Origin of the sequence: Streptomyces sp. ISL-96 (genome assembly GCF_018614035.1) — a bacterium.
Classification (GTDB): domain Bacteria; phylum Actinomycetota; class Actinomycetes; order Streptomycetales; family Streptomycetaceae; genus Streptomyces.
Genome location: NZ_JAGGPA010000001.1, coordinates 57,672 through 113,733, shown reverse-complemented (window position 1 = coordinate 113,733; position 56,062 = coordinate 57,672). Strand labels below are relative to the sequence as shown.

Sequence of the window (56,062 nt, the reverse complement as noted above, 5' to 3'; positions counted from 1 at the left end):
GAGCCCTAAAGGCGTGACGGTGGGCCGGTCAGAGGCCGGGGATCCGGCCGTTGCGGAACAGGTCGACGAAGATCTGGTGATCGGCCCGCGCCCGCGCTCCGTAGGAGTGCGCGAAGTCCACCAGCAGGTCCCCGAAGTTGTCCTCGTCGCCCGCGATCGCCGCGTCGATCGCGCGCTCGGTGGAGAACGGCACCAGCGAGTGGCCGCTCTCGTCGTCCGCCGCCGAGTGCATGGTTGCGGTCGCCCTCCCGAGGTCGGCGACGACCGCCGCGATCTCCTCCACCTCGTCGATGTCCGACCAGTCCAGGTCCACGGCGTACGGCGAGACCTCCGCGACCAGCTGCCCCGTTCCGTCCAGCTCGGTCCACCCCAGCCACGGGTCCGCGTGCGCCTGGAGGGCGCGCTGCGAGATCACCGTGCGGTGCCCCTCGTGCTGGAAGTAGTCACGCACGGCGCTGTCGGTGATGTGCCGGGAGACCGCCGGGGTCTGTGCCTGCTTCATGTAGATCACGACGTCGTTCTCGAGGGCGTCGCTGTTGCCTTCGAGCAGGATGTTGTACGAGGGCAGGCCGGCGGACCCTATTCCGATGCCGCGCCGCCCGACGACGTCCTTCACGCGGTAGGAGTCGGGGCGCGTCAGGCTGGCCTCGGGCAGCGTCTCCAGATAGCCGTCGAAGGCCGCGAGGACCTTGTAGCGGGTGGCGGCGTCGAGGTCGACCGAGGTGCCGTCGGCGGCGAAGCGGCGCTCGAAGTCGCGGATCTCGGTCATCGATTCGAGCAGCCCGAAGCGGGTCAGCGAGCGGGCCGAGCGCAGCGCGCCGAGCAGCGGGCCCTCGGCCGTGTCCAAGGTGAAGGGCGGCACCTCGTCGTTCTTCGCTCCGGTCGCCAGGGCGTGGATGCGCTCGCGGTAGGCGGCGGCGTACGTCCGCACCAGATCGGTGATCTGGTCGTCGCTGAGGGCCTTGGTGTAGCCGATGAGCGCGACGGAGGCGGCGAAGCGCTTGAGGTCCCAGGTGAAGGGGCCGACGTACGCCTCGTCGAAGTCGTTGACGTTGAAGATCAGCCGGCCCTGGGAGTCCATGTACGTGCCGAAATTCTCGGCGTGCAGGTCGCCGTGGATCCACACCCGCCCGGTGCGCTCGTCCAGGTACGGGCCGGCGTTCTGCTCGCGTTCCAGATCGGCGTAGAACAGGCCGGCCGTGCCCCGGTAGAAGGCGAAGGCGGAGGCGGCCATCTTGCGGAACTTCACCCGGAAGGCGGCCGGGTCGGCGGCCAGGAGCCTGCCGAACGCGGCCTCGAAGACGGCGAGGATCTGCTCGCCGCGCTGAGTTGCGTCTGTCTGCTGGACCGACATCGCCGGTGGCCTCCTGGTGCATGACGTACATGGCAAATGGGACAGGTGATTCCCCTGTCCAACGCCCGACCGTACTCGTGAGTGCCCCCTCGTTGTCAGTCCGCCGAAGTAGACTTCCGAGCTGTCCACCCAACCTGTCACCGACCGTTTTGCCGGAGGCCTTCACCGTGACCAAGCCGCCCTTTACGCACCTCCACGTTCACACCCAGTACTCGCTGCTGGACGGTGCCGCGCGGCTCAAGGACATGTTCGAGGCCTGCAACGAGATGGGCATGTCGCACATCGCGATGACCGACCACGGCAACCTGCACGGGGCGTACGACTTCTTCCATTCGGCGAAGAAGGCGGGTGTGACGCCGATCATCGGGATCGAGGCGTACGTCGCCCCCGAGTCGCGGCGCAACAAGCGGCGTATCCAGTGGGGCCAGCCGCACCAGAAGCGTGACGACGTGTCCGGTTCCGGTGGATATACGCACAAGACGATCTGGGCGGCGAACAAGACCGGCCTGCACAACCTCTTCCGGCTCTCCTCGGACGCGTACGCCGAGGGATGGCTGACGAAGTGGCCGCGCATGGACAAGGAGACGATCTCCCAGTGGTCGGAGGGCCTGATCGCCTCCACCGGGTGTCCGTCGGGCGAGGTGCAGACACGGCTGCGGCTCGGGCAGTTCGACGAGGCAGTACAGGCCGCGTCGGACTACAAGGACATCTTCGGCGAGGGCAAGTACTTCCTGGAACTGATGGACCACGGCATCGAGATCGAGCGCCGGGTCCGTGACGGGCTGCTGGAGATCGGCAAGAAGCTGGGCATTCCGCCGCTCGTCACGAACGACTCGCACTACACCTACGCCAACGAGGCGACCGCGCACGACGCGCTGCTCTGCATCCAGACCGGCAAGAACCTCTCCGACCCGGACCGCTTCCGCTTCGACGGCACCGGCTACTACCTGAAGTCGACCGACGAGATGTACGCCGTCGACTCCTCCGACGCCTGGCAGGAGGGCTGCGCCAATACGCTCCTGGTCGCGCAGCAGATCGACACGGAGGGCTGGTTCAAGGAGCGGAACCTGATGCCCAAGTTCGAGGTGCCCGAGGGCTTCACCGAGGTGACGTGGTTCCGCGAGGAGACCATGCGCGGCATGGCCCGGCGCTACCCGAACGGCATCCCGGACGACCGGCTCAAGCAGGTCGAGTACGAGATGAAGATCATCATCGACATGGGCTTCCCGGGGTACTTCCTCGTGGTCGCCGACTTCATCATGTGGGCCAAGAACAACGGCATCGCGGTCGGTCCGGGACGTGGCTCCGCGGCCGGTTCGATCGTCGCGTACGCCATGGGCATCACCGACCTCGACCCGATCGAGCACGGCCTGATCTTCGAGCGGTTCCTCAACCCCGAGCGCATCTCCATGCCCGATGTCGACATCGACTTCGACGAGCGCAGGCGCGGTGAGGTGATCCGGTACGTGACGGAGAAGTACGGCGCCGACAAGGTCGCCATGATCGGCACGTACGGAAAGATCAAGGCCAAGAACGCGATCAAGGACTCCGCGCGCGTCCTCGGCTACCCGTACGCGATGGGCGACCGGCTCACCAAGGCCATGCCCGCCGACGTACTCGGCAAGGGCATCGACCTCAACGGCATCACCGACCCGAAGCACCCGCGCTACAGCGAGGCGGGCGAGATCCGGGCGATGTACGAGAACGAGCCGGACGTGAAGAAGGTCATCGACACGGCAAAGGGCGTCGAGGGCCTGGTCCGGCAGATGGGTGTGCACGCGGCCGGCGTGATCATGTCCAGCGAGACGATCACCGACCATGTGCCCGTCTGGGTGCGGCACACCGACGGCGTGACGATCACGCAGTGGGACTACCCGAGCTGCGAGGCGCTCGGCCTGCTGAAGATGGACTTCCTGGGCCTTCGCAACCTCACGATCATGGACGACGCCGTCAAGATGGTGAAGTCCAACAAGGGCATCGACCTGGAGCTGCTCAGCCTCCCGCTGGACGACCCGGCGACGTACGAGCTGCTGTGCCGCGGTGACACGCTCGGCGTGTTCCAGTTCGACGGCGGCCCGATGCGGTCCCTGCTGCGGCTGATGAAGCCCGACAACTTCGAGGACATTTCCGCGGTTTCGGCCCTGTACCGGCCGGGCCCTATGGGCATGAACTCGCACACGAACTACGCGCTGCGCAAGAACGGCCAGCAGGAGATCACGCCGATCCACCCGGAGCTGGAGGAGCCGCTCAAGGAGGTCCTCGGCCTCACCCACGGCCTGATCGTGTACCAGGAGCAGGTGCAGAAGGCCGCGCAGATCATCGCCGGTTACTCGCTCGGCGAGGCCGACATCCTGCGCCGCGTCATGGGCAAGAAGAAGCCTGACGAGCTCCAGAAGAACTTCGTTCTCTTCCAGGCGGGCGCGAAGAAGAAGGGGTACTCCGACGCGGCGATCCAGGCGCTGTGGGACGTGCTGGTGCCCTTCGCCGGATACGCGTTCAACAAGGCGCACTCGTCGGCGTACGGGCTGGTCACCTACTGGACGGCGTACCTCAAGGCGAACTACCCCGCCGAGTACATGGCGGCGCTGCTGACCTCGGTCAAGGACGACAAGGACAAGTCGGCCGTCTACCTGAACGAGTGCCGGCGCATGGGCATCAAGGTGCTGCCGCCGAATGTGAACGAGTCGCAGTCGAACTTCGCGGCGCAGGGCGACGACGTGATCCTGTTCGGCCTGACCGCCATCCGCAACGTCGGCCAGAACGTCGTGGACTCGATCATCCGGTGCCGGAAGGCGAAGGGGAAGTACAGCTCGTTCCCGGACTTCCTCGACAAGGTCGAGGCGGTCGTCTGCAACAAGCGGACCGTCGAATCGCTCATCAAGGCCGGTGCCTTCGACGAGATGGGGCACACCCGCAAGGGCCTCGTCGCGCACCACGAGCCGATGATCGACAACGTGGTGCAGGTCAAGCGCAAGGAGGCGGAAGGGCAGTTCGACCTCTTCGGCGGCATGGGCGAGGAGGAGAGCGACGAGCCGGGCTTCGGGCTGGATGTGGAGTTCTCCGACATCGAGTGGGAGAAGTCCTATCTGCTCGCACAGGAGCGGGAGATGCTCGGCCTGTACGTCTCCGACCACCCGCTCTTCGGCATCGAGCACGTGCTGAGCGACAAGGCCGACGCCGCGATCTCGCAGCTCACCGGCGGTGAGCACTCCGACGGCGCGATCGTCACCATCGGCGGCATCATCTCAGGCCTTCAGCGCAAGATGACCAAGCAGGGCAACGCCTGGGCGATCGCGACCGTCGAGGACCTGGCCGGCTCCATCGAGTGCATGTTCTTCCCGGCGACGTACCAACTGGTCTCGACCCAGCTCGTCGAGGACACCGTGGTCTTCGTCAAGGGCCGACTCGACAAGCGCGAGGACATTCCGCGGCTCGTGGCGATGGAACTGATGGTTCCGGACGTGTCCTCCGCGGGGACCAACGCGCCGGTGGTCCTCACCATCCCGACGGTGAAGGTGACGCCGCCGATGGTGACCAAGCTCGATGAGATCCTCAAGCACCACCGGGGCAACACGGAGGTCCGGATCAAGCTCCAGGGAGCACGCAAGACGACGGTGCTGCGGCTCGACCGGCACCGCGTGCAGCCGGATCCGGCGCTCTTCGGGGACCTGAAGGTGCTGCTCGGGCCGTCCTGCCTGGCGGGCTGAGGCTGAGCGCGCACGGAGAAGGGGCACACCCGTCGTCACGGGTGTGCCCCTTCTTCATGTACCTGCGCGGCGTGATCAGTTGTGGCCGAAGCGCCGCTGGTGCTTACGGGCAACATCAGCAGGGCTGCCCTGAGCGTGCGTCTGCGGCTGGGCGTGGGACTCGAAGGCACTGTCCTTGGCGTGCTCGGTTCCACGCACCACCGAGGACGCGCGGTCCTGTGGGGCGCCCTGCTTGCGATTCTTGTTCTTGGCCATGGTGCTGCCTCCTGTGGGGGTTCTGGGGGCCAGGGCCGGGACCAGATTCACACAGGCCGACATAGCTCGCATTTTGGATCATTACCGTGCGTAATTGGGGCTGTTACGAAGCAACTTCGGGATCCGCCACGCCGATGATCGAGTTCCGGCCGTTAACCCTTACGCAGTCGGGCAGACTCGAAGGAAGCCCAACGCCTGAAGCACTGCCGAAGCACCCCCTGAGCACCTGAGCACCTTTCGATCCCGAGGTTCCCGAAAGAGGGTGGAACGCGTGGACCGCTGCGTCGTCCTGGTGGACGCCGGCTATCTGCTGGGCGCCGCCGCGAGCCTGCTCGCCGGAGAACCGGCCCGCTCCCGCATCAGCGTGGATCACGCGGCCCTCATTCAGGGCCTGCGAGAACGGGCAGAAGCGGATACGGAACAGCCGCTGCTTCGCATCTACTGGTTCGACGGCGCACCCGACCGCGTTCCCCAGCCGGAGCACCGGCGGCTGCGCGTCATGCCGCGCGTGACGGTCAGGTTGGGCGCTCTGACCCGGAGCGACGGGCGGTGGGCGCAGAAGGGCGTCGACGCGGCGATGCACGCGGAACTGACCGAGCTGGCCAGAAATCGCGCCTGTTCGGACATTGTGCTGGTGACCGGCGACGGGGATCTGCTACCGGGGCTGATGTCGGCGAAGGAGCACGGCGTAGCGGTGCACCTGTGGGCCGTGCAGGCCGCCGACGGGGACTACAACCAGTCCGAGGACCTGGTCGCCGAGGCCGACGAGCGGCGTGTCCTGGACCGCGTCTGGATCACGAAAGCCGTACGGGCCAAGGACCTCACCGGGATCTGCGCGCCGCCACCGGTGCCGCGGCCGGAAATCGCCGCGATTCTGTCCGCACCGCTGCCGGAGTCGGCGCTCGCAGCTTCGGCGGAACGGGCCGAGCGGGCCGAGCGGGCGGCGCACACCCAGGCTCAGGCTCAGGCACGGGCCGGCGCTCAAGCGGCGGGTGCGGGCACCGCACGGAACGGATCCCCGGGGGCAGCGGATTGCGCGGCCCCACCGGCCCCGGAACCGTCCACTGCCGCCGCGAACGGTTCCGAGGACGGCGCGCACCCGGCGCACGGCACCAAGGGCGTGCCGACCCCGAAGGACCTCGCGAGCCTGCGCGGGCCCGGCACGCAGGCGGCGCAGCATCCGCATCCGAACACCGCCCCGGCGGCGGGCGCCGCCACCGGGGCCACCTTGCGCTGGTCGTCCGACAAGGGCTGGGTGGAGCGTCCGGGCAACGGCAGCGCGCTGGGCGAGCCGGCCGAGACCGCCTCGCTGCCGACGCTGGCGCAGCTGACCAGCGCGGAGCAGCGCTGGGCGGACCGTGAAGAGGACATCACGACGGTCGGCGGCGACCCGTTCGAGGTCGGCCAGGTCTTCGCCCGACGGTGGATGGAACGGCTGCCGGATCCCGGCCACACGCAGAAGCTGTCGACGATGTACCCGAGGATTCCGCACCGGATCGACGGCGAACTGCTGCGGTACGCGGCACGGTTCGGGCTGCTCGCGCACAAGGACGACCAGATCGACGAGCACGACCGGTACGCGATCAGGGCGGGCTTCTGGCGAGAGATCGACGTACGGACGGCGGCGGAGCATGTGACAGCGGGCGAGTAGGACGCCGGACGGGGGCCTGGGGCGGAGCCACAGCTCAGGGGAGGGGCGGGTAGGGGAAAGCGCCGCAGGCACCCGCGCCGACACTGCCGGGGACCGCCCCGGGGACCGCGCCCGGCCGGGAACCCCGTAGGCTCGTTCCTCGTGAGTACGGGCACAGCGCAGGCGGGACGCAGCACGGGAGTCGTGTGTGCGGTGCGGGAGCTGGTCAAGACCTACCCCGCCGCCCGGGGCCGCCGCGGAGTGCCCGCGACACCGGCCGTGCGGGCCACCGACGGGATCTCCCTCGACGTACACCGCGGTGAGATCTTCGGACTGCTCGGGCCCAACGGTGCCGGTAAGTCGACATTGGTACGTCAGCTGACCGGCCTCATGCGACCCGACTCCGGGAGTGTCGAGCTGCTCGGGCACGATCTCGTCCGGCATCCCGAGCGCGCCTCACGGCTCGTCGGGTATCTCGGGCAGGAATCGACCGCACTGGACGAGCTGACCGTGTCGCTCGCCGCCGAGACGACCGGGCGGCTGCGCGGGCTCACCGCGAAGGCCGCGCGGGCCGAGCGGGACGACGTACTCGAAGAACTTGGCCTGGGTGACATCGCCGGCCGGCCGCTCAAGAAGCTTTCCGGCGGGCAGCGGCGGCTCGCCTGCTTCGCCGCCGTGCTGGTGGGTGAGCGACCCGTACTCGTACTGGACGAACCGACCACCGGCATGGACCCAGTCGCGCGCCGCGCGGTGTGGGCGGCCGTCGACCGGCGGCGGGCGGAGAACGGCGCGACGGTGTTGCTCGTTACGCACAACGTCATCGAGGCCGAGACGGTGCTCGACCGCGTCGCGGTGCTGGAGAGCGGCCGGGTGATCGCCTGCGACAGCCCCGCCGGCCTCAAGGCGCGCGTCGCCGGTGAGGTGCGGCTCGACCTCGTGTGGCGGGAACGGGCGCCGCTGGACGTGCCCGAGGTCGCGGCGCTGCGGGAGTCCGCGCAGGAGTCCGGGCGGCGCTGGGTGCTGCGGCTTGCTCCCGACGAGGCGCGGGCGGCCGTCGCCGCCGTGACCGGGGGCAGGGCGTTCGCGGCGCTCGACGACTTCACTCTGGCGACGCCGAGCCTGGAAGACGTCTACCTGGCACTCGGCGGAAGCACGAACGGTACGAAGGGGCTGGTCAAGGCGTGAGTGTCGTGCCCGCGGAGGCCGAGACCGGCTCCATGCGGATCCGGGTGGCGAGGGATACGGAGGCCGGCGCGGCCGGTGCGTCCTGGCCCGCGCCGCTCGCGCCCCGTGCGCGGCTGCTGCCGTCTCTCGCCGCCGTGTACCGGGCGCAGCTGTCGCGGGCGCGGGTGGCGCGTATCCCGCTGCTGTTCGTGGCGACGTTCCAGTCCGTCGGGATCATGGTTCTGATGCGCGGCGTCGTCGACGGGGGCGATGAGGCGCGTGCGGTCGTCGCCGGGTCGAGCGTGCTCGTTGTCGCTTTCGTCGCGCTGAATCTGCTCGCCCAGTACTTCGGGCAGTTGCGGGCCAGCGGCGGCCTCGACCACTACGCCACGCTGCCGGTGCCGCCGGCCGCGGTGGTGCTGGGGGCGGCCGCCGCGTACGCCTCCTTCACCGTGCCGGGCACGTTCGTCACGGCCGTCGTCGGGTGCGTCCTCTTCCAGCTGCCGCTCACGCATCTGTGGGTGCTGGCGGCCGTCGTCCCGCTCGCGGGGGCCGCGCTGGCCGGTCTCGGCGCGGCGCTCGGGCTGCTGGCGCCGCGCCAGGAACTCGCGACGCTGCTCGGGCAGCTCGGCATGTCGGCGGCGCTGCTGCTCGGGGTGCTGCCCGCCGAACGGCTGCCCGTGCCGATCTCGTACGCCCGGGATCTGCTGCCTTCGACGTACGGCGTCGAGGCTTTCGCGCGGACCTTCGACGCGCATCCGGACTGGCCCGCGGTGGCGCTCGACCTGGCCGTGTGCGGGGCCGTCGGCGTCGTCTCGCTGGCGGCCGCGACGTGGGCGTACCGGCGGGCAGCGGTCCGTTAGCCGACCGCCCGCAGCGGTCCGGTGAGGCGTGGGCCCAGGGCGCCTGGCACGATGGCAGGGTGACCGCTCCTCTGACGCCGCCTCACCAGCAGCCACCGAACGACCCCTGGCAGAAGTCCGGCGCCGGGGGCGCCCCACAGCCGCCGTCCGAGCTCCACTCCGCCGGCCACGGTGCCGGGACCGCCGAGGGCGAGGAACAGGAGCCAAGCCTTTCCACCGAGGTGGCCAGGGCCGCTGTGGTGGTTCTGGCGCTGACGGTCCTGGGTGTCGTGCTCGGGCTGCTGTGGCTGTGGCTGGCGCCGCGCGTGCCGCTGATCTCCACCGACAAGGCCGTCTTCCTCAAGGACACCGAGGGCGAGGAAGCGGTCGGGGCGGACGGCACGTTCGTGCTGCTGGCGCTCGCGTTCGGCGTGGTCAGCGCGGCCCTGGTCTTCTGGTTCAACCGGCGTGGCGGTATTCCGCTGGTCATCGGGCTCGCGCTGGGCGGGCTGCTGGGCTCGCTGCTCGCGTGGGGAGTCGGCGTCTGGATCGGGCCGACGGACGATGTGGTCGAGCGGGCGCGGGAGGTCGGGCAGGGCGTGGCGTTCGACGCGCCGCTCAAGCTGGGCGCGAAGGGGGCGTTGCTGGCGTGGCCGATGGCGGCGCTGCTGGTCCACCTGGGGCTGACCGCGCTGTTCGGACCACGGGATCCGGAGCCGGAGTGGTGGGGGTCCGGGTACGGGGACGCGGCGCCGGGTTCCGGTGCGCCGCAGGACGGTACGCCGAGCTGACGCCGGTGGGGTGGAGCGGTGCCGGACCGGGCTGAAGGGCTCTGGAGCCGAGGTCAGCCGGTCGTCAAGGCGTGCGGGCGATCGGGGCTATTGCCGCTGCCGTCAGTTCCGCCAGGTCCGCCGGGGACAGTTCGACCTCCAGACCGCGGCGGCCCGCCGAGACGCACACCGTCTCGTACGACGACGCCGAGGCGTCCAGCACCGTACGCAGCTTCTTGCGCTGGCCCAGGGGCGAGATGCCGCCCCGGACATAGCCCGTGGTGCGTTCCGCCGCCACCGGGTCCGCCATCGCCGCGCGCTTTCCGCCCACCGCCGCCGCCAGCGCCTTGAGGTCCAGCGTGCCGGCGACCGGTACGACCGCCACCGTCAGCGTGCCGTCGATGTCGGCCACCAGGGTCTTGAAGACCCGGTCCGGCGGAACGCCCAGCGCCTTCGCCGCCTCCTCGCCGTACGACGGGGACGCCGGATCGTGCTCGTACGCGTGGAGTGTGTACGCCGTCCCCGCCTCGGTCAGGGCGACGGTCGCGGGGGTGCCTCCGGCCTGGCGCTTCTTCTTGGCCACTGCGGCTCTGCCTCCGGTCAGTTGTCAGTTGGGACTGGTGGGTGTCCTGGTCAGCTCCACCGCCGGCAGCGAGGGGAGGTGGCGGATCACGGCTGTCTCGGCGCGCAACAGCTTCAGCTCTTCACGCAGGCGGGTCGCCGTGTCCGGCGCCTGCAGCAGGCGCTGCTTCGCCGGGATGTCGAGAACCGTCGCGGCGGCCACCAGGTACGAGACGACGGACGGCTCGTCCGGCAGCTCCGCCCCCGTGGTCAGCGAGCGCTCACGCGCGCCCGCCAGCCGCTTCTGGTAGCTGCGGAACGCCCGCAGCACGCCCTCGGCCAGCGCACCCGCGTCGTCGCCCGGATCCTCGGGCAGTTCCTCCACCTCGGCGGTGAGGTACGGGCCGCTCGCGTCGACGGAGAGGATCTTGACGCGGGTCGTCCCGGTGGCCAGCACCTCGTAGCCGCCGTCCTCGCGCTCGCGGATCGTCGCCGCGTCCGCGATGCAGCCCACCCGGTGGAAGGCCTGCACCGGGTCCGGGCCGAAGCCCGCGGCGGGACCCCGCTCGGCCATGGTGGTGGAGTCCGGCATGCCGGGCGCGGTGGTGGCGACCTCACGGCCGTCGCGGATGGCGACGACCACGAAGCGGCGCGGCTCGTCCTCGGGGGAGGAAGAGGCGTCGTCGCCCGAGTCCGCGCCCTTCAGCAGGTCGCGCATCATGGCGCGATAACGCTCCTCGAAGATGTTCAGCGGCAGCACCAGGCCGGGGAACAGCACCGAGTTCAGCGGGAAGAGGGGAAGCCGAGCGGTGGTCACAGCGGTTAAGCGTAATGGCCGCCGGACCTGACCCGGCGGGCCGTCCTGCCCAAAGGCCGCAAAGGCATCCCCGAGGCCACCTCGATCCTCGCCATGTCCCGCAGCTCCAGGAACTCGCCCAGCACGTCGTCGCTGAGAAACGCCCAGGGGAACGAGGTCGCGTACGGCCCGATCAGCCGGAACTGTTCAAGGGCGTCGGCCCACCGCCCCCTGGTGACCAGGACGTACGCCAGCAAATTGCGCACCTCGGCCGGCCACGGGTCGCCCGCCGTGTACTCGGCGGACAGCGCGATCGCCAGATCGGCGGCCGCGTCGACGCGCTGGCCGGGAATCACCGTGGTACGAGGAGCGGCCGTGCCGTCGCCGCTCAGCAGGTGCGCGAAGGCCGCGCGCACGGGCAACGCCTGCACCAGCGATCCGGGCAAGGCGTCCTCGGCGGCCTGTTCGGCGAAGTCGAAGCACTCGCGGTGCGAGCCGTACCACTGGGCGGAGAGGTACTGGAGAGCGGAGACATGGCACCCGTAGTGGTGCGACGAGCGGCCCACCGCCTCCGCCCACAGTTCCTCGAACGCGGAATGCGTGGCGTACGTGCCGCGCGCGTGGTCGAGGGCGATGCGCCACGGCACCGGGTCGCGCGGAGCGGCATCGGCCGCCGCCTCGATCAGCGGGCCGACGTCTCGCAGCCGCTCGGCGCGGGCCGGTGACTCCCACGCCCTGCGTACGGACAGCTCGGCCTTCACGAGCAGGGCGTCGGGGTCGTGCGGGGAGGCGGCCAGCCAGTCGCTGAGCCACTCCTCGCGGCTGTGCGCGAAGGTGGCGAGACGGGTGGCGTACCGGTCGCGGTTCTCCCACTCGGCGCCCTCCCGGGTGGCGGCGAGGAGCTTGGCCGCGGGCCCGTGGTCGCCGAAGGCGGCGGCGACGAGGGTCGGGCCGAGGCGCTCATCGGGTACGTCGAGCAGCACCTCGTCGTCGTCGAGCAGGCCGGCGCCGAGATCCGAGGTGTGGCGGACCATGCGCGCGGCGCTGATCAGAGCGCGAAGGAATGGCATCGTTGAACCATTGAAAACCGCAGGTGGGGGCCGCGCCAGAGGGTGTCTGTGAAGCTTTCGCATCGGCTGGAAAGGTTGTGCTGGCGTCAGTCAAGGGACGGTAAAGGAAGCAGGGGTGGCGGGGGTCTCCGTGGCGTCCCGGTGACCCCCGCCACCCCGGTGCCCCCTGCCTCCCCGATCGAAAAAATCGCTCACCCCCGCCGCAGCAGCCGTGACGCGCCCGCCGCCACCGTCGTCGCCAGGATCCAGCCGAGCAGGATCAGGCCTGCCGCCGCCCACTGCCAGCCGCTGGTCAGCCGCCAGTGCCCGTCCTGCCCCAGGTTGATCACGGGCAGCAGCAGGTCGAGCGCGTACAGGGACGCGTTCCACTGCGGATGCTCCTCCGGTTTGATCGCGGGCGGATCGAGCTGCGCGAACGCCACCGCTCCCGCCGCCCACAGCACCGCCATCCACACCATTGCCCGGCCGGGCCGGTAGCCGTACGCCACGGTCCAGTCCTGAAGGAAGCCCCACAGTTTCCCGGCGAGCGGCAGCGTCTCGCGCCGTCTTCGCTGCTTGGCCAGGAGCACTTCGCGGGCGTCGGCGTCCTCCCCGCTGCTGCGCAGGACGGCCGCCAGCCGCTCGTACGGCTCAGGGTTGTACTCAGGTGTCGCCGCCGTCACCCACTCCAGCCGCCGCGAGAGCGGGAACAGCCCGCGCGGCACCAGGGACTCGTAGGTGAAGCCGCCCATGGTGAGGCCGCCGGGGTGCGGCCAGCTGTCCGCCTTGTCCACCAGATTGCCGACCTTCGCGCCGGACAGCACGACCTTCCCCTCCTCGGGCCGGTCGCAGAGAAACCGCAGCTCAGGCGTCTGTAGTCGGCGCATCGACAGCTCCTGCCCGAGCGACATGACGAACCGCGCGCCGTCAAGATCCACCGCGTCGCCGAACCGCCCGTCGTCGAGCCGCAGCCCGCCCTCGCACTCGAACCGCTGCACGCGCGTGCCGCGTACCGGCGTGTTCCCGATGCCGTACGGCGGAGTCGTCCCCGGCGCCGCGCCACGCGGCCCGATACCGGCCGGCGTCAGGTAGAGCGTGCGCTCCACGGTCAGCTGCGGTGCGTTGAGCGCGCGCCGCCCCTCCACCCCGTACGGCCGTCGCAGCCGGCTGCCGCGCAGGCTCAGCGACACGCCGACCTTCGCGCCGCGCAGGCTGAACTCGCCGTGCGACTCGATCATCTCGGCCTGGAGGTCCTGGGCGACGGACAGACCGTCGGCCGCGATCGAGCGGCCCCTTCGGTCCTGGTGTACGACGATCTGGTTGATCAGCAGATCAGTGCCGATCTGGGCGTCGGTGAGCCGGATGCCACCGGGGACGTGGCAGCGCGGCAGATGCAGGTCGCCCTCGGTGTGCAGCCGGGCCGCCTCCAGACGCGGGATGGCGCAGCCCACCATGCGCAGCGTGGTGAAGTGGCACTCGGGCAGCAGCACCTCCTTCTCGAAGCGGCAGCTGTTCATCTCGACGTACGGCTCGACGCGGCCGCCCGCCAGTTTGAGCGTGCCGGTGATCTGTACGCCGCTGAGCTTGAGCGCGGCGACCCGCCCGGGCAGCGCCGTCGGCCCACTGAGCAGCAGCAGCGCGACCACGCGCGCGCGGACGCTGCGTTCCGGGGGCCAGGGCCGGGTGGACAGCGGATCGTCCAGGACGGGATTGCGGGTGCGAAGGTCATACGTACTGCCGTTGCGGAACGCCTGCCACATGCCGAGTTCCGAGGCACTGAGCCAGTCGGGCGCTTCGACGTCTTGCTGCGGCTCGGTCAAGGCCGCCCCTTTCGCCGATTCGTACAGCCGTTCTTCCCTCTGAGTGACGGGCTGAACGCTAGTGGTCATGAATGACTTGTGGGGCGCGTATCAGCCACTGATACAGAGGCTCGGCCGCCGGATGGGGTCTGAGAGAATTGGCAGCGTGATTTCTCGAATCGATCTGCGCGGTGACGCCCTCCCCGAGGGCGCCGACCTGCGCGACCTGCTGCCCCGTGCCGACTTCGACGTACAGGCCGCCCTCGAAAAGGTGCGACCCATCTGCGAGGACGTGCACCATCGGGGCACGGCGGCGCTGATCGAGTACGCCGAGAAATTCGACGGCGTGAAGCTGGAGCGCGTACGCGTGCCCGCCGAAGCGCTGAGCAGCGCCCTGGAACAGCTCGACCCCAAGGTCAGGGCCGCACTGGAGGAGTCGATCCGGCGCGCCCGGATCGTTCACCGCGAGCAGCGCCGCAGCGAGCACACCACCCAGGTCGTGCCCGGCGGCACGGTCACCGAGCGGTGGGTGCCGGTCGGACGGGTGGGCCTGTACGCGCCCGGCGGCCGGTCCGTCTACCCCTCGTCCGTGATCATGAACGTGGTTCCGGCGCAGGAGGCCGGCGTCGAGTCGATCGCGCTCGCGTCCCCCGCGCAGAAGGAGTTCGGCGGCCTGCCGCACCCCACCATCCTGGCGGCCTGCGCGTTGCTCGGAATCGACGAGGTGTACGCCGCGGGCGGCGCCACGGCCGTTGCGATGTTCGCGTACGGGACTGATGAGTGCGCGCCCGTGAACATGGTCACCGGGCCCGGGAACATCTGGGTCGCCGCCGCCAAGCGCTACTTCACCGGCCTCATCGGCATCGACACCGAGGCCGGACCGACCGAGATCGCGGTCCTCGCCGACGAGACGGCCGACCCGGCGCACGTCGCCGCCGACCTGATCAGCCAGGCCGAGCACGACCCGCTGGCTGCCGCCGTCCTCGTGACGGACTCCGAGGAGCTCGCCGACGCGGTCGAGAAGGAACTAGGCCCGCAGGTCGCGGCCACCAAGCACAGCGACGACCGGATCATTCCGGCGCTCGGCGGCAAGCAGTCGTCGATCGTCCTCGTCGACTCCATGGAGGAAGGCCTCAAGGTCGTCGACGCGTACGGCGCCGAGCACCTGGAGATCCAGACCGCCGACGCCGCCGCGCTCGCCCGGCGCGTACGCAACGCAGGCGCGATCTTCGTCGGCCCGTGGGCGCCCGTCTCGCTCGGCGACTACTGCGCCGGCTCCAACCACGTCCTGCCGACCGGCGGCTGCGCCTGCCACTCGTCGGGCCTGTCGGTCCAGTCGTTCCTGCGCGGCATCCACATCGTGGACTACACGCGGGACGCGCTCGCCGAGGTCACGCACCACGTGGTGACGCTGGCGGAGGCGGAGGACCTGCCGGCGCACGGAGCCGCCCTGAAGGCGCGCTTCGGATGGAAGGTGCCGACGCAATGACGAGAAGCACCCGGATTGACGATCTCCCCATCCGCGACGAGCTGCGGGGCAAGTCCCCGTACGGCGCGCCGCAGCTGGACGTGCCCGTACGGCTCAACACCAACGAGAACCCGTACCCGCTCCCCGAGGCGCTCGTCGAGCGCATCGCCGAGCGCGTGCGCGACGCGGCCCGCGAGCTCAACCGCTACCCCGACCGGGACGCGGTCGAACTCCGCACCGAGCTGGCCCGCTACCTCACCCGCACCGCCGGGCACGAGGTCGCCATGGCCAACGTCTGGGCGGCCAACGGCTCCAACGAGGTCATCCAGCAGCTGCTCCAGACCTTCGGCGGCCCCGGGCGTACCGCGATCGGCTTCGAGCCGTCGTACTCGATGCACGGTCTCATCTCGCGCGGCACCGGCACCGGCTGGATCTCCGGACCGCGCAACGACGACTTCACCATCGACATCCCGGCGGCCGAGAAGGCCATCGCCGAGAACCAGCCCGACGTCGTCTTCATCACCTCGCCCAACAACCCCACCGGCACCGCGGTCTCGGCCGACACCGTCCTCGCCCTCTACGCGGCCGCCCAGGCGGCCAAACCGTCCCTGGTGGTCGTCGACGAGGCGTACGGCGAATTCAGCCACCACCCGTCCCTGCTGCCGCTGATCGAGGGCCGGCCGAACATGGTGCTCTCCCGCACCATGTCGAAGGCCTTCGGCGCGGCCGGCCTGCGCCTGGGGTACCTCGCCGCCGACCCCGCCGTGGTCGACGCCGTACAGCTGGTGCGCCTGCCGTACCACCTGTCGTCCGTCACGCAGGCCACCGCGCTCGCCGCGCTGGAGCACACCGATACGCTGCTGGGGTACGTCGAGCAGCTCAAGGCCGAGCGGGACCGCCTGGTCACCGAGCTGCGCGCCATCGGATACGAGGTCACGGACTCGGACGCGAACTTCGTCCAGTTCGGCCGGTTCGACGGCGCGGCAGGCTCCCACCAGGCGTGGCAGCGGATCCTCGACCAGGGCGTCCTGGTCCGTGACAACGGCGTACCGGGCTGGCTGCGGGTCACCGCCGGCACCCCCGAAGAGAACGACGCGTTCCTCGATGCGGTACGCGAACTCAAGAAGGAGCAGAGCTCATGAGCCGCACAGGGCGAGTCGAGCGCACCACCAAGGAGACGTCCGTCCTCGTCGAGATCAACCTCGACGGCACCGGCAAGGTCGATGTGTCGACAGGCGTCGGCTTCTACGACCACATGCTCGACCAGCTCGGCCGCCACGGCCTCTTCGACCTCACCGTGAAGACCGACGGCGACCTGCACATCGACTCGCACCACACGATCGAGGACACCGCCCTCGCGCTCGGCGCCGCGTTCAAGCAGGCGCTCGGCGACAAGGTCGGCATCTACCGCTTCGGCAACTGCACGGTGCCGCTGGACGAATCGCTCGCCCAGGTCACCGTGGACCTCTCCGGCCGCCCGTACCTCGTACACACGGAGCCGGAGAAGATGGCGCCGATGATCGGCGAGTACGACACGACGATGACCCGGCACATCCTGGAGTCCTTCGTCGCGCAGGCCCAGATCGCCCTGCACGTGCACGTGCCGTACGGGCGCAACGCGCACCACATCGTGGAATGCCAGTTCAAGGCCCTGGCCAGGGCCCTGCGGTACGCGTCGGAGCACGACCCGCGCGCCGCCGGCATCCTCCCCTCGACCAAGGGCGCACTGTGACAGGCCTCTCGACGATCCTGATCGTCGTCGGGCTGTTCCTCCTCGGCGGCGTGTATTCCTTCTGGAAGCAGGAGCTGCCCAAGGGGGTCATCGTGCTGCTCGGTATCGGCGCCGTGATGTGTCTGGTCGCCGGTGTCATGCGAATCCAAGGAATCTGGGCATGAGCGACGTAAGCAAGAAAGTCGTCGTCTTCGACTACGGCTTCGGCAACGTCCGTTCCGCCGAGCGGGCACTGGCCCACGTCGGCGCGGACGTCGAGATCACCCGCGACTTCGACAAGGCCATGAACGCCGACGGGCTCCTCGTCCCCGGCGTCGGTGCCTTCTCCGCGTGCATGAAGGGGCTGCGCGAGGCGCGCGGCGACTGGATCGTCGGCCGAAGGCTGGCCGGCGGCCGCCCGGTCATGGGCATCTGCGTGGGCATGCAGATCCTCTTCGAGCGCGGCATCGAGCACGGTGTGGAGACCGAGGGCCTCGACGAGTGGCCCGGCACGGTGGGCCCGCTCCAGGCACCGATCGTTCCCCACATGGGCTGGAACACGGTTGACGCGCCCGAGGACAGCGAGCTGTTCGCCGGTCTCGACGCCGACGCGCGCTACTACTTCGTGCACTCGTACGCCGTGCACGACTGGAGCCTGGAAGTCACCAACGCCAAGATCCGCGCGCCCAAGGTCTCTTGGACCACGCACGGCGAGCCCTTCGTGGCGGCCGTCGAGAACGGCGCGCTGTGGGCGACCCAGTTCCACCCCGAGAAGTCCGGCGACGCCGGCGCCCAGCTGCTGACCAACTGGATCGGAACCCTCTGATGTCCCAGAAGCTCGAACTGCTCCCCGCCGTAGATGTCCGAGACGGTCAGGCCGTGCGCCTCGTCCATGGCGAGTCCGGCTCGGAGACGTCGTACGGCGATCCGCTCCAGGCCGCTCTCGCCTGGCAGCAGGCGGGCGCCGAGTGGCTGCACCTCGTGGACCTCGACGCGGCTTTCGGCACCGGTGACAACCGGGCGCAGATCGCCGAGGTCGCCCGCTCCATGGACATCAAGGTCGAGCTGTCCGGCGGCATCCGCGACGACGCCTCGCTCGCCGCGGCGCTCGCCACCGGCTGCAAGCGCGTCAACCTCGGTACGGCCGCGCTGGAGACCCCGGAGTGGGTCGCCAAGGTCATCGCGGAGTACGGCGACAAGATCGCGGTCGGCCTGGACGTACGCGGTACGACCCTGCGCGGCCGCGGCTGGACGCGCGACGGCGGCGACCTCTACGAGACGCTGGCGCGCCTGGACTCCGAGGGCTGCGCGCGGTACGTCGTCACCGACATCGCCAAGGACGGCACGCTCCAGGGCCCGAACCTGGAGCTGCTGCGCAATGTCTGCGCCGCCACCGACAAGCCGGTCGTAGCCTCCGGCGGCGTCTCCTCCCTCGACGACCTGCGGGCGATCGCCGCGCTGGTCCCCGAGGGCGTCGAGGGTGCGATCGTGGGCAAGGCGCTGTACGCGAAGGCGTTCACGCTGGAAGAGGCGCTGGCGGCGGTGTCCGCATGACGGTTTCCTCCACCGGTTCCGTACGCAAGGTCACGACCGGCGCCCCGTGGGAAGAGCAGTTCGGCTACTCCCGCGCGGTGGAACTGCCGAACGGCCTGGTCCTGGTATCCGGCTGTACGTCGGTCGTGGACGGCGTCATCGACGCCGGTACGCCGTACGAGCAGACCGTCAACGCCTTCGGTGTCGCCTTCGGCGCGCTGGAGCAGCTGGGCCTGGGCCGTGAGGACGTGGTCCGCACCCGCATGTACGTCACGCACGCCCGGGACGTCGACGACGTCGGCCGCGCCCACAAGGAACTGTTCGACGACGTCCGCCCGGCGGCATCGATGATCATCGTCTCGGGCTTCGTCGACCCGAGCCTGGTGGTCGAGATCGAGATCGAGGCCTACCGAGGAGACCGAGGAGGTCAGGAGTCATGACCCTCGCGGTCCGAGTAATCCCCTGCCTGGATGTCGACAACGGCAGGGTCGTCAAGGGCGTCAACTTCCAGAACCTGCGCGACGCGGGTGACCCCGTCGAGATGGCCAAGCTGTACGACGCGGAGGGCGCGGACGAGCTGACGTTCCTCGACATCACCGCCTCGTCCGGCAACCGGGAGACGACGTACGACGTGGTGCGGCGCACCGCCGAGCAGGTCTTCATCCCGCTGACGGTCGGCGGCGGCGTACGCACCACAGAGGACGTCGACAAGCTGCTGCGCGCCGGCGCGGACAAGGTCGGCGTGAACACCGCGGCCATCGCCCGGCCCGGCCTGATCCGCGAGATCGCGGAGCGCTTCGGGCGGCAGGTGCTGGTGTTGTCGGTCGACGCGCGGCGTACGGCGTCGGGGTCCTTCGAGGTCACGACGCACGGCGGCCGCAAGTCCGCCGGCATCGACGCGGTCGAGTGGGCGCACCGGGCGGCGGAGCTGGGCGCGGGCGAGATCCTGCTCAACTCGATGGACGCGGACGGCACGAAGGACGGCTACGACACGGAGATGATCGCGGCGGTACGCAAGCACGTGACGGTCCCTGTCATCGCATCCGGCGGCGCGGGCAAGCTGGCCCACTTCCCGCCGGCGATCGCGGCGGGCGCGGACGCGGTGCTGGCGGCGTCGGTGTTCCACTTCGGCGACCTGCGAATCTCCCAGGTCAAGGACACGCTGCGGGAAGCCGGTCACCCGGTGCGGTAGGGCTGCGGTGCCTGCCCCGGAGGGGCTGGAAAATCCAGCCCCTCCGGCGTTTGAGGAGCGGGGTCTGGGGCGGAGCCCCAGTTCGGGAAGGGGCGGGTAGGGGACAAGCCCCGCGCAGCGGCGGCGCGCTACAGCGCGATGCCCAGCTTCGCCTCGCGCAGGCGGGCGATCGCCTCCTTGTCGCCGTCGAGTTCCACCCGCGCCGCGTCCTGGCGGCCGAAGGCGAACAGGACCAGTTCGCCCGGCTCGCCCGTGACCGTCACCACCGGTGTCCCGCGATGCGCCACCGCCGTCTGCCCGTCCGGGCGTCGCAGCACCACACCCACCGGTGCCTTGCGGCCCAGGACCCGGGCCGCCTTCTCCAGGCGTGACCACAGGGCGTTCGCGAAGACCGCGTCCAGTTCGCGCGGTGTCCAGTCGGGCTGGGCGCGCCGGACGTCCTCGGCGTGGACGTAGAACTCGACGGTGTTGGCCGCCTCGTCGAGCTGCTTCAGGGCGTACGGGGACATCCGGGGCGGACCCGTACGGATGAGCTGGATCAGTTCCTCGTACGGCTTGGCGGCGAACTCCGCCTGCACCCGCTCCAGCCGGCTCTTCAGCGCCGCCAGCACTATCCCGCCGGCCGCGTCCGCGCGGCGCTCGCGCACCACCACATGGGCGGCGAGTTCACGGGTGTTCCAGCTGTCGCACAGCGTCGGGGCATCGGGTCCGGCCGCCTCCAGCAGGTCGGCGAGGAGCAGGCGTTCGCGCTTGGCATGGGTCGACATGACGGTCAGCGTACGACCGTAACTCCGCCAGGGCCACGGCGCCGCGCGTCCAATGACCGGACGGCGACAGTCGGCCGCCCCATGGGCGCGGCACAATGGCGGACATGACCAGTACGCCCCCTCCCAGCAGCCTCGACCCCGCCATCGCCGCCCGCCTCAGGCGCAGCGCCGACGGCCTGGTCCCCGCCATCGCCCAGCAGTACGACACTGGCGAGGTGCTCATGCTCGGCTGGATGGACGACGAGGCGCTGCACCGGACCCTCACCACGGGGCGCTGCACGTACTGGTCGCGCAGCCGCCAGGAGTACTGGGTCAAGGGCGACACCTCCGGCCACTTCCAGCACGTCAAGTCCGTCGCCCTGGACTGCGACGCCGATACCGTGCTGGTTCAGGTCGACCAGGTCGGCGCCGCCTGCCACACCGGCGACCGCACCTGCTTCGACTCCGACGTCCTCCTCCCGCTCGCGAAGTGAAGTAAGGCGCCGAATCATGGACATCGAGACCTTTCGCAAGCTGGCCGTCGACCGGCGGGTCGTCCCCGTCAGCCGCCGGCTGCTCGCCGACGGCGACACCCCCGTGGGCCTCTACCGCAAGCTCGCCGCCGAGCGCCCCGGCACCTTCCTCCTGGAGTCCGCCGAGAACGGCCGCTCCTGGTCCCGGTACTCCTTCGTCGGCGTACGCAGCGCCGCGACCCTCACCGTCCGCGACGGCCAGGCGCACTGGCTCGGTACGCCGCCCGTCGGCGTACCGGTGGACGGCGATCCGCTCGACGCGCTGCGCGCCACCATCGACGCCCTGCACACCCCGCGTGACCTCGCGGGCAACCTGCCGCCGTTCACCGGCGGCATGGTCGGCTACCTCGGGTACGACGTCGTACGCCGCCTGGAGAAGATCGGCGAGCACGGGCGCGACGACCTCAAACTCCCCGAGCTGACCATGCTGCTCACCTCGGACCTCGCCGTACTCGACCACTGGGACGGCTCGGTCCTGCTGATCGCCAACGCGATCAACCACAACGACCTCGACACCGGTGTCGACGAGGCGTACGCGGATGCCGTGGCGCGGCTCGACGCCATGGAGGCCGACCTCAGCCGGGCCGTGCCGACCGCGCCCGCCGCCCTGCCCCCGTCCGAGCTTCCGCCGTACACCGCGCTGTGGGGCGGCGAGGCCTACCAGGCCGCCGTCGACGACATCAAGGAGCGCATCCGGGCGGGGGAGGCCTTCCAGGTCGTACCGTCCCAGCGCTTCGAGACGCCGTGCACGGCGAGCGCGCTGGACGTCTACCGGGTGCTGCGGGCCACGAATCCCTCGCCGTACATGTACCTCTTCCGCTTCGACGGCTTCGATGTCGTCGGGTCGAGCCCGGAGGCGCTGGTCAAGGTCGAGGACGGGCGCGCCATGGTGCATCCGATCGCCGGCACCCGGCATCGCGGCGCCACGCCGCAGGAGGACCAGGGGCTCGCCGACGAACTGCTCGCCGACCCCAAGGAGCGCGCCGAGCACCTGATGCTCGTCGACCTCGGCCGCAACGACCTGGGCCGGGTCTGTGAGCCGGGCAGCGTCGAGGTCGTCGACTTCATGTCCGTCGAGCGGTACTCGCACGTCATGCACATCGTGTCGACCGTGACCGGGCGGGTCGCGAAGGGCCGCAGCGCCTTCGACGTACTGACCGCCTGCTTCCCGGCGGGCACCCTGTCCGGAGCGCCCAAGCCGCGTGCCATGCAGATCATCGAGGAGCTGGAGCCGTCGCGGCGCGGACTGTACGGCGGCTGCGTCGGCTACCTCGACTTCGCCGGCGACTCCGACACCGCCATCGCCATCCGCACCGCCCTGCTCCGCGACGGCACGGCATACGTACAGGCGGGAGCCGGTGTGGTGGCCGACTCCGACCCCGTCGCCGAGGACACCGAGTGCCGCAACAAGGCGGCCGCGGTGCTGCGCGCGGTGCACACGGCGAACCGCCTCTGATCGCGATCGGGACGTAAGGGATAGTGGGGTGCGTGAGTGCCGCAAACCCCGTACCCCTTCCGCTTCCGCTTCCGCGAAGCGAGACACCGGTCGCGGCGGCCGTCTCCACCGGCCGCCGCAGTCTCGCCGCCGCGCTGCTGCTAGGCGCCCTCGGCGCCGCCGTCGTGCTCCTCGCCTCGGGCCGGACCTGGGCCGAGGGCGCGGCCGTGGTCCCGGGCGGCACGCTGCCGCTGGAGGCCGAGGGCCAGGACGTCACCGGCGCCCCGGCGGCGCTGGCCATCGTCGGTCTCGCCGCGCTCGTCGCCGTCTTCGCCGTCCGCAGGGCGGGCCGGCTGCTGGTCGCCGGGCTGCTCGCGCTGAGCGGCGCGGGCGCCGCCGTCACCGCGCTCCTCGGCGCCTCCGGCAACGCGGCCCTCGACGAGAAGGCCGCGCAGACGACCGGCGACGCCGCTGCGACGGCCGTCTCACTGACGCACACCGCCTGGCCGTACGTGACCGCGGCCGGCGGACTGCTGATCCTGGTCGCGGGACTGCTGGCGCTGTGGTGCGGCGGGAAGTGGCCCGCGATGTCGGGCCGTTACGAGCGCGACGGCAGCCCACGGGCCCGCAAGGCGCCCGCCGCCCCGGACCCCGACCGGCCCGAGGACCTCTGGAAGGCCCTGGACCGCGGCGAGGACCCGACGCGCGACGCATGACCCCCGAGATCACGTCGCCGGTCCCGTGCGGGACAATGAGTGGCGAGCGACGAGTGCCGAGCGTACGGCTCACGGACTCACCGCCGCACCGACTCACCACCTCAATACAGAGCAACAGCAACGAGGAGCAACTCATGGCGGGCACTAGCCACGGACACACCCCGGCCGCCTGGACCGGTGTCACCATCTCCTTCATCGGTTTCTGCATTTCGGGCGCCTTCATGGTGCTGGCCAACCCGCTCGGCTTCTGGGCCGGAGTCGTCGTGATACTGCTCGGTGGTGTCGTCGGAATGGCTATGAAGGCCGCGGGCCTCGGCATGCCGAAGGAGTCCGAGGAGATGGTGCGGGCCCGTAACGAGGCCGGTCGGGCGCAGAGCGGCAGCCAGATCCAGACCCACTGACGACCACCGACGGTCCTCTGACGCGAGGCGCAGCCCCCGGGGGCTGCGCCTTTCCTCATGAGCGGGGACAATCGGCGGGTGGATACCGTGCCTTCGCCCGACCCGGCCCCTTCGCCGCCGCCCTCACCAGCCCCCGTGCCACCAGCCCCCGTGCCACCCGCTCCGGTGTCCCTCGCCCGGCGGCTCGCCGCGCCGGCCGCCACGCTGGCGGGTGTCCTCGCGGCTTTCGCGTACGTCGGCACCGTCGACCCCAATGAGCCGGGCCACTACCCCGTCTGCCCGCTCCTCCAGCTCACCGGGATCTACTGCCCCGGCTGCGGCGGGCTGCGCAGCGCGCACGCCGTCGTGACCGGCGATCTCGCCGGTGCGTTCGGCGCCAACGCCATGGCCGTCGTCGGGTACGGGGTCTTCGCCGTGCTGTGGACCGTCTGGGTGATACGCGCCGGCCGCGGAATCCCGATGCGGATCACCCTCAAGCCCGTCCACTGGTGGAGCATCGGCGCCGTGGCGGCGGTCTTCAGCGTCGTCCGGAACCTTCCGTTCGGCTCCGCGCTCGCGCCGTGAAGTCCCAGGTAGTGGGACTGATCGCTACTCGATGCGAGACCTGAGGCCTCCTGCGGATAGCATTGGTATGGCTGATCCTGGTCCACCATCACCCTCCCGGAAGGGGGCCGCTCGCGTGAGTGTGCTCGACGAGATCATCGAAGGCGTGCTCGCCGACCTTGCGGAGCGGCAGGCAGGCGTAAGTCTCGACGAGCTCAAGGACCGCGCGGCCAAGGCCTCCCCGGCCAAGGACGGAGTGGCGGCACTGCGCGGCGACGGCGTCAAGGTCGTCTGCGAAGTCAAGCGCTCCAGTCCCTCCAAGGGCGCTCTCGCGGCGATCGCCGACCCCGCCGGGCTCGCCGCCGACTACGAAGCGGGCGGCGCGGCCGTCATCTCCGTACTGACCGAACAGCGGCGCTTCGGCGGGTCCCTGGCCGACCTTGAGGCCGTACGCGCCAGAGTCGACATCCCGGTGCTGCGCAAGGACTTCATCGTCACGGCCTACCAGCTGTGGGAGGCGCGTGCGTACGGCGCCGACCTGGCGCTGCTGATCGTGGCCGCCCTGGAGCAGGAAGCCCTCGTCTCCCTCATCGAGCGGGCCGAGTCCATCGGACTCACGCCCCTGGTCGAGGCGCACGACGAGGAAGAGGTCGAGCGCGCGGTCGAGGCCGGCGCGAAGATCATCGGCATCAACGCGCGCAACCTCAAGACGCTCAAGGTCGACCGCGGCACGTTCGAGCGGGTCGCCCCCGAGGTCCCCGCGGGCATCGTCACGGTCGCCGAGTCCGGCGTCCGCGGCCCGCACGACCTCATCGCGTACGCCAACGCGGGCGCCGACGCGGTGCTCGTCGGCGAGTCGCTGGTCACCGGCCGCGACCCGAAGGGCGCCGTCGCCGACCTGGTCGCCGCGGGCGCCCACCCGGCCCTGCGCCACGGCCGGAGCTGACACCGACTCCCATGACCACCACCGTCCGCAGCACCGTCGCACTCACCCGGCAGGGCCCGCTCGCCGGGGTGCCGACGCGCGACCCGCACGCGCCGCTGGCGCGCGGGTGCCGTCCGCGCGGGTGCCGGGCTCCGGCGCGGCGGGTGCGGGGACGCCGGGTGCGGTACCACATCGGTTCCGAGCCGGGCCAGATCAACGGCATGCGATGGCGCCGCGCCGAAGGCGCGCTGTAGCGATCCGCGAACCGTCACACCCGTACGCCCGAATGCTCTGAGGCGTACCGGGGCGGACTCGCGCGCGGCGCATACGGTCAAGTCCACCCGTTGATCTTTCATGGGGCGCGAGCCCCTTCTGAGGAGTACGTCGGATGTCTTCTGACTTCTTCATTCCGGACCCCGAGGGTCAAATCCCCAGCACCGATGGCTACTTCGGCGCGTACGGCGGCAAGTTCATCCCCGAGGCGCTCGTCGCCGCGGTCGACGAAGTCGCCGTCGAGTACGACAAGGCCAAGTCCGACCCGGCCTTCGCGGCCGAGCTGAACGAGCTGATGGTCAACTACACGGGCCGGCCCAGCTCGCTCACCGAAGTGCCGAGGTTCGCCGAACACGCGGGCGGCGCGCGGATCTTCCTCAAGCGCGAAGACCTCAACCACACCGGCTCGCACAAGATCAACAACGTGCTGGGCCAGGCGCTGCTCACCAAGCGCATGGGCAAGACGCGCGTGATCGCGGAGACCGGCGCCGGCCAGCACGGCGTCGCCACCGCCACCGCCTGCGCCCTCTTCGGCCTCGAATGCACCATCTACATGGGCGAGATCGACACCCAGCGCCAGGCGCTCAACGTCGCCCGGATGCGGATGCTCGGCGCCGAGGTCGTCGCGGTGAAGTCCGGCAGCCGGACCCTGAAGGACGCCATCAACGAGGCGTTCCGCGACTGGGTCGCCAATGTCGACCGTACGCACTACCTCTTCGGCACGGTCGCCGGACCGCACCCCTTCCCCGCCATGGTCCGCGACTTCCACCGCGTCATCGGCGTCGAGGCGCGCCGCCAGATCCTGGAGCGCGCGGGGCGGCTGCCGGACGCGGCCGTCGCGTGTGTCGGTGGCGGTTCGAACGCCATCGGTCTCTTCCACGCCTTCATCCCGGACGCGGACGTGCGCCTGGTCGGCTGCGAGCCCGCCGGGCACGGCATCCACACCGGCGAGCACGCGGCCACCCTGTCCGCGGGCGAGCCCGGCATCCTGCACGGTTCGCGGTCGTACGTCCTCCAGGACGAGGAGGGCCAGATCACCGAGCCCTACTCGATCTCGGCGGGCCTCGACTACCCCGGCATCGGCCCGGAGCACGCGTACCTCAAGGACAGCGGGCGCGGCGAGTACCGGGCCGTGACGGACGACGCGGCGATGCAGTCGCTGCTGCTCCTGTCCCGCACCGAGGGCATCATCCCGGCCATCGAGAGCGCGCACGCGCTCGCGGGCGCGCTGGAGCTCGGCAAGGAGCTCGGCAAGGACGGGCTGATCCTGGTCAACCTGTCCGGGCGCGGCGACAAGGACATGGACACGGCCGCCCGCTACTTCGGCCTGTACGACACCGGAGCCGACGCCACGGTCGAGGCCGACGCCTCCGCCGTCAACGGCGCCGCCGAGATCCAGAGGGACACCAAGTGAGCGGGAACATTCAGCTGCTGACCGACACCCTGGCGCGCGCCAAGTCCGAGGACCGGGCGGCTCTCATCGCCTACCTCCCGGCCGGATTCCCGACCGTCGACGGCGGCATCGACGCGGTCAAGGCGGTCATCGCGGGCGGCGCGGACGTCGTCGAGGTCGGGCTGCCGCACAGCGACCCGGTGCTCGACGGCCCGGTCATCCAGACCGCCGACGACATCGCGCTGCGCGGTGGCGTCAAGATCGCCGACGTGATGCGGACGGTCCGGGAAGCGCACGAGGCGACCGGGGCCCCGGTGCTCGTCATGACGTACTGGAATCCGATCGACCGGTACGGCGTCGAGCGCTTCACGGCGGAGCTGGCCGAAGCCGGTGGCGCGGGCTGCATCCTGCCCGACCTGCCGGTGCAGGAGTCCGCGCTGTGGCGCGAGCACGCGGAGAAGCAGGGCCTGGCCACGGTCTTCGTCGTCGCGCCGAGCAGCAAGGACGAGCGGCTCGCGACGATCACCGCGGCCGGGTCCGGGTTCGTCTACGCGGCCTCGCTGATGGGCGTGACCGGTACGCGGGAGTCGGTGGGCGCGCAGGCGCAGGACCTGGTGCGGCGGACGCGGGCGACGACGGAGCTTCCGGTGTGCGTCGGGCTCGGGGTCTCCAACGCCGTACAGGCCAAGGAGGTCGCCGCCTTCGCGGACGGTGTGATCGTCGGCTCGGCCTTCGTGCAGCGGCTGCTGGACGCGCCGGATGCTGAGGCGGGTCTTGCCGCCGTACGGGCGCTGGCCGGGGAGCTGGCTGAAGGCGTCCGCAGGGGCGGCACGAACGGCTGACACGAACAACGGGCACGAACACCTGACACGGACAACTGAGTGGTGTAACCCGTACGGGTGGACCTGGACCGGGGAGGCACGCTGGTGCCTCCCCGGTTCGTTGCTGCGGATGTGAGCGACAAGAACCGTGACGGAAAACGAACCGCCCGCGAGCGCCTCATCGAGGAGCGCGAGGCGCAGAAGGCGCGTGACAAGCGCAGGCGGACACTGATCGTGGCCGCCGCCGTGGTCGGCGTCCTGGGCCTGGCCGCCGTGGCGGGCATCCTCGCCGCGAACATGGGCTCGGACGGGGACGGCGACGACAGCGCGAATGCTGTGGTGACGCCCAAGGGCACGGACCCCAAGGGCGATCCGATGATCCCGGTGGGGGCGAAGGACGCACCGTCGACCCTCACGGTGTGGGAGGACTTCCGCTGCCCGGCCTGCGCCCAGTTCGAGAACGCCTTCCGGGAAACGATCCATGAGTTGGAGCGGGCGGGCCAGATCAAGATCGAGTACCACCTGGCCACGCTCATTGACGGGAACATGGGCGGCTCCGGCTCGCTGAAGTCGGCGAATGCTGCGGCGTGCGCGCAGGACGTGGGCAAGTTCGTGCCGTACCACGACGTGCTGTACCAGAACCAGCCGCCCGAGACCGACGACGCCTTCAGCAAGGACAGCCGGCTGATCGAGCTGGCTAACAAGGTCGACGGGCTCGTCACCGACACGTTCAAGCAGTGTGTGGCCGACGGGACGCACAACGGGTGGGTGCGGAAGTCGAATGAGGCGTTCCAGAAGGGCAACTTCCAGGGGACGCCGACCGTGCAGCTCAACGGGGAGTCCATCTTCCCGAAGAAGGGCGACGAGCAGATCTCGCCGGACAACCTGAAGAAGTGGGTCGCCGAGGCGAACAAGGGCAAGAAGGCGGGAACGGCGACCGCCACGCCGCCGGCGTCCCCGTCCCCGGCGTCCCCGGCATCCCCGGCGCCCGCCCCTCCGGCTTCGTCCGCGCCCCGGGCTTCAGTGCCTCCGGCTGCTTCTCAGCCTCAGGCGTCCGTGCCCCCGCTCACGCCGTAGGCGCTGGGCGTGCGGTGTGGGACCGCTCGTTATCCAGACGTTGCCGGGTGGGTTGCCGTACGTCCCGCCCGGCAGGGTAGCGTCGACCCTGCCATGGAACTTGCCTATATCCCCAGCCCGTCGACCGGTGTGATCGAGCTCGGACCGATCCCGCTCCGCGGCTACGCGTTCTGCATCATCATTGGCGTTTTTGTGGCCGTCTGGTACGGCAACAAGCGGTGGATCGCCCGGGGAGGTAAAGCCGGGACGGTGGCCGACATCGCTGTGTGGGCGGTTCCCTTCGGCCTGGTCGGCGGGCGGCTCTACCACGTCATCACCGATTACCAGCTGTACTTCAGCGAGGGTCAGAACTGGGTCGACGCGTTCAAGATCTGGGAGGGCGGCCTCGGTATCTGGGGCGCCGTGGCTCTCGGCGCGGTCGGCGCCTGGATCGGCTGCCGCCGCCGCGGGATCCCGCTCCCGGCCTGGGCCGACGCGATGGCTCCCGGTCTCGCCTTCGCGCAGGCGATCGGGCGTTGGGGCAACTGGTTCAACCAGGAGCTGTACGGTCGGCCGACCGATCTGCCGTGGGCGCTCAAGATCTCAGAGGGCGTGAACCGCGAGGCGGGGACGTACCACCCGACCTTCCTGTACGAGTCGCTGTGGTGTGTCGGTGCGGCGATGGTGGTCATCTGGGCCGACCGTCGCTTCAAGCTCGGGCACGGGCGGGTCTTCGCGCTGTACGTCGCGCTGTACTGCACCGGCCGCGGCTGGATCGAGTACATGCGGGTCGACGAGGCGCACCACGTGCTGGGGCTGCGGCTCAACGTGTGGACCTCGATCGTGGTGTTCGTGCTCGCCGTCGCTTACTTCGTGATCTCGGCGAAGGTGCGGCCGGGGCGCGAGGAGATCGTCGAGCCGGTCTCTTTGGAGAAGGGCGACGCGGGTGGCGACGCCGATGCGGATGCCGGTGCGGATGCCGGTGCGGATGCGGATGCCGGTGCCGGTCACGATGCCAAGGCTGACGCCGAGGCCAAGGACTAGTGCGTCCAGCCCCGGCGGGATGCCAGGGAGAGGGTTCGGTGGGCGGCCGTTACTACCGCCGTGTCTACGAAGCGGCCGTCGGGTAGGGCCAGTGCGCCGCCGTCCGCTGCCGCCGCTTTGACGATTTCCTCCGCCTCCTCGACTTCTTGAGGCGTGGGGAGGAACGCTCGCTCGATCACCGGCAGCTGGCGAGGGTGCAGCGCTGTACGGCCCAGGAAGCCCAGTGCCCGCCCCCGCGCGCACGACTCCGCCAGGCCGTCCAGGTCACGGATGTCCGGGTGCACCGACTGGACCGGTGGCTCCAGGCCCGCCGCCCGCGCGGCGACCACCACCCGGCTGCGCGGCCACGCGAGGCCGGCGTCGTCCCGTACGCCCAGATCCGCCCGGAGGTCGGCCTCGCCCAGTGCGATGCCCCGCAGGTAGGGGTGCGCCCCCGCGATGGCGTGGGCGTGCTCGATGCCCAGAGCCGATTCGAGCAGGGCGTACAGCGGTACGTCGGGCATCAGGTTCGCGACGTGCCGCACCTCGGACGGGTCGGTGACCTTGGGGAGGCGGAGGGCCGCGAGGCCGGGCAGCCGGGCCAGGGCGTGCAGATCGGCCTCGGCGAAGAGGCTGCCGAGGGCGTTCACGCGGACGTGGACCGGAGTGGCGGACGGGCGCTCGGTGAGTAGCTCGGCGGTGGCTGAGCGGGCGTACTCCTTGCGGTCGGGCGCGACCGCGTCCTCCAGGTCGACGATCACGACATCGGCGCCGGCACCCAGCGCCTTGGCTACCGTCTCCGGGCGGTCACCCGGTACGTACAGCCAGGTCAGGGCGGTCAGTGCCGTCAGTGGGGATGTCATTTTGTGCCGCCGGTGGCGCGGAGGGTGGCGATGTCGGACTCGGAGAGGCCCGCTTCGGTGAGTACGGCCTGGGTGTCGGCGTTGTGGGGGCGGCCGGCCCAGCGGATCGCGCCGGGGGTTTCGGAGAGGCGGAAGAGGACGTTCTGCATGCGCAGCGGGCCTAGTTCCGGGTCCTCGATCTTGGTGATCGTATCCAGTGCGCGGTACTGCGGGTCGGTCATGACGTCCTGCACGTCGTAGATGGGGGCGATCGCTGCTTCCGCCTTCTCGAACGCGGCCAGCGCCTCGTCGCGGGTGCGGCGCGAGATCCAGTGGCCGACCGCCTCGTCGAGTTCGTCCGCGTGCTCGGCGCGGCCGCTGCCCGTGGTGAACCATGGCTCGTCGATCAGGTCGGGGCGGCCCACCAGGCGCATCACGCGCTCGGCCACGGACTGGGCCGACGTGGAGACGGCCACCCAGGCGCCGTCGGCGGTGCGATAGGTGTTGCGGGGGGCGTTGTTGCGGGAGCGGTTTCCGGTGCGGGGCTGGACGTAGCCGAGCTGGTCGTACCAGAGCGGCTGGGGGCCGAGGATCGTGAGGATCGGTTCGATGATGGCCATGTCGACCACCTGGCCGCGGTTGGTTGTGGTGCGGGCCGTGAGTGCGGTCATTACGGCGTAGGCGGTTGCTAGGGCGGCGATCGAGTCGGCCAGGCCGAACGGGGGGAGCGTGGGTGGGCCCTCGGGGTCGCCGGTCATCGCCGCGAAACCGCTCATCGCCTCGGCGAGTGTGCCGAAGCCCGGGCGGTGGGAGTACGGGCCGAACTGGCCGAAGCCGGTGACGCGGGTCAGGACCAGGCGGGGGTTTGCGGCGCTCAGCTCGGTTGGACCGAGGCCCCACTTTTCCAGGGTGCCCGGGCGGAAGTTCTCGATGATCACGTCTGTGGTGGCCGCCAGGCGCAGGAGGGCGTCGCGGCCGGTGGGGGCGGAGAGGTCGAGGGTGATCGTGCGCTTGTTGCGGCCGAGGAGTTTCCACCACAGGCCGATGCCGTCTTTGGACGGGCCGTGGCCGCGGGAGGGGTCGGGTCTGGTGGGGTGCTCGACCTTGATTACGTCCGCGCCGAAGTCGCCGAGCATCGTGGCGGCCAGCGGGCCGGCGAAGAGGGTGGCCAGGTCCAGGACGCGGAGGCCGGTGAGGGGCGCCGGGGTGGTGGTTGTCATCTTTTGGTCTTCTCTCGTGGTCACGGTCGGTGTGCCTCCGTGTGGGTGAGGTGGGCCAGGGTGTCGAAGCCGATGCCGTCGAGGCCGGCGATGGAAGTGGCCAGGCGGTTGCGGAGGGGGGCGGTCCAGTGGGCGGGGATCGCTTCGGGTGAGCCCGCCAGGAGGCCGGCGATGCTGCCTGTGGTGGCCCCGTTGGAGTCGGTGTCCCAGCCGCCGGACACCGCGCGGCAGATGGAGCCGGTGAAGTCGCCGTCGGCGTGGGTGAGGGCGGCGGCGATGAGGGCGGCGTTCGGGATGACGTGCACCCAGTGGTGGTGGCCGTAGGTGGCGTGGAGGTCGTCCACGACGGTGTCGAAGTCGCGGGTTGTTCTGGCTGTTTCGATGCCGTGGCGGACTGCTTGGGCCAGGCGGGACTTCGGGGGGACGACGGTCAGGCCGGTGCGCAGGCAGTGGTGTACGTCGGTGGTGCCGGTGGCGGCTTCGGCGATGGTCGCGGCGATGAACATCGCGCCGTACACGCCGTTGGCGGTGTGGGTGAGGGTGGCGTCTCGGTGGGCCTGTTCGGCGGCGGCGGCCGGGTTGCCGGGGTGTGTCCAGCCGTGGAGGTCCGCGCGGATCAGGGCGCCGATCCATTCTCGGAACGGGTTGTGGCGGGTTGCTGTTTGAGGGGGTGCCAGGCCTTGGAGGAGGTTGCGGTAGGCGATGCGTTCGGCGGTGAATGTGCGGCCGGCCGGGAGTTCGTCCAGCCATAGGTGGGCGAGCTGGGTTGTCGTGAAGGACTTGGTGTGGCGTTGGAGGAGGAGCAGGTTCAGGAGGGGGTAGTTCAGGTCGTCGTCCTCCGGCATGCCGTTGATGTTCTCGGCGAGTGAGGTGGGGGCGGAGCGGCGGTTCCAGGGGTGGCGGGCGAGGAGGTGGCGGGGGACACCTTGGGCTGTGAACCAGGTGGTCAGGGGCCAGTTGCCGGCGGCGGTGGCCAGTTGGCGGATGGCGGTGAGGGGGAGTTTCTCGACCGGTTTGCCGAGGAGGCAGCCGGCGGCGCGGCCCAGCCAGGCGGCGTGGAGGCGGTTGAGGAGGGCTGCGGTGGGGTTTGCGGGTCGGGTGTGGCCACTGGTTGCGGGGGCTTTGGGGTCGGTGCCGCGCCGGGGCGTCTCCTCGGGCGTCGAACGTTCGGGTACTGGGTGTTGTTCGGGGTGGTTGCGTTCAACGCCCTGCGGGGAGCGCCCCGGCACGTCCCCTCCTGGCACCGCGATGTTGTGCCGCGGGGTGCTCCCGGCGCCGTCCGGTGGCGCGCTTTTGGGTGGGGTGGGGGTGTGTGGCCAGGCTGGGCAGGCTGATCTGATGGCGGGGAGGGTGGTTGGTTCTGGGTGGGGTGTGGGGAGTTGGGAGAGTTCGGTCAGGAGGGTTTCTGCCAGGGTGCGCAGGTGTGGTGCGGGGGTGGGGGACGCGCCCGTGGTCGGTGGGGTGGGCGTGCCGCCTGCCGATTGCCAGCGGGTGCGGATCTCTGTCGCGTCGCGGCCGTCCTCCGATGCCTGGCGCAGCTCGTGGGTGATCAGGTCCTCCGGTTGCAGCCAGGTCAGCCGCATGGCGTGCCCGTCAGGGCCGCGAAGGTCGCCTCGTGGGTCCGGCGGCGCTCCATGTCTCGGGCGTACACCTCGCGGGTTACGGCCGCGAGGGTCCGGGGTGGGGCGTGCAGGTCGGTGCGGCTTGCCTCGGCGATTGTTTTTGACCAGTCGGACGGGATGGCTGATTCGCCGTGCATCGCGCCGGCGATCGCGCCGCTCATCGTGGCGATCGAGTCGCAGTCGCGGCCGTAATTGACCGAGCCCAGGACGGTGCGGCGGTAGTCGCCGCCGGCTACCAGGAGCATGCCGAGGGCGATGGGAAGCTCCTCGATGGAGTGCAGGCGGGAGGGGCGGCGGGCGGCCAGGGACGGTTTGCGGTAGTCCGGACCGACCGTGTCGAAGGGGGCGACGGCGCTGCGGAGGGGGGTCAGTGCGGACTCGAAGTCGTGGTGGCGGACCGCTGCTTCGGCCACTGCTTCGATTGCTGCGCGGGTGCCGTCCTTGGCGAGGGACAGGCACGTGTCCACCACTGTGGCGGGGGTGGCTTCGGGGGCGCAGGCGGCGGCTACCGCGGCGGCGAAGACTCCGGCTGCCTCGCGTCCGTACGACGACTGGTGCGCGCCGGCGATGTCGATTGCTTCGGCGTACGCCGCTGGGGGGTTGCCCGCGTTGACCAGGCCGACCGGGGCCATGTACATCGCGGCGCCGCAGTTGACGATGTTGCCCGTGCCGGCTTCGCGGGGGTCCACGTGGCCGTAGTGGAGGCGCGCGACGATCCACTTCTCGGCCAGGAAGATGCGCTGGAGGGGGAGGGCCTCGGATTCCAACTCCGGGATCCAGATGGGGGATTCGATCAGTTCGGGGACCAGGTGGTCGGCGATTGAGTAGGCGTCCAGGTGGTCGCGTACGGCGTCGTACACGCGGACCAGGGCGTGGGTCATGAGGGTGTCGTCCGTGATGTGGCCGTCGCCCTTGTGGTACGGGGCGATGGGGCGCGCCGTACGCCAGTCTTCGTGGAAGGGGCCGACGATGCCGTGGACGCGGCCGTTGTGGCGTTCGGTGATCTGTTCGGGGGTCCAGCCTTCGACCGGGCCGCCCAGCGCGTCGCCGACTGCCGCGCCGATCAGGCTGCCGGTGGTCCGGTCCTCCAGGGTCAGGGGTGGGAATGTCGCCATGGTTCGGTCAGCCCTTCGTGGGGTGGAGGTGTGTGGTGAGTTTTCCGGCCAGTTCCACCAGGTCTGTGCCGGCCAGACGGGGGAGGGCGCAGCCGACGAGGGTGCGACAGGTGTCGCGCCAGCCGGGGGGTAGGGCGTCGCCGCCGCACAGGGCGCCGGTCAGTGCGCCGGCGAGGGCGGGGGCGGAGTCGGCCACTCGGGACAGGCAGGCGGCGGCGGGTACGGCCTCGGTCACGCGGCCGCGGGCGGCGGTGGCGAGGGCCAGGGCCACGGGGACGGTTTCGGCGGCGGCGATGCCGTAGCTGTAGACGTGGTCGACGATCTGGTGTTCGAGGGTGGGGACCAGGGCGAATGCTCCGGCGTTGGAGGTTGTGGCGAGGTGGACGGCGTGGGCCGCGTTGCGGCCGATTTCGGTGGCTTCGGGGAGCTGGGCGAGGGCGGCGTGCACGGCTTGGTCGATGCTGGCGCCGCCGAGGGCCGCGGCGATCGCCGCTGCCATGGCGCGGGCGCCGTGGACGCCGTCGCCGTCCTGGGTGTAGCGGGCGTCGAACTCGGCCAGCTCGGCGGCGGCGATCGGGTCGCCGGGGTGGGCGGTGGCCAGGACGGCGGCGCGGATGCAGGCGGCGTCGTCGAAGTAGTGCGGATTGTCGTGGCCGGTCGCGGGCGGGCGCAGGCCGGTGGCGAGGTTGCCGAGACCGGCGCGTACGGAGATCCGGGCGCGCAGGGGGAGTACGGCGGACTCGACCTCGGGGGCGCGGTCGGCCGCGGCGGCGACCTCGGCGGCGAGGGCGGTCCAGGCGCGGTCGACCGCGGCGCGGATCTTGCCGGGGGTGGCGGCGAGGATCGTACCGGCGGTGAAAGCGGCCCACTCGGCATCGTCGGAGGGGCCGAGGCGCAGGGGTTCGGGGGGCTGGTTCAGGGCGATGGGGACGGGGAGGGTGGTGGTGGCGTTCTGCTCGGCGAAGGTGTCGAGTTCGCGGGTGAGGCGGCGGGTCCAGTCCGGCATGCGGGCGGCGCGGTGGCGGGCGGCGGGCCAGCCGGCGGCGTCGCCCGCGGCGAGGCCGAGCAGCAGACCTTCGATCCGGCGCGGGCCGGCCGCGCCCCCGGTGCCCGGCGCTTCGCGCGGGTCCGTGGTGAGGGTGGTCTCCGGGGTGGTTTGTGGGGGGTTGTAGGGGGTCATCGCGCTGCCCGGGGAGTGTGGGGGGTGGCGTGCGGGGGGTCGTCGTCCGGGGTGAGGAGGTCTGCCACGTCCAGTACGTGGTGGTTTCGCATGGAGGGGAGGCAGCTGCCTCTGGCCGGGGTGATGGCAGAGGACCACGCCGGGGGGATCGCCCCCGCGCCGCACATCGCGCCGGCCAGGGCGCCCGCCACCGCCGCCGTGGTGTCCGCGTCGCGGCCCATGTTGACCGCCGTCAGGACTGAGCCGGCGAAGTCGCCGCGGGACGCCGCGAACGCGCCGAAGGCCAGGCCCACCGCCTCCGGGGCCAGGTCCGTCCAGGGGTAGCCGCCGATCACCACCGCCGAGCGCACCGCCCGTTCGCCGTCCGGGGCCGCCGCCACCGCTCGGCGCAGGGAGCGCGCCGTCCAGGAGTCGGACGGGATGACGGAGAGAGCGGCCGCGGTGATCGCGGAGGGGGTGCCGCCCGTCATGGCCGCCGCCACGCCCGCCGCCACCGCCTGGCCGCCGTAGATGCCCTCGCCCTCGTGGCTCACGCAGCCGTCGATCGCCACCAGCCGCGCCGCCTCCGCCGGGCGGCCCGCCGCGAAGACGCCGAACGGGGCGGCGCGCATCGCCAGGCCGTCGCTCCACGCGTGGCGGTGCTGGGCGGAGATGGGGGCGGCCAGGCCCCGGCGGAGGTTCTCCAGCGTTCCGCGTTCGCTGAAGCCCGCGCCGCGGAACGGTCCCTCGTCCAGGTCGGCGATCCACAGGTGCCAGGCGTTCTCGACGTGGGCCACGGTGAGCGCCGAGCCGTGGCGGGCCAGGAGGAGGCCGGAGAAAATGGCGTACTCCGTGTCGTCCGTACCGGCGGGATCGCCGGACACGAAGCCCTCGATGCGGCCCCAACGGCGGCGGATCTCGGACGGCTTCATGTTCTCCGCCGGCGCTCCGAGCGCGTCGCCCACCGCCAGGCCGAGCAGGGCGCCGCGTCCCCTGTCGCGGAGCGCGCGAACGCCGTGAAGTTCGCGCAGCGCCTGAAGCGCGCGGCCGTGACCGGTGCGGGGTCGCATGCAATCAACTCCCAGGGCTCGTTCCTGGATCTGTGCCACGCGAGGGCCCGGCGAAGGCTCCGAAACGTCAGCGTCACCCGGTCGGCGTGGGGTCTGAGCTGCGAGTAAGTACGGCCTGCCTTGCTGGCGGGCGCCTTGAATCGTGCGTACTTTCGATGATGTTGAGGGGGTGGAGGGGCCGCGGACGGCCCCGCCTCCGGGGAGAGGGGAACTGGCGACATGGCCATCATTGAGACCGAGGCGACGCTCCACGAGGCGCACCGCGACAACCACACGCACCGCGACGTGAATGGGGGCTGGCTGCGCCCGGCGGTCTTCGGGGCCATGGACGGTCTGGTGTCGAATCTGGCGCTGATGACCGGGGTGGCCGGTGGGTCGGTTGGGCAGCAGACGATCGTCATCACCGGGCTCGCGGGGCTTGCCGCCGGCGCCTTCTCCATGGCGGCGGGTGAATACACCTCCGTGGCCTCGCAGCGCGAGCTGGTAGAGGCCGAACTCGACGTGGAGCGGCGCGAGTTGCGCAAGCATCCCAAGGACGAGCTGGAGGAGCTCGCCGCGCTGTACGAGTCGCGGGGAGTCGAGGCGGGGCTGGCGCGTGAGGTTGCCACGCAGCTGTCCCGGGATCCCGAGCAGGCGCTGGAGATCCATGCCCGTGAGGAGCTCGGCATCGACCCGGGAGACCTTCCCTCACCCCTGGTCGCCGCCGTATCGTCGTTCGGGGCGTTCGCTCTGGGTGCTTTGCTGCCCGTACTGCCATACCTGCTCGGGGCCTCGACGATGTGGCCCGCGGTGCTGCTGGCGCTGGTCGGGCTCTTCGCCTGCGGGGCGCTGGTGGCGAAGGTGACGGCCCGCTCCTGGTGGTTCAGCGGAGTCAGGCAGCTGGCGCTGGGCGGGGCCGCGGCCGGTGTGACGTACGCCCTCGGCGCTCTGTTCGGGACCGCCGTAGGGTGAGACCCTATGCGGAGCTCCACATAAGTACTCTGTTACTCGGTGGTTTCATCTTCGCAATGACCGGGCAAGAGCCCACGACACCGCAGGCAATGACGCCTGCGCTGTGATCACCCGACGGGTGTCGCTCTGTCCGCCCGTGAACCACCTGCACCGCTATGCGCGGTGTCCGCATGCTGGAATGAGCTATCCACCTCGCGAGAAGCCAGCCATCATGTAACCTGCACGAAATTTCGCGGAGGGCCAACGTCGTCCCTCGGTAGTTGCATATGCCACGACGACGACGGGAGTGCCAATGCGTTCCGACGCCTGGTCGCCCATGGACGGTCGCCCCGCCCAGCAGGGGATGTACGACCCCCGTAATGAGCACGACGCCTGTGGCGTCGGCTTTGTGGCCACCCTTACCGGTGTGGCCAGCCATGAGCTGGTCGAGCAGGCGCTGACCGTACTGCGCAATCTCGAACACCGCGGTGCCACAGGATCCGAGCCCGACTCCGGCGATGGCGCCGGAATCCTGCTCCAGGTTCCCGACGCGTTCCTGCGCGAGGTCACCGAATTCGAACTCCCCGAGGCCGGGGCGTACGCCGTCGGCATTGGTTTCCTTCCCGCAGACGGCTCCGCACAGGCCGTCTCCGAGATCGAGACGATCGCGGCCGAGGAAGGTCTCGACGTACTGGGATGGCGTGAGGTTCCCGTCACTCCGGAACTGCTCGGCAACGGCGCCCGCGCCACCATGCCCGCCTTCGGCCAGCTCTTTGTGGCGGACGGTACGTCGACGGGGCTTGAGCTCGACCGCAAGGCCTTCGTGCTGCGCAAGCGCGCCGAGCGTGAGGCCGGGGTGTACTTCCCCTCGCTCTCCGCCCGGACGATTGTGTACAAGGGCATGCTCACCACCGGGCAGCTGGAGCCGTTCTTCCCGGACCTGTCCGACCGGCGCTTCGCGACGACTGTCGCGCTCGTTCACTCGCGCTTCTCGACGAACACCTTCCCGAGCTGGCCGCTGGCCCACCCGTACCGCTTCGTCGCGCACAACGGCGAGATCAACACGGTCAAGGGCAACCGGAACTGGATGAAGGCCCGCGAGTCCCAGCTCGCGTCCGACCTGTTCGGCGCGGACAAGCTGGAGCGGATCTTCCCCGTCTGTACGCCCGACGCCTCCGACTCCGCGTCCTTCGACGAGGTTCTGGAACTGCTGCACCTGGGCGGGCGCTCGCTGCCGCACGCCGTGCTGATGATGGTCCCCGAGGCGTGGGAGAACCACGACTCGATGGACCCGGCCCGGCGGGCCTTCTACCAGTACCACGCCACGATGATGGAGCCCTGGGACGGCCCGGCGTGCGTCACCTTCACCGACGGCACCCAGGTCGGCGCCGTACTCGACCGCAACGGTCTGCGTCCCGGTCGCTACTGGGTGACCGACGACGGGCTTGTCGTGCTGTCGTCCGAGGTGGGCGTGCTGGACATCGACCCGGCGAAGGTGGTCCGTAAGGGACGGCTGCAGCCCGGCAAGATGTTCCTCGTCGACACCGCCGAGCACCGGATCATCGAGGACGACGAGATCAAGGCCGGCCTCGCCGCCGAGGCTCCGTACCAGGAGTGGCTGGAAGCCGGCGAGATCGAGCTGGAGGACCTGCCCGAGCGCGAGCACATCGTGCACACGCACGCGTCGGTCACGCGCAGGCAGCAGACCTTCGGGTACACCGAGGAAGAGCTGCGCGTCATCCTCGCGCCGATGGCTCGTACGGGTGGCGAACCGCTCGGCTCCATGGGTACGGACTCGCCCATCGCCGCGCTGTCCGAGCGGCCGCGGCTGCTCTTCGACTACTTCACGCAGCTCTTCGCGCAGGTCACGAACCCGCCGCTGGACGCCATCCGCGAGGAGCTCGTCACCTCGCTGCGCTCCACGCTCGGCCCCCAGGGCAACATCCTGGAGCCGACCGCCGCGACCTGCCGCAATGTCACGCTGCCGTTCCCGGTGATCGACAACGACGAGCTGGCCAAGCTCATACACATCAACGCCGACGGCGACATGCCGGGCCTGACGACCGCCACGCTCTCCGGCCTCTACCGCGTCAGCGGCGGCGCCGACGCGCTGGCCGCCCGTATCGAGCAGATCTGCACCGAGGCCGACGCCGCCATCGAGGCCGGCGCCCGCCTGATCGTGCTCTCCGACCGGCACTCGGACGCCGAGCACGCGCCGATCCCGTCGCTGCTGCTCACTTCCGCCGTGCACCATCACCTGATCCGTACGAAGCAGCGCACCCAGGTGGGGCTGCTCGTCGAGGCCGGCGATGTGCGCGAGGTGCACCACGTCGCGCTGCTGATCGGTTTCGGTGCGGCCGCCGTCAACCCGTACCTGGCCATGGAGTCCGTCGAGGACCTGGTCCGCGCGGGCACGTTCATCGAGGGCGCCGAGCCCGAGCAGGCCATCCGGAATCTGATCTACGCGCTCGGCAAGGGCGTCCTGAAGGTCATGTCCAAGATGGGCATCTCGACCGTCGCCTCCTACCGGGGCGCGCAGGTCTTCGAGGCTGTCGGTCTGGACGAGGCCTTCGTCGAGAAGTACTTCAACGGTACGGCGACCAAGATCGGCGGCGCCGGTCTCGATGTCGTCGCCAAGGAAGTCGCCGCCCGGCACGCCAAGGCCTACCCGGCCTCCGGCATCGCCGCCACGCACCGCGCGCTGGAGATCGGCGGCGAGTACCAGTGGCGGCGCGAGGGCGAGCCGCACCTGTTCGACCCGGAGACGGTCTTCCGCCTCCAGCACGCCACGCGCAACCGCCGGTACGACATCTTCAAGCAGTACACGGACCGCGTGAACGAGCAGTCCGAGCGGCTGATGACGCTGCGTGGGCTCTTCGGGTTCAAGTCGGGGCGTACGCCCATCTCGATCGATGAGGTCGAGCCGGCTTCCGAAATCGTCAAGCGCTTCTCCACCGGCGCCATGTCGTACGGCTCCATCTCCCAGGAGGCGCACGAGACGCTTGCCATCGCCATGAACCAGCTGGGCGGCAAGTCCAACACCGGTGAGGGCGGCGAGGACGCCGAGCGGCTGTACGACCCGGCGCGGCGCTCCAGCATCAAGCAGGTCGCCTCGGGGCGTTTCGGTGTGACGAGTGAATACCTCGTCAACGCCGACGACATCCAGATCAAGATGGCGCAGGGCGCCAAGCCCGGCGAGGGCGGTCAGCTGCCCGGCCACAAGGTCTACCCGTGGGTCGCGAAGACCCGGCACTCGACGCCGGGTGTGGGGCTCATCTCGCCGCCGCCGCACCACGACATCTACTCGATCGAGGACCTGGCTCAGCTGATCCACGACCTCAAGAACGCCAACCCGGCCGCGCGCATCCACGTGAAGCTGGTGTCGGAGGTCGGTGTCGGCACGGTCGCGGCCGGTGTGTCCAAGGCACACGCCGATGTGGTGCTGATCTCGGGCCATGACGGTGGTACGGGTGCTTCGCCGCTCACCTCGCTGAAGCACGCGGGCGGTCCCTGGGAGCTCGGGCTTGCCGAGACCCAGCAGACGCTGCTGCTCAACGGGCTGCGCGACCGCATCGTCGTCCAGACCGACGGCCAGCTGAAGACCGGCCGCGACGTCATCATCGCCGCGCTCCTCGGCGCCGAGGAGTTCGGTTTCGCGACCGCGCCGCTCGTCGTGTCCGGCTGCGTCATGATGCGCGTCTGCCACCTCGACACGTGCCCGGTCGGTATCGCCACGCAGAACCCGGTTCTCCGGGACCGGTTCTCCGGCAAGGCCGAGTACATCGTCAACTTCTTCCAGTTCATCGCGGAGGAAGTGCGCGAGCTGCTGGCCGAGCTCGGCTTCCGTACGCTCGAAGAGGCCGTCGGCCACGCCGAACTCCTCAACACCGACGCGGCCGTCGATCACTGGAAGGCGCAGGGTCTCGACCTGGAGCCGCTCTTCTACGTGCCCGAGCTGCCGGAGGGCGCGGTCCGTCACCAGATCACGACCCAGGACCACGCGCTGGAGAAGGCGCTCGACAACGAGCTGATCAAGCTCGCCGCCGACGCCCTGGCCGCGGACAGCGCCGAGGCCGCCGGGCCGGTGCGCGCGCAGGTCGCGATCCGCAACATCAACCGGACCGTCGGCACGATGCTCGGTCACGAGGTGACGAAGAAGTTCGGCGGGGCGGGTCTGCCCGACGACACCATCGACATCACCTTCACCGGGTCCGCCGGTCAGTCCTTCGGTGCGTTCGTGCCGCGTGGTGTCACGCTGCGGCTCGAAGGCGACGCGAACGACTATGTGGGCAAGGGGCTTTCGGGTGGGCGGATTGTTGTCCGTCCCGACCGGGGCGCCGACCACCTCGCCGAGTACTCGACGATCGCCGGCAACACGATCGCGTACGGCGCCACAAGTGGCGAGCTCTTCCTGCGGGGCAGGACGGGCGAGCGCTTCTGCGTCCGTAACTCGGGTGCCACGGTCGTCTCGGAGGGCGTGGGCGACCACGGCTGCGAGTACATGACCGGCGGTCGCGCGGTGGTGCTGGGCGAGACCGGGCGTAACTTCGCGGCCGGCATGTCCGGCGGCGTCGCGTACGTCATCGACCTCGACCCGGACAACGTCAACTCAGGCAACGCCGGGGCGGTCGAGGCACTCGACGAGACCGACCAGGTGTGGCTGCACGATGTGGTGCGCCGCCATGAGGAGGAGACCGGTTCTACGGTCGCTTCAAAGCTGCTGGCCGAGTGGGACACCGCGGTGACCCGCTTCAGCAAGATCATCCCGTCCACGTACAAGGCAGTGCTCGCCGCCAAGGACGCCGCTGAGCTCGCCGGTCTCTCCGAGCAGGAGACCACCGAGAAGATGATGGAGGCGGCGACCAATGGCTGACCCCAAGGGCTTCCTGACCACCGGACGCGAGGTCGCCAAGACCCGTCCCGCCGGTGAGCGCGTCAAGGACTGGAACGAGGTCTACGTTCCCGGCTCCCTGCTGCCGATCATCAGCAAGCAGGCCGGGCGCTGCATGGACTGCGGCATTCCGTTCTGCCACAACGGCTGCCCGCTCGGGAACCTGATTCCCGAGTGGAACGACTACGCCTACCGTGAGGACTGGGCGGCCGCGAGCGAGCGGCTGCACGCCACGAACAACTTCCCGGAGTTCACCGGGCGGCTGTGCCCGGCTCCGTGCGAGTCGGCGTGCGTGCTCGGCATCAACCAGCCGGCCGTGACCATCAAGAACGTCGAGGTCTCGATCATCGACAAGGCGTGGGGCAATGGTGACGTCACGCCGCAGCCGCCCGAGCGTCTGTCGGGCAAGACGGTGGCTGTCATCGGCTCGGGGCCTGCGGGCCTGGCCGCTGCCCAGCAGCTGACGCGGGCCGGTCACACGGTCGCGGTGTACGAGCGCGCCGACCGCATCGGCGGGCTGCTGCGCTACGGCATCCCCGAGTTCAAGATGGAGAAGGTGCACATCAACCGGCGCATCGAGCAGATGCGCGCGGAGGGCACCAAGTTCCGTACGGAGGTCGAGATCGGCCGCGACATCGACGCCGCGAAGCTGCGGCGCCGGTACGACGCGGTGGTCATCGCCGCCGGTGCGACGGTCTCCCGCGACCTGCCCGTCCCGGGCCGCGAACTGAACGGCATCCACTTCGCGATGGAGTACCTGCCGCTCGCGAACAAGGTGCAGGAGGGCGACCTGACGGTCTCCCCGATCACCGCCGAGGGCAAGCACGTCGTGGTCATCGGCGGCGGCGACACCGGCGCGGACTGCGTGGGCACCGCCCACCGGCAGGGCGCGGCGTCCGTCACCCAGCTGGAGATCATGCCGAAGCCGGGCGAGGAGCGTAACGCCAACCAGCCTTGGCCGACCTTCCCGATGCTCTACAAGGTCACCTCCGCGCACGAGGAGGGCGGCGAGCGGGTCTACTCCGTGTCCACGACGCACTTCGAGGGCGACGAGGACGGCAACGTCCAGTTCCTGCACCTCGTCGAGGTGGAGTTCGTCGACGGTAAGCTCACGCAGAAGCCCGGCACCGAGCGGAAGATCCCCGCTCAGCTGGTCACGCTGGCGATGGGCTTCACGGGGACGGACCAGGAGAACGGTCTGGTCCAGCAGTTCGGCCTGGAGCTCGACGCGCGCGGCAACGTGGCGCGCGACGCGGAGTACGCGACGAACGTCGACGGCGTCTTCGTCGCGGGTGACGCGGGGCGCGGTCAGTCGCTCATCGTGTGGGCGATCGCCGAAGGGCGGTCGGCGGCTCGTGGCGTGGACCGGTTCCTGACGGGGGCGAGCGAGTTGCCGGCCCCGGTGAAGCCGACGGATCGTGCGTTGACTGTCTGACGTACGCCCCCATAGACGTCCCGCACAACGGCGTGCGGAACTGAACGCGGCGCCTGCCTTGTCCCCGACCGGACATTGGGTGGGCGCCGCGGTGCGTGCGCGTACGGACGCCGGAGGGGCTCGACGGTGCGGCCGAATGACACGCCCGCGCCGACGGCGGCATGCCCACCGCTACCCCGCCGTCAGCGCCGATGTCTTCATCAGTACGAGCGCGATCAGCAGCACCAGCATCCCCGCGCCCGCCGCCACCTGGATCGCGGTGCGGTGCTTGCGTGGTGCGTACGCCAGGGCCAGGCTGGCCAGGGCGCCGGTGAGCAGGCCGCCCAAGTGGGACTGCCAGGAGGCGAACAGGGCGGAGACCACCATCCAGATCATGAGCCCCGCCATGAAGCGGTTGACGGCCCGCATGTCGCGGCCCAGGCGGCGGCAGAGCACGTAGTATGAGGCCGAGACGCCGAAGATCGCGCCCGAGGCGCCCACGGTGAGGGTGTGCGGCGCGATCAGGTAGACCAGCACCGAACCGCCGAGCGCGGACAGCAGGTACAGGCCGGCGTAGCGCGCCCGGCCGAGCTGGTCCTCGACCGTTCTGCCCACGTTCCACAGGCAGAACATGTTCATCATGATGTGCATGATCCCGAAGCTGCCCCCGGTCGGGCGCAGGTGGAGAAAGGCGCCCGTGAAGAGCCGGTACCACTCGCCCTCGGCCACCCCGACGAGGGTCGGCACGGGGTAGCCCCCGTCCTCCGGGCCCATCGGCGCCCACCCGATCATGCCGAACCGGTCGACGAGGTCGGGGCGCGCCAGTTCGCCGAGGTAGGCGAGGACGTTCAGCGCGATCAGCGTGTACGTGACCACGGGCGCCGCCGCCCCGGCGACCGTGCCGCCGAAGACCGTGCGTGCCTGGCGTACCGACTTGTGGCCCTCCTTCACGCACTCGGGGCACTGGTGTCCGACGGCCGCCTCACGCATGCAGTCGGGACAGATGAAGCGCTCGCAGCGCGTGCAGCTCACGTACGTCTCGTACTTGGGGTGGCGGTAACACGTCGTGACAGCGGCTTCCACAGCCGGCTCCTTGGACTTCTGGGCAAACGGGGGAGAGCCGGTGGGGGTCGGCGCCGATCAAGATAACGTACGGACCCGTACGGATCCGTCCGGCCAGCCGTCGGCCGAGTCGAGCTGCACGAGCTCTCCGACCTCCTCCGGCCGGCCCATCCGGCGGAGCGGCAGATGCGACCAGTCCCGGCGAGCGGGTCAGGCCGCGCAGGCCGAACTTCATAGACCCGTACGCCGCATGGCCGGGGATGCCGACCAGGCCGGCCTCCGTCGACCCGCCGGTGCTGAAGCACGGGCCGATGCTGCGGCTGTGGCTCGGGCATCTCCTGGAATCCGAGCAGATGCGTGAAGCCCAGCACCTGGAGTTCGCGGCGCGGCTGGGCGGGCGCTGGAGATCACCGTCCAATACGCGGAGGACGGCGTCCAGTTCGGCCGTCGCGGGCGAGATGTAACCTCGACAGTCCCGCCGGGCCCCCAGCCCCACCAGCCCGTAACCGCACCGCGTACGAAACGGAGACCCGACGTGGCGATAAGCCTCCACAAGGTCGAGGAGACCGCGCCCGCGCTCGTCAGCTTCTACAAGAGCGCCGGCGTCTCGCTGCAGAAGCATGGGCTGAGCGGGCAGCGCGCGGCCGTGTATCTGGTTCTTGACTACTCGGGTTCGATGAAGCCGTATTACAAGGACGGTAGCGTGCAGGCGCTCGCCGACCGCGTGCTCGGGCTGTCCGCCAATCTCGACGACGACGGCAGCGTGCCGATCGTTTTCTTCTCGACGGACGTCGACGCGATCACGGACATCGCCCTCGACAACCACCAGGGCCGTATCGACAAGATCGTCGCGGGCCTGGGGCACATGGGCAAGACCAGCTACCACCTGGCCATGGACGCGGTGATCGACCACTACCTCGACAGCGGATCGACGGCGCCCGCACTGGTCGTTTTCCAGACCGACGGAGGTCCGATCAACAAGCTGGCGGCGGAGCGGTACGTCTGCAAGGCCGCGGAGCTGCCGCTGTTCTGGCAGTTCGTTGGCTTCGGCAATACGCGAAGCACGCAGTTCGATTTCCTGCGCAAGCTCGACGAGCTGGCCGTCCCGGCGAGGCGAACGGTCGACAACGCGGGCTACTTCCACGCCGGGCTGGATCCGCGCCAGGTCTCCGACAGCGAGCTGTACGACCAGTTGGTGCGCGAGTTCCCGGCCTGGCTGGCCGCGGCGCGGGCGCAGGGCATCGTGCGATGACCGTCCAGGTGCTGAGGTCGGCCGACCGTGAGGCTGTGGCGTGGAAGAACGGCGGCGGGGTCACCCGCGAGATCGCGGCATACCCGCCGAACGCCGGGATGGCCGACTTCGACTGGCGGATCAGCCTCGCGGAGGTCGAAAGGGACGGCCCGTTCTCGGCATTCCCCGGGGTGGACCGGATCCTCACGATGGCTGAGGGTGCGGGGATGGAGCTCACGGTGGGCGGTGAGCGGCGGCTCGTCGACCAGCGTTACGTCCCGTACGACTTTCCCGGGGACATCGCCACCGACTGCCGACTGCTCGACCGCCGGGTCGTGAACTTCAACGTCATGTACCGCAGGGGCCGGACGGCCGCGCGGGTCGCGGTGCTGCGCGGGAACCTCAACGTCGCAGTCCCGCCGGGAGGGACGGTGGTGATCGTCGCGCTGGACGGGACCGCGTCGTTCGAGGGCGTCACCCTTGGCCGGTACGACGCCGTGGTGACCGCATCGCCGGGCGCCCTGTTGGCCGGAGGGCACACGGCGGTCGTCACCCTCACGGTCGGCTGAGCCCGATCTCCATGACACCACCCCTGGGGTTCGCGTCGTGCGTGAGCGGCCATCTGCGCGGTCAGTTGCGCGGTATCGACGCACGCATCGCGGACCTCCAGGAGACCCGCATCTCGCTGGTGGCGATCCTCGCGGCGACGGACTCGGGGGCGGCGGTCTCCGAGGCCCAGGCCGCGTAGCCGTCGGGGCGGACGAGCAGAGTCGTACGGCGGTCACTCGCCCAGTGCGTCACCGTGAGCCGATCGTCGTGGTCGACCTCCGTGCCCCGTGGCGTGATCAGTACGAACTGCCCCGCGCGAAGCGCCTCGTACAGCCGTCCCTCCTGGAGCTCGACGTCCGGCACGCGCCTGCCCGTGAGCGGGTGGGCGCCGCGCGGAGCGCCGTATGAGTAACCGATGCCGGTGATCTGCCCAATCGCCGTGCGGGCGACCGGGCGTACGTTGCCGGCGATCAGGGTCAGTAGGGAGCGGAGTCCGCGCTGCAGTGGATTGTGGGCCATGGCGAGGCGGATGAGTGCGCCACTGCTGCGCAGCACGGCCCTGCCGACCGGGTGCCGTTCGTCGTGATACGAGTTCAACAGGCCGTCCGGCGCCTGGCCGTTCACCACGGAAGCCAGCTTCCAGCCGAGGTTGGCCGCGTCCTGGAGGCCGGTGTTCATGCCCTGGCCGCCGGCCGGGGAGTGCGTGTGCGCCGCGTCGCCCGCGAGGAGGACCCTGCCCACCCGGTACTGCGGGACCTGGCGTTCGTCGCTGTGGAAGCGGGACATCCAGCGGGCGTCGTGCATACCGAAGTCGCTGCCGAAAGCGCGGCGGGCGATCTCGCGCAGCTCATCGAGCTCAACGGGCGCGGTGTCGGGGATCTCGCCGCGCGTACGGTCCCAGCCGCCCACGCGCCAGTACCCGTCCCCGAAGGGGATGAGGAACCCGAAGGCCGTGCCCATGCCGTTCACCGCGGCCGTACGGTCGGGTTCCTGGGCGAGCAGCACGTCGGCCAGGACGATCGACTTGATGACCGAGTGGCCGGGGAAGGGCAGGTCCAGCGCTTTGCGCACGGCACTGCGCACCCCGTCGGCGCCCACCGCGTAGGCCGCTCGCAGTGTCTCGGCCGTACCGTCCTCGCGTCGCACGTCGAGCGTCACGCCCGCGTCGTCCTGTGCGAGCCCGGTGACCTCCGCTCCGTACACGAACGTCGCGCCGTTCTCCTCGGCCCGGCGCAGCAGCAGCTTCTCCACTTCGAACTGCGGAGTCACCAGCAAGTACGGGAAACGCGAGGGGAGATCGGAGATGTCGAGGGCGAGCGAGCCGAAGAGCTCCAGGCGGGTGACGATCTGACCCGTGGTGACGAGCTCGTCGGCGAGGCCGCGGGCGTCGAGCTGCTCCAGGGTGCGGGCGTGCACACCGAAGGCCCGGGTCAGGTTGCTGATGCCCCGGGGGCGCCGCTCCACCACCGTGACGGGGACACCTTCGGCGGCCAGATCGCCCGCGAGCAGCAGCCCGGTGGGGCCCGCGCCGACGACGATGACGTTGCTGCGCTGAGAAGTGGTACCGGTCGTGCCGTGCATGGCGACCTCCTGATGCCAACGCTTGTTGGTCAACGCTTGTTGGCCAATGTAGGGCACGGAGCGAGTTGATGTCAACGGTTGTTGGCCTACGTGTGTTGTCAGTGACGTACGAGGCAGAAGGGGTGACCGGCGGGATCCGCGTAGATCCGCCAACTGCGGGCGCCCGCCCCGTCGTCGAGCAGCAGGGAGGCGCCCAGCTCCAACATCTGGGCATGGGCGTGGAGGAGATCCGGAACGCTGAAGTCCATATGGAACTGCTGTGGGTGGGCCGGGTCGGGCCACCGCGGCGGGCGGTGGTCGGGTACGCGCTGGAAGGCGAGGACGAGGCCGTTGGGGGTGTGCAGCGTGGCCCAGTCGTCGTCGACGCCCCATCGGCGGTCCGGCCGATTCACTTCGCCGCCGGCCAGCGAAGCGTAGAAGTGGGCGAGGGTGAGGGGGTCGGCGCAGTCGAGCACCACGCACTGCAGTTCGGCGATCACGTGCGGGACCCTATCGCCGAAGGAAAGCCGATACCCGACAGAAGATGTCGGGTATCCAGGGTTCGATGACGTCATGGTGAACGGTTGGGAAGACTTCCAGGTGGCGGAACCGCAGTTCGCGGAGGCCGTGCAGCAACGATTCCAGCAGTACAAGCACCATGTTCTCGCGACGGTCCGAAAGGACGGGTCGCCGCGTGTGACCGGGCTCGAAGTGACGTTTCTCCACGGAGAGTTGTGGCTCGGCATGATGCCGTACTCACGCAAGGCGCAGGACCTTCAGCGCGATCCGCGCTTCGCCATCCAGGCGAACCCGGGCGCGGATGAGCAGATGCGGGACGGGGACGCGCGGATCAGCGGCCGGGCGGTGGAGGTCACCGATCCGGATGTCATCGCCCGGTTCGTCGGGGAGATCAAGCCGCCGGAGCCGTTCCATCTTTTCCGCGTTGAGCCGACGGAGGTGGTCCGGACCTCCATTGAGGGCGACGCGCTCGTGGTGCGAGCGTGGCGGCCGGGTCAGCCAGTACGCACGATTCGCCGGGGCAACGGCGACGAAGGGGCTCGGGAGGACTGAGGCCCCTTGGGTGGGCGGGCATGGTTTGGCGGTCGGCTCCGTCCGCCCGCCCCGTTGAAGCCGGCACGATTGGTTGCCGTCTCCGTCGGGGGGCTCGCCGCCGCCGTCGGCGGTTGCGGCCCGTTAGTTGCGCCGCCTGCGGCGGCCACCTCTCCCGCCCTGCCCGCCCGTTGAAGCCGACACGATTGCTCCTGTGGCGTCACCTATGCCGCCCCCCTCGCCCGCCCGTTGGAGCCGACGAGATCGGTGAGCGTCTTCGTCGGCCTCTCCTTGAAGGTGGGCGGCGGCGTGCTGACCGAGCGTCATGGGGTAGGTGCCGCCAGTACCTTTGACCGGCATTCGGACGGGGTGCCCCACGCGTCTCGCAGTGGGCGGGCCTTGCGGAGCCATAGGGAGAGGTCCAGTTCGTCCGTGTAGCCGACCGCCCCGTGCAGCTGGAGCGCTGTCCGGGCGGCGGCGTAGGCCGCCTCGCCCGCTGTGACCTTCGCGGCGGCGATATCGGCCGAGGTCATGGACAGGGCGGCGCCGAAGAGCAGTGGCCGGGCGAACTCCAGACCGATCAGGGTGTCGGCCAGCCGGTGCTTGACCGCCTGGAAGCCGCCGATGGCAGTCCCGAACTGCGTGCGTTGCTTGACGTACGCCACCGTCCGGTCCAGCAGCGCGATCCCGGTGCCCAGCGCCTGTGCGGCGGTGGCGAATGACGCCCGGCCGGCGGCGTACTCGGCGGCTGCCGTCACGGCGGGCCCCGAGGCGAGCAGTTCGCCGCCCGGCTCCGTCCGGTACAACCGGCGCGCCGGATCCGCGGACGCGTGGAGCGCGCCGTACCCGGGAGCGAGTCGCAGCTCGTCGCCGTGCACGGTGAGGAGGTACGTCGCCGAGTCCGCGTCCAGCGCGTACGGGCCGCCACCCGGAAGCGTGAGTGTCGCGCTCGCCCCGCCCGTGGCCAACGCCGGCAGCAGCCGCTTCGCGGGGCCCTCCTCGCCGTACCCGGCCAGGTGGGCCAGCAGGGCGGCGGTCGCGACCGTCTCCACCACCGGACCGGGCACCGCGTGCCGCCCCAGCTCCACGAAAGCCACCGCGAGTTCGACCGGCAGCGGCCCCACACCCTCGTACGCCTCGGGAACGGCCAGCGAGAACACGCCCGCCTCACCCATACGCGCCCACAGCGCGTTCCCGGGAACGGCGTTTCCGGCTGCCCAGGAACGTACGACCGACGGCGTGTCCGCGGCCGTCAGCATCGCTTCCAGGGAACGCCCGAAAGCGGCCTGCTCGTCGGTCAACAGGAACCTCATCAGCGGCGGCCCTTCGGGAGACCGAGCAGGCGCTCGGCGATGATGTCGCGCTGGATTTCGTTGGTGCCCGCGTAGATCGGTCCGGCGAGCGAGAACACATAGCCCTCCGCCCACTCGCCCCGCGCCAGCTCCCCGTCCGCGCCCAGCAGATCGAGCGCCGTCTCGTGCAGAGCGATGTCGTAGTCGGACCAGAAGACCTTGTTGAGGCTGGACTCCGCTCCGATGACCGCGCCCGCCGCGAAGCGCGAAGCGTTGGCGTACGTGAACAGCTGATAGGCGCGCGCCCCGACGACCGCGTCCGCCACCCGGTCACGCAGCGCCGTGTCCGAAGGATCGGCCGACGTACGCCACTGCTGTACGAGCCGGTCGGCGACGGCGACGAAACGGCCGGGGGAGCGCAGGGTCAGCCCGCGTTCGTTCCCGGTCGTCGACATGGCGATCCGCCAGCCCTGCCCCGGCTCCCCGATGACGTCCTCGTCCGGTACGAACACGTCGTCCAGGAAGAGCTCCGCGAAGGCGGGCTTGCCGTCGAGCCGGCCGATGCGGCGGACGGTGACCCCGTCGGCCTTCAGGTCGAACATCAGGTAGGTCAGGCCGTGGTGGGGCTTCGCCGCCTCCGTGTCCGTACGGAAGATCCCGAAGGCCCGGTCCGCGAAGGCGGCCCGTGACGACCAGGTCTTCTGACCCGACAGCAGCCACCCGCCGTCGGTCCGTACGGCCCGGGACTTCAGGGAGGCGAGATCCGATCCCGACTCCGGCTCGGACCAGGCCTGCGCCCAGATCACCTCACCGCTCGCCATGGACGGCAGAACCCGGGCACGCTGCTCGGCGGCGCCATGGTCGAAGAGCGTCGGCGCGAGGAGGTTGATGCCGTTCTGTGAGACCCGCCCCGGCGCGCCCGCCGCGAAGTACTCCTCCTCGAAGAGGAGCCACGTGAAGATGTCGACGCCCCGGCCGCCGTACTCCTGCGGCCACGACACCACCGACCAGCGGTCCGCGTACAACCGCGCCTCCCACGCGCGATGAGCCCCGAAGCCCTCCTCCGTCTCCAGGGAAGGGAGCGGCTCGGCGGGGACATGCGCCGCCAGCCACGCCCGCGCCTCGGCGCGGAAGGACGCCTCCTCGGGGGTGTGCTCCAAGTCCATCAGCCGCTCGCCCTCTTCATCGCGGAGATGTCCATCCCGCCGAGCGAATCGGCGGCGGTCTCAGCGTTGTGGGCGTGGGCGAGGTGGTGCAGTCCGAAGACCGAATCCATGCCGGTGTGCAGGCCCTGAAGGTCCTCCGCCTGGTTGACGGCCCGCTTGGTGAGGGCCAGTCCCAGGCGGGGCATTTCGGCGATCCGAAGGGCCAGTTCCTCGGTACGTTCCGCCAGTTCGGACCGTTCCACGACGCGGTTGACCATGCCGACCTCGTACGCCCTGCGCGCGGGCATCCGGTCGCCCGTGTAGAGGAACTCCTTGGCGATCCGCGGTGGCATCACCCACGGGTGCGCGAAATACTCGACCCCGGGTATGCCCATCCGCACCACCGGATCAGCGAAGAACGCGTCCTCGGAAGCGACGATCAGGTCGCAGATCCAGGCGAGCATCAGCCCGCCCGCGACGCACGCTCCCTGGACGGACGCGACGACCGGCTTCGGCAGTTCACGCCAGCGTCGGCACATCCCCAGATAGACCTCCGACTCCCGCGCGAAGCGCGACTCGGCGCCCTGCTTGTCGGAGTGGTCCCACCACAGGCCCGCCTTGCGCTCGAACGGGAGGTGAGCGTCGCGCTCCGGGGTGCCGATGTCGTGGCCGGCCGAGAAGTGCTCGCCGGCTCCGGCCAGCACGACGACCCTGACCTCGGAGTCCTCCGCCGCCCGGTAGAAGGCGGCGTCCAGGGCGTAGGTCATCGCGGAGTTCTGGGCGTTGCGGTAGCGCGGGCGGTTGAGGGTGACGTACGCGACCGGGCCGCGTCGCTCGTACAGCACAGGCTCTTGGTGGTCGGCGGGGGCGGGCATGGGAGTGGGCATCGGCTCATCCTTCCCTAACAAGTGTTTGGTAGGTTAACGTACGGTCATGAGCAGCGTCGAGGAGGTCCCTGGCATGAGGGCACCCGAGAACGGGCCGAAGGACGTTCCCCGGAACGCTTCGGGCGGCGTACCCGAGTACGTTCCGGGGCACGGTCTGCTCAAGGGGCGTACCGCCGTCATCACCGCCGCGGCCGGCGCCGGTATCGGCGGTGCCACAGCGCGCAAGTTCCTGGAGGAGGGCGCGCGCATTCTCATCGGTGACGCCCACGCGCGTCGCCTCAAGGAGACCGAGCGGGCGCTCGCCGAGGAGTTCGGCGCCGAGAACGTCGCCTCCCTGCCGTGCGACGTCACCGAGGAGGGCGAGGTACAGGCGCTCTTCGACCTCGCCGTACGCGAACACGGCGGCCTGGACGTCGTCGTCAACAACGCCGGCCTCGGCGGCACGGCGGAGCTCGTCGACATGACCGACGAGCAGTGGGCCAAAGTCCTCGACGTGACACTGAACGGCACCTTCCGCTGCACCCGGGCGGCGCTCCGCGCCCTGAAGGCGGCCGGCCGGGGCGGCGTCGTCGTCAACAACGCCTCCGTCGTCGGCTGGCGAGCCCAGGCGGGCCAGGCCCACTACGCCGCCGCCAAGGCCGGCGTCATGGCGCTCACCCGGTGCGCGGCCGTCGAGGCGGCGGCGTACGGCGTACGCGTCAATGCCGTCGCCCCCAGCCTCGCCATGCATCCGCACCTGGTGAAGGTGACCTCCGCCGACCTGCTCGCCGAACTCACCGAGCGCGAGGCGTTCGGCCGGTACGCCGAGCCCTGGGAGATCGCGAACGTCATCGTCTTCCTGGCCAGTGGCTACTCCTCGTACATGACCGGCGAGACGGTCTCCATCAGCAGTCAGCGTGCCTAGGCGTGCCTGGACGGACAATGGCAGCGTGCCTAACAACGTGCCCAGCAAGAAGAAGAACCAGGTGACCGCGTCGCCCGAGCGCCGCCGTGAACTCCTCGATACGGCGGCCGAGGTGTTCGCCGCACAGGGCTACAACGCCACCACCGTCCGCAAGATCGCGGACGCGGCGGGGATGCTCGCGGGCAGCCTCTACTACCACTTCGATTCCAAGGAGTCGATGCTCGACGAGATCCTCTCGACCTTCCTGCACGAGCTGTGGGAGGGGTACGACGCCGTGCTCGCCGCCGGGCTCGGGCCCAGGGAGACCATCGAGGCGCTGGTCACTGAGTCCTTCCGGGAGATCGACCGGCACCGCGCCGCCGTCGCGATCTACCAGAAGGAGTCCAGGCACCTGTCCGCACAGCCCCGCTTCCACTACCTCGCCGACTCGCAGCAGAAGTTCGAGAAGGCGTGGCTGGGGACGCTGGAACGCGGCGTCGCGGCGCAGGCCTTCCGCGCCGACCTCGACATCCGGCTCACCTATCGATTCGTCCGCGACACCGTCTGGGTCGCCGCGTCCTGGTACCGGCCGGGCGGCCTGCACAGCCCCGACGAGATCGCCCGCCAGTACCTGTCGATGGTCCTGGACGGCATCGCTGTGCGTACGTGAAACCGCCCGTCATACGTTCGCCACCCGCGAAGGAGCAGCAGTCATGGCCGAGGCCTACATAGTCGAAGCGGTACGCACCCCTGTCGGCCGGCGCAAGGGAGGCCTCGCGGCCGTCCACTCCGCCGACCTCGGGGCGCACGTCCTGAAGGCCCTCGTCTCGCGCTCCGGCATCGACCCGTCGGCGGTCGAGGACGTCGTCTTCGGCTGCCTGGACACGGTGGGACCGCAGGCGGGCGACATCGCCCGTACGGCGTGGCTGGCGGCCGGGCTCCCGGAGGAAGTGCCCGGGGTCACGATCGACCGGCAGTGCGGGTCCTCCCAGCAGGCGGTGCACTTCGCGGCGCAGGGCGTGATGTCGGGGACGCAGGACCTGGTCGTCGCCGGGGGTGTCCAGAACATGACGCAGATCCCGATCGCCTTCGCCTCCCGGCAGGCGGCGGAGCCGCTGGGCCTCACGGAGGGCCCGTTCGCGGGCTCGGAAGGCTGGCGCGCGCGGTACGGCTCGCAGCCGGTGAACCAGTTCCACGGGGCGGAGCTGATCGCCGAGAAGTGGGGCATCTCGCGGCTCGACATGGAGGAGTTCGCCCTTCGGTCGCATCAGCGGGCGATCCGAGCGATCGACGAGGGCCGCTTCGACCGCGAGACCGTGGCGTACGGGGAGGTGACCGTCGACGAGGGGCCGCGCCGTGACACGACGCTGGAGAAGATGGCGGGGCTGAAGCCGGTTCTGGAGGGCGGCACGATTACGGCGGCGTGCTCGTCGCAGGTCTCGGACGGAGCGGCGGCGATGCTGATCGCCTCCGAACGGGCCGTCGCGGAGCACGGGTTGACGCCGCGCGCCCGTATCCACCACCTGTCCGTGCGCGGGGAGGACCCGATCCGCATGCTGTCCGCGCCGATCCCGGCGACGGCGTACGCGCTGAAGAAGGCCGGCATGACGATCGACGACATCGACCTGGTCGAGATCAACGAGGCCTTCGCGCCGGTTGTGCTGTCCTGGCTGAAGGAGACGGGCGCGGATCCCGCCCGGGTGAACGTCAACGGCGGCGCGATCGCGCTGGGTCACCCTTTGGGGGCGACCGGCGTCAGGCTGATGACGACGCTGCTGCACGAACTGGAGCGTACGGGTGGCCGGTTCGGCCTCCAGACGATGTGCGAGGGCGGCGGCCAGGCGAACGTCACGATCATCGAACGCGTCTGAGGGGAGTGGCGGCAGTTGCGCCTGGCCTCGTCGCGCATCGCGGGTTTGTCCCGTACGACGATCTTCTTCGGGCCAAGGGGTGGTGCTCCGGCGCCATCGTGTTAGAGTGGACGAGTTGCAGTTTTGGTACCCATAAACATTATGTGCGCCTGACGGGAATGCTTCCTCAGGCGCATTTTGTTTTCCGGTTCTCCGGATGGGGCTCATTGCGGCGACGTGGAATCCGTACAGTGCGGATTTCCGGATCTGCCCCAGTTTTTTAGGAGAATGACATGGCTACTGGAACCGTGAAGTGGTTCAACTCGGAAAAGGGCTTCGGCTTCATCGAGCAGGACGGTGGCGGCGCTGACGTCTTCGCCCACTACTCGAACATTGCCACCCAGGGCTTCCGTGAGCTTCAGGAGGGCCAGAAGGTCTCCTTCGACGTCACGCAGGGCCAGAAGGGCCCGCAGGCGGAGAACATCGTCCCGGCCTAATTCGCCGACGCGATACCTCGCTAGCCGGGGCCCGCACCGTGAAGGTGCGGGCCCCGGCTTGTGCTTGTTCCCAGGAAGGCAAAACCTGAATGACCCG

55 protein-coding genes (1 of these 55 running past the window's edge) are annotated in these 56,062 nt (G+C 70.3%); 36 read left to right on the top strand and 19 right to left on the bottom strand.

Annotated elements, in window-relative coordinates; genetic code table 11:
• Window positions 1-28: 28 nt before the first annotated feature.
• Window positions 29-1,354 (bottom strand): DUF2252 domain-containing protein, encoded by a 1,326-nt coding sequence (locus J7E96_RS00495; RefSeq protein WP_215126227.1) that lies wholly within the window; start codon window positions 1,352-1,354, stop codon window positions 29-31.
• Between the two features lie 167 nt (window positions 1,355-1,521).
• On the opposite strand from J7E96_RS00495, the gene dnaE reads away from it, so the two are divergent.
• Window positions 1,522-5,061 (top strand): DNA polymerase III subunit alpha, encoded by a 3,540-nt coding sequence (gene dnaE / locus J7E96_RS00490; RefSeq protein ID WP_215126225.1) that lies wholly within the window; start codon window positions 1,522-1,524, stop codon window positions 5,059-5,061.
• A 75-nt stretch (window positions 5,062-5,136) separates the two neighbouring features.
• Here the strand turns inward: dnaE and J7E96_RS00485 are convergent, their stop codons facing one another.
• Window positions 5,137-5,316, bottom strand: a complete 180-nt coding sequence (locus J7E96_RS00485; RefSeq protein ID WP_215126223.1) for a hypothetical protein — start codon at window positions 5,314-5,316, stop codon at window positions 5,137-5,139.
• A gap of 262 nt (window positions 5,317-5,578) precedes the next feature.
• On the opposite strand from J7E96_RS00485, the gene J7E96_RS00480 reads away from it, so the two are divergent.
• The 4 genes from J7E96_RS00480 (at window position 5,579) to J7E96_RS00465 (ending at window position 9,743) form a co-directional block, all read left to right on the top strand.
• Window positions 5,579-6,967: an NYN domain-containing protein gene (locus J7E96_RS00480; RefSeq protein WP_215126221.1), complete on the top strand. Its 1,389-nt coding sequence runs from the start codon at window positions 5,579-5,581 to the stop codon at window positions 6,965-6,967.
• A gap of 183 nt (window positions 6,968-7,150) precedes the next feature.
• Complete coding sequence (locus J7E96_RS00475) at window positions 7,151-8,131, top strand: ABC transporter ATP-binding protein (RefSeq protein WP_215126479.1); 981 nt, start codon at window positions 7,151-7,153, stop codon at window positions 8,129-8,131.
• Window positions 8,128-8,973, top strand: a complete 846-nt coding sequence (locus J7E96_RS00470; protein ID WP_215126218.1) for an ABC transporter permease — start codon at window positions 8,128-8,130, stop codon at window positions 8,971-8,973. Before J7E96_RS00475 ends, J7E96_RS00470 begins: the two co-directional genes overlap by 4 nt.
• A 59-nt stretch (window positions 8,974-9,032) precedes the next feature.
• Window positions 9,033-9,743, top strand: coding sequence for a hypothetical protein (locus J7E96_RS00465; RefSeq protein ID WP_215126217.1), 711 nt, complete (start codon window positions 9,033-9,035; stop codon window positions 9,741-9,743).
• A 64-nt stretch (window positions 9,744-9,807) separates the two neighbouring features.
• On the opposite strand, the gene ybaK is transcribed toward J7E96_RS00465, so the two are convergent.
• The 4 genes from ybaK to J7E96_RS00445 form a co-directional block, all read right to left on the bottom strand.
• Complete coding sequence (ybaK, locus tag J7E96_RS00460) at window positions 9,808-10,305, bottom strand: Cys-tRNA(Pro) deacylase (RefSeq protein WP_215126215.1); 498 nt, start codon at window positions 10,303-10,305, stop codon at window positions 9,808-9,810.
• A 24-nt stretch (window positions 10,306-10,329) separates the two neighbouring features.
• Window positions 10,330-11,100, bottom strand: coding sequence for an LON peptidase substrate-binding domain-containing protein (locus J7E96_RS00455; protein ID WP_215126214.1), 771 nt, complete (start codon window positions 11,098-11,100; stop codon window positions 10,330-10,332).
• Window positions 11,101-11,105: 5 nt separating this feature from the next.
• The gene (locus tag J7E96_RS00450; RefSeq protein WP_215126212.1) at window positions 11,106-12,149 is read right to left on the bottom strand and encodes a hypothetical protein; all 1,044 of its coding nucleotides are present in this window, start codon (window positions 12,147-12,149) and stop codon (window positions 11,106-11,108) included.
• A 191-nt stretch (window positions 12,150-12,340) separates the two neighbouring features.
• On the bottom strand, window positions 12,341-13,948 hold the full coding sequence (locus tag J7E96_RS00445) for an oxidoreductase (RefSeq protein WP_215126210.1): 1,608 nt from the start codon (window positions 13,946-13,948) through the stop codon (window positions 12,341-12,343).
• Window positions 13,949-14,093: 145 nt separating this feature from the next.
• Between J7E96_RS00445 and hisD the strand changes: the two genes are divergently transcribed.
• Genes hisD through hisF form a run of 8 tightly spaced genes read left to right on the top strand, consistent with a single transcriptional unit; the run spans window position 14,094 to window position 19,831 of the window.
• Window positions 14,094-15,416, top strand: coding sequence for a histidinol dehydrogenase (gene hisD, locus J7E96_RS00440; protein ID WP_215126208.1), 1,323 nt, complete (start codon window positions 14,094-14,096; stop codon window positions 15,414-15,416).
• Entirely contained in the window at window positions 15,413-16,537 is a 1,125-nt protein-coding gene (locus tag J7E96_RS00435; protein ID WP_215126206.1) for a histidinol-phosphate transaminase, read from the top strand. The genes hisD and J7E96_RS00435 overlap by 4 nt, the downstream gene beginning before the upstream one ends.
• Entirely contained in the window at window positions 16,534-17,127 is a 594-nt protein-coding gene (gene hisB / locus J7E96_RS00430) for an imidazoleglycerol-phosphate dehydratase HisB (protein ID WP_215126204.1), read from the top strand. The genes J7E96_RS00435 and hisB overlap by 4 nt, the downstream gene beginning before the upstream one ends.
• Complete coding sequence (locus J7E96_RS00425; protein WP_214977422.1) at window positions 17,124-17,291, top strand: hypothetical protein; 168 nt, start codon at window positions 17,124-17,126, stop codon at window positions 17,289-17,291. Before hisB ends, J7E96_RS00425 begins: the two co-directional genes overlap by 4 nt.
• Window positions 17,288-17,932, top strand: a complete 645-nt coding sequence (gene hisH / locus J7E96_RS00420; protein WP_374196624.1) for an imidazole glycerol phosphate synthase subunit HisH — start codon at window positions 17,288-17,290, stop codon at window positions 17,930-17,932. The genes J7E96_RS00425 and hisH overlap by 4 nt, the downstream gene beginning before the upstream one ends.
• Complete coding sequence (gene priA / locus J7E96_RS00415; protein ID WP_215126203.1) at window positions 17,932-18,660, top strand: bifunctional 1-(5-phosphoribosyl)-5-((5-phosphoribosylamino)methylideneamino)imidazole-4-carboxamide isomerase/phosphoribosylanthranilate isomerase PriA; 729 nt, start codon at window positions 17,932-17,934, stop codon at window positions 18,658-18,660. Before hisH ends, priA begins: the two co-directional genes overlap by 1 nt.
• Window positions 18,657-19,079, top strand: coding sequence for a RidA family protein (locus J7E96_RS00410; protein WP_215126201.1), 423 nt, complete (start codon window positions 18,657-18,659; stop codon window positions 19,077-19,079). Before priA ends, J7E96_RS00410 begins: the two co-directional genes overlap by 4 nt.
• Window positions 19,076-19,831 (top strand): imidazole glycerol phosphate synthase subunit HisF, encoded by a 756-nt coding sequence (gene hisF / locus J7E96_RS00405; RefSeq protein ID WP_215126199.1) that lies wholly within the window; start codon window positions 19,076-19,078, stop codon window positions 19,829-19,831. The genes J7E96_RS00410 and hisF overlap by 4 nt, the downstream gene beginning before the upstream one ends.
• 128 nt (window positions 19,832-19,959) lie before the next feature.
• Here the strand turns inward: hisF and J7E96_RS00400 are convergent, their stop codons facing one another.
• Window positions 19,960-20,598 (bottom strand): TIGR03085 family metal-binding protein, encoded by a 639-nt coding sequence (locus tag J7E96_RS00400; protein ID WP_215126197.1) that lies wholly within the window; start codon window positions 20,596-20,598, stop codon window positions 19,960-19,962.
• A gap of 104 nt (window positions 20,599-20,702) precedes the next feature.
• Here J7E96_RS00400 and hisI point away from each other — a divergent pair, with 104 nt between their 5' ends.
• From hisI to lgt, 11 genes are all read left to right on the top strand, one after another.
• On the top strand, window positions 20,703-21,071 hold the full coding sequence (gene hisI, locus J7E96_RS00395) for a phosphoribosyl-AMP cyclohydrolase (RefSeq protein WP_215126195.1): 369 nt from the start codon (window positions 20,703-20,705) through the stop codon (window positions 21,069-21,071).
• Window positions 21,072-21,087: 16 nt separating this feature from the next.
• Window positions 21,088-22,566 (top strand): anthranilate synthase component I, encoded by a 1,479-nt coding sequence (locus J7E96_RS00390; RefSeq protein WP_215126193.1) that lies wholly within the window; start codon window positions 21,088-21,090, stop codon window positions 22,564-22,566.
• 32 nt (window positions 22,567-22,598) lie between these two features.
• Entirely contained in the window at window positions 22,599-23,261 is a 663-nt protein-coding gene (locus J7E96_RS00385; protein WP_308295788.1) for a TIGR02234 family membrane protein, read from the top strand.
• Between the two features lie 134 nt (window positions 23,262-23,395).
• Window positions 23,396-23,662, top strand: coding sequence for an HGxxPAAW family protein (locus J7E96_RS00380; protein WP_215126189.1), 267 nt, complete (start codon window positions 23,396-23,398; stop codon window positions 23,660-23,662).
• A gap of 57 nt (window positions 23,663-23,719) precedes the next feature.
• The gene (locus J7E96_RS00375; protein ID WP_215126187.1) at window positions 23,720-24,226 is read left to right on the top strand and encodes a DUF2752 domain-containing protein; all 507 of its coding nucleotides are present in this window, start codon (window positions 23,720-23,722) and stop codon (window positions 24,224-24,226) included.
• 115 nt (window positions 24,227-24,341) lie between these two features.
• The gene (gene trpC, locus J7E96_RS00370) at window positions 24,342-25,151 is read left to right on the top strand and encodes an indole-3-glycerol phosphate synthase TrpC (RefSeq protein WP_215126185.1); all 810 of its coding nucleotides are present in this window, start codon (window positions 24,342-24,344) and stop codon (window positions 25,149-25,151) included.
• Between the two features lie 11 nt (window positions 25,152-25,162).
• On the top strand, window positions 25,163-25,384 hold the full coding sequence (trpM, locus tag J7E96_RS00365) for a tryptophan biosynthesis modulator TrpM (protein WP_215126183.1): 222 nt from the start codon (window positions 25,163-25,165) through the stop codon (window positions 25,382-25,384).
• Between the two features lie 134 nt (window positions 25,385-25,518).
• Complete coding sequence (gene trpB, locus J7E96_RS00360) at window positions 25,519-26,817, top strand: tryptophan synthase subunit beta (RefSeq protein ID WP_215126181.1); 1,299 nt, start codon at window positions 25,519-25,521, stop codon at window positions 26,815-26,817.
• Window positions 26,814-27,638 (top strand): tryptophan synthase subunit alpha, encoded by an 825-nt coding sequence (trpA, locus tag J7E96_RS00355; protein ID WP_215126179.1) that lies wholly within the window; start codon window positions 26,814-26,816, stop codon window positions 27,636-27,638. The genes trpB and trpA overlap by 4 nt, the downstream gene beginning before the upstream one ends.
• Before the next feature lie 111 nt (window positions 27,639-27,749).
• On the top strand, window positions 27,750-28,694 hold the full coding sequence (locus J7E96_RS00350; protein WP_215126177.1) for a thioredoxin domain-containing protein: 945 nt from the start codon (window positions 27,750-27,752) through the stop codon (window positions 28,692-28,694).
• A 93-nt stretch (window positions 28,695-28,787) separates the two neighbouring features.
• Entirely contained in the window at window positions 28,788-29,717 is a 930-nt protein-coding gene (gene lgt / locus J7E96_RS00345; RefSeq protein ID WP_215126175.1) for a prolipoprotein diacylglyceryl transferase, read from the top strand.
• On the opposite strand, the gene J7E96_RS00340 is transcribed toward lgt, so the two are convergent.
• From J7E96_RS00340 to J7E96_RS00315, 6 genes are read right to left on the bottom strand one after another with little or no spacing between them, the layout of a single operon-like run.
• Window positions 29,714-30,559: a CoA ester lyase gene (locus J7E96_RS00340; RefSeq protein ID WP_215126173.1), complete on the bottom strand. Its 846-nt coding sequence runs from the start codon at window positions 30,557-30,559 to the stop codon at window positions 29,714-29,716. The two genes, lgt and J7E96_RS00340, sit on opposite strands and share 4 nt — an antisense overlap.
• Window positions 30,556-31,758, bottom strand: coding sequence for a CaiB/BaiF CoA-transferase family protein (locus tag J7E96_RS00335; protein ID WP_215126171.1), 1,203 nt, complete (start codon window positions 31,756-31,758; stop codon window positions 30,556-30,558). Before J7E96_RS00335 ends, J7E96_RS00340 begins: the two co-directional genes overlap by 4 nt.
• A gap of 20 nt (window positions 31,759-31,778) precedes the next feature.
• Window positions 31,779-33,341 (bottom strand): ADP-ribosylglycohydrolase family protein, encoded by a 1,563-nt coding sequence (locus J7E96_RS00330; protein ID WP_215126169.1) that lies wholly within the window; start codon window positions 33,339-33,341, stop codon window positions 31,779-31,781.
• Window positions 33,332-34,495: an ADP-ribosylglycohydrolase family protein gene (locus J7E96_RS00325; protein WP_215126167.1), complete on the bottom strand. Its 1,164-nt coding sequence runs from the start codon at window positions 34,493-34,495 to the stop codon at window positions 33,332-33,334. The genes J7E96_RS00330 and J7E96_RS00325 overlap by 10 nt, the downstream gene beginning before the upstream one ends.
• A 7-nt stretch (window positions 34,496-34,502) precedes the next feature.
• Window positions 34,503-35,675 (bottom strand): ADP-ribosylglycohydrolase family protein, encoded by a 1,173-nt coding sequence (locus J7E96_RS00320; protein ID WP_215126165.1) that lies wholly within the window; start codon window positions 35,673-35,675, stop codon window positions 34,503-34,505.
• Window positions 35,672-36,724, bottom strand: coding sequence for an ADP-ribosylglycohydrolase family protein (locus J7E96_RS00315; protein ID WP_215126163.1), 1,053 nt, complete (start codon window positions 36,722-36,724; stop codon window positions 35,672-35,674). The genes J7E96_RS00320 and J7E96_RS00315 overlap by 4 nt, the downstream gene beginning before the upstream one ends.
• A gap of 219 nt (window positions 36,725-36,943) precedes the next feature.
• On the opposite strand from J7E96_RS00315, the gene J7E96_RS00310 reads away from it, so the two are divergent.
• The 3 genes from J7E96_RS00310 (at window position 36,944) to J7E96_RS00300 (ending at window position 43,980) form a co-directional block, all read left to right on the top strand.
• Entirely contained in the window at window positions 36,944-37,675 is a 732-nt protein-coding gene (locus tag J7E96_RS00310) for a VIT1/CCC1 transporter family protein (protein ID WP_215126161.1), read from the top strand.
• A gap of 292 nt (window positions 37,676-37,967) precedes the next feature.
• Window positions 37,968-42,527 carry a glutamate synthase large subunit gene (gene gltB, locus J7E96_RS00305; RefSeq protein ID WP_215126159.1) on the top strand — a complete coding sequence of 1,520 codons (4,560 nt, stop codon included), beginning with the start codon at window positions 37,968-37,970 and terminating at the stop codon, window positions 42,525-42,527.
• The gene (locus J7E96_RS00300; RefSeq protein ID WP_215126157.1) at window positions 42,520-43,980 is read left to right on the top strand and encodes a glutamate synthase subunit beta; all 1,461 of its coding nucleotides are present in this window, start codon (window positions 42,520-42,522) and stop codon (window positions 43,978-43,980) included. The genes gltB and J7E96_RS00300 overlap by 8 nt, the downstream gene beginning before the upstream one ends.
• A 171-nt stretch (window positions 43,981-44,151) precedes the next feature.
• Here J7E96_RS00300 and J7E96_RS00295 read toward each other — a convergent pair whose 3' ends face one another.
• Window positions 44,152-45,042: a rhomboid family intramembrane serine protease gene (locus J7E96_RS00295; RefSeq protein ID WP_215126155.1), complete on the bottom strand. Its 891-nt coding sequence runs from the start codon at window positions 45,040-45,042 to the stop codon at window positions 44,152-44,154.
• A 239-nt stretch (window positions 45,043-45,281) separates the two neighbouring features.
• On the opposite strand from J7E96_RS00295, the gene J7E96_RS38365 reads away from it, so the two are divergent.
• From J7E96_RS38365 to J7E96_RS00280, 3 genes are all read left to right on the top strand, one after another.
• Window positions 45,282-45,485 (top strand): hypothetical protein, encoded by a 204-nt coding sequence (locus J7E96_RS38365; protein WP_308295787.1) that lies wholly within the window; start codon window positions 45,282-45,284, stop codon window positions 45,483-45,485.
• Window positions 45,486-45,556: 71 nt separating this feature from the next.
• Entirely contained in the window at window positions 45,557-46,273 is a 717-nt protein-coding gene (locus tag J7E96_RS00285; RefSeq protein WP_215126153.1) for a VWA domain-containing protein, read from the top strand.
• Entirely contained in the window at window positions 46,270-46,821 is a 552-nt protein-coding gene (locus J7E96_RS00280; RefSeq protein ID WP_215126151.1) for a HutD family protein, read from the top strand. Before J7E96_RS00285 ends, J7E96_RS00280 begins: the two co-directional genes overlap by 4 nt.
• A 61-nt stretch (window positions 46,822-46,882) precedes the next feature.
• Here J7E96_RS00280 and J7E96_RS00275 read toward each other — a convergent pair whose 3' ends face one another.
• Complete coding sequence (locus J7E96_RS00275) at window positions 46,883-48,382, bottom strand: FAD-dependent oxidoreductase (RefSeq protein WP_215126149.1); 1,500 nt, start codon at window positions 48,380-48,382, stop codon at window positions 46,883-46,885.
• 98 nt (window positions 48,383-48,480) lie between these two features.
• Window positions 48,481-48,861: a VOC family protein gene (locus J7E96_RS00270; RefSeq protein WP_214981031.1), complete on the bottom strand. Its 381-nt coding sequence runs from the start codon at window positions 48,859-48,861 to the stop codon at window positions 48,481-48,483.
• 73 nt (window positions 48,862-48,934) lie between these two features.
• Between J7E96_RS00270 and J7E96_RS00265 the strand changes: the two genes are divergently transcribed.
• Entirely contained in the window at window positions 48,935-49,432 is a 498-nt protein-coding gene (locus J7E96_RS00265) for a pyridoxamine 5'-phosphate oxidase family protein (RefSeq protein WP_214981030.1), read from the top strand.
• Between the two features lie 302 nt (window positions 49,433-49,734).
• Here the strand turns inward: J7E96_RS00265 and J7E96_RS00260 are convergent, their stop codons facing one another.
• Genes J7E96_RS00260 through J7E96_RS00250 form a run of 3 tightly spaced genes read right to left on the bottom strand, consistent with a single transcriptional unit; the run spans window position 49,735 to window position 52,735 of the window.
• Window positions 49,735-50,724: an acyl-CoA dehydrogenase family protein gene (locus J7E96_RS00260; protein ID WP_215126147.1), complete on the bottom strand. Its 990-nt coding sequence runs from the start codon at window positions 50,722-50,724 to the stop codon at window positions 49,735-49,737.
• Window positions 50,724-51,869, bottom strand: a complete 1,146-nt coding sequence (locus J7E96_RS00255) for an acyl-CoA dehydrogenase family protein (protein ID WP_215126145.1) — start codon at window positions 51,867-51,869, stop codon at window positions 50,724-50,726. Before J7E96_RS00255 ends, J7E96_RS00260 begins: the two co-directional genes overlap by 1 nt.
• Window positions 51,869-52,735 carry an enoyl-CoA hydratase gene (locus J7E96_RS00250; protein ID WP_251069201.1) on the bottom strand — a complete coding sequence of 289 codons (867 nt, stop codon included), beginning with the start codon at window positions 52,733-52,735 and terminating at the stop codon, window positions 51,869-51,871. Before J7E96_RS00250 ends, J7E96_RS00255 begins: the two co-directional genes overlap by 1 nt.
• A 73-nt stretch (window positions 52,736-52,808) precedes the next feature.
• Between J7E96_RS00250 and J7E96_RS00245 the strand changes: the two genes are divergently transcribed.
• The 5 genes from J7E96_RS00245 to J7E96_RS00225 all read left to right on the top strand — a co-directional run.
• Window positions 52,809-53,639 carry an SDR family oxidoreductase gene (locus tag J7E96_RS00245; protein ID WP_215126473.1) on the top strand — a complete coding sequence of 277 codons (831 nt, stop codon included), beginning with the start codon at window positions 52,809-52,811 and terminating at the stop codon, window positions 53,637-53,639.
• A gap of 37 nt (window positions 53,640-53,676) precedes the next feature.
• On the top strand, window positions 53,677-54,288 hold the full coding sequence (locus tag J7E96_RS00240) for a TetR/AcrR family transcriptional regulator (RefSeq protein ID WP_215126471.1): 612 nt from the start codon (window positions 53,677-53,679) through the stop codon (window positions 54,286-54,288).
• Window positions 54,289-54,331: 43 nt separating this feature from the next.
• Window positions 54,332-55,489: an acetyl-CoA C-acetyltransferase gene (locus J7E96_RS00235; RefSeq protein ID WP_215126143.1), complete on the top strand. Its 1,158-nt coding sequence runs from the start codon at window positions 54,332-54,334 to the stop codon at window positions 55,487-55,489.
• 272 nt (window positions 55,490-55,761) lie between these two features.
• A complete protein-coding gene (locus J7E96_RS00230) occupies window positions 55,762-55,965 on the top strand; it encodes a cold-shock protein (RefSeq protein ID WP_015607926.1) in 204 nt (67 codons plus the stop codon).
• An 89-nt stretch (window positions 55,966-56,054) separates the two neighbouring features.
• Window positions 56,055-56,062, top strand: partial view of a DEAD/DEAH box helicase gene (locus tag J7E96_RS00225; RefSeq protein ID WP_215126141.1) — the 5' portion only. The gene runs 1,627 nt beyond the window's last position; only the first 8 of its 1,635 coding nucleotides appear in the window; it begins with the start codon at window positions 56,055-56,057; the stop codon falls past the right edge of the window.

Excerpts from the sequence above, each read along its gene's own strand:
- J7E96_RS00495 (WP_215126227.1), bottom strand. The coding sequence starts at position 1,354 with ATGTCGGTCCAGCAGACAGACGCAACTCAGCGCGGCGAGCAGATCCTC.
- J7E96_RS00485 (WP_215126223.1), bottom strand. The coding sequence starts at position 5,316 with ATGGCCAAGAACAAGAATCGCAAGCAGGGCGCCCCACAGGACCGCGCG.
- J7E96_RS00450 (WP_215126212.1), bottom strand. The coding sequence starts at position 12,149 with ATGCCATTCCTTCGCGCTCTGATCAGCGCCGCGCGCATGGTCCGCCAC.
- J7E96_RS00435 (WP_215126206.1), top strand. The coding sequence starts at position 15,413 with ATGACGAGAAGCACCCGGATTGACGATCTCCCCATCCGCGACGAGCTG.
- hisB (WP_215126204.1), top strand. The coding sequence starts at position 16,534 with ATGAGCCGCACAGGGCGAGTCGAGCGCACCACCAAGGAGACGTCCGTC.
- hisH (WP_374196624.1), top strand. The coding sequence starts at position 17,288 with ATGAGCGACGTAAGCAAGAAAGTCGTCGTCTTCGACTACGGCTTCGGC.
- priA (WP_215126203.1), top strand. The coding sequence starts at position 17,932 with ATGTCCCAGAAGCTCGAACTGCTCCCCGCCGTAGATGTCCGAGACGGT.
- J7E96_RS00410 (WP_215126201.1), top strand. The coding sequence starts at position 18,657 with ATGACGGTTTCCTCCACCGGTTCCGTACGCAAGGTCACGACCGGCGCC.
- hisF (WP_215126199.1), top strand. The coding sequence starts at position 19,076 with ATGACCCTCGCGGTCCGAGTAATCCCCTGCCTGGATGTCGACAACGGC.
- J7E96_RS00400 (WP_215126197.1), bottom strand. The coding sequence starts at position 20,598 with ATGTCGACCCATGCCAAGCGCGAACGCCTGCTCCTCGCCGACCTGCTG.
- hisI (WP_215126195.1), top strand. The coding sequence starts at position 20,703 with ATGACCAGTACGCCCCCTCCCAGCAGCCTCGACCCCGCCATCGCCGCC.
- J7E96_RS00390 (WP_215126193.1), top strand. The coding sequence starts at position 21,088 with ATGGACATCGAGACCTTTCGCAAGCTGGCCGTCGACCGGCGGGTCGTC.
- J7E96_RS00380 (WP_215126189.1), top strand. The coding sequence starts at position 23,396 with ATGGCGGGCACTAGCCACGGACACACCCCGGCCGCCTGGACCGGTGTC.
- J7E96_RS00375 (WP_215126187.1), top strand. The coding sequence starts at position 23,720 with ATGAGCGGGGACAATCGGCGGGTGGATACCGTGCCTTCGCCCGACCCG.
- trpM (WP_215126183.1), top strand. The coding sequence starts at position 25,163 with ATGACCACCACCGTCCGCAGCACCGTCGCACTCACCCGGCAGGGCCCG.
- trpB (WP_215126181.1), top strand. The coding sequence starts at position 25,519 with ATGTCTTCTGACTTCTTCATTCCGGACCCCGAGGGTCAAATCCCCAGC.
- lgt (WP_215126175.1), top strand. The coding sequence starts at position 28,788 with ATGGAACTTGCCTATATCCCCAGCCCGTCGACCGGTGTGATCGAGCTC.
- J7E96_RS00340 (WP_215126173.1), bottom strand. The coding sequence starts at position 30,559 with ATGACATCCCCACTGACGGCACTGACCGCCCTGACCTGGCTGTACGTA.
- J7E96_RS00335 (WP_215126171.1), bottom strand. The coding sequence starts at position 31,758 with ATGACAACCACCACCCCGGCGCCCCTCACCGGCCTCCGCGTCCTGGAC.
- J7E96_RS00330 (WP_215126169.1), bottom strand. The coding sequence starts at position 33,341 with ATGCGGCTGACCTGGCTGCAACCGGAGGACCTGATCACCCACGAGCTG.
- J7E96_RS00325 (WP_215126167.1), bottom strand. The coding sequence starts at position 34,495 with ATGGCGACATTCCCACCCCTGACCCTGGAGGACCGGACCACCGGCAGC.
- J7E96_RS00320 (WP_215126165.1), bottom strand. The coding sequence starts at position 35,675 with ATGACCCCCTACAACCCCCCACAAACCACCCCGGAGACCACCCTCACC.
- J7E96_RS00315 (WP_215126163.1), bottom strand. The coding sequence starts at position 36,724 with ATGCGACCCCGCACCGGTCACGGCCGCGCGCTTCAGGCGCTGCGCGAA.
- J7E96_RS00310 (WP_215126161.1), top strand. The coding sequence starts at position 36,944 with ATGGCCATCATTGAGACCGAGGCGACGCTCCACGAGGCGCACCGCGAC.
- gltB (WP_215126159.1), top strand. The coding sequence starts at position 37,968 with ATGCGTTCCGACGCCTGGTCGCCCATGGACGGTCGCCCCGCCCAGCAG.
- J7E96_RS00300 (WP_215126157.1), top strand. The coding sequence starts at position 42,520 with ATGGCTGACCCCAAGGGCTTCCTGACCACCGGACGCGAGGTCGCCAAG.
- J7E96_RS38365 (WP_308295787.1), top strand. The coding sequence starts at position 45,282 with ATGCCGACCAGGCCGGCCTCCGTCGACCCGCCGGTGCTGAAGCACGGG.
- J7E96_RS00280 (WP_215126151.1), top strand. The coding sequence starts at position 46,270 with ATGACCGTCCAGGTGCTGAGGTCGGCCGACCGTGAGGCTGTGGCGTGG.
- J7E96_RS00275 (WP_215126149.1), bottom strand. The coding sequence starts at position 48,382 with ATGCACGGCACGACCGGTACCACTTCTCAGCGCAGCAACGTCATCGTC.
- J7E96_RS00265 (WP_214981030.1), top strand. The coding sequence starts at position 48,935 with ATGGTGAACGGTTGGGAAGACTTCCAGGTGGCGGAACCGCAGTTCGCG.
- J7E96_RS00260 (WP_215126147.1), bottom strand. The coding sequence starts at position 50,724 with ATGAGGTTCCTGTTGACCGACGAGCAGGCCGCTTTCGGGCGTTCCCTG.
- J7E96_RS00255 (WP_215126145.1), bottom strand. The coding sequence starts at position 51,869 with ATGGACTTGGAGCACACCCCCGAGGAGGCGTCCTTCCGCGCCGAGGCG.
- J7E96_RS00250 (WP_251069201.1), bottom strand. The coding sequence starts at position 52,735 with ATGCCCACTCCCATGCCCGCCCCCGCCGACCACCAAGAGCCTGTGCTG.
- J7E96_RS00245 (WP_215126473.1), top strand. The coding sequence starts at position 52,809 with ATGAGGGCACCCGAGAACGGGCCGAAGGACGTTCCCCGGAACGCTTCG.
- J7E96_RS00235 (WP_215126143.1), top strand. The coding sequence starts at position 54,332 with ATGGCCGAGGCCTACATAGTCGAAGCGGTACGCACCCCTGTCGGCCGG.
- J7E96_RS00230 (WP_015607926.1), top strand. The coding sequence starts at position 55,762 with ATGGCTACTGGAACCGTGAAGTGGTTCAACTCGGAAAAGGGCTTCGGC.